This is a genomic window from Pseudomonas gregormendelii (assembly GCF_017114825.1).
GTDB lineage: Bacteria > Pseudomonadota > Gammaproteobacteria > Pseudomonadales > Pseudomonadaceae > Aquipseudomonas > Aquipseudomonas gregormendelii.
Genome location: NZ_JADEVO010000037.1, coordinates 1 through 51,157 on the forward strand (window position 1 = coordinate 1; position 51,157 = coordinate 51,157).

Here is a 51,157-nt window from a genome sequence, read left to right on the forward strand (position 1 = left end):
AAATGCGCAGCCGACTCGCTACGTCTGGAACGCCAAGGGGGAAGATATTTTGAACAAGATACAGCGAGCCCGTGAGGCAATGGCCTCACAGGCATGAGGAGTGTTATTTGTGAGACAGCACACTAGGTGCCGCTATAGAAGAGGTCACCAAGTGGCTCTCAGAGAACGGAGTGAGAGGTGTCGCCGCTAACGCAATAGCGGCCATGGAAACGCTGGACACGAATGCTCAAGGCATCACGGACACCATTATGCGGCCAAGGCAATCACGAGTTCAGCGCGGGGGTTCAGCAATTCTCCCGATGCCGTGCCTGATATAGCATCAAAGATTCACAGGCCGCTATTCGACGGGGCCAACGGTAGATATTGAAAATTCCCTGGCCTCGGCGAGCTTGTAAAATGCCTTTCCGCCGAGAATGAAGAGATAGAGGCAGGGCAAACCTTAGTACCTCCCCATTACTTAGACTGCAATTACTTATTCCCCTCAAGCATCTCTACTATCTTGCCATAGGGATAGACGCCTTTTTCGAAGATTCTCTCTGACACTCTCGAGCATTTTACTGCGGATGCTGGAGAAAAAGCTTTTCTTCGGCGGATCAAATATCTGAAAATACTCCGTAAGACCAAAATTAAAAATACAAACTCTGTCCGCTACATCGTCTAGAAATGTAGGGATTGATTTACGATAAGGGTCATAGATATTTAATGATACGTTGCTCGCCTCTGCCCACTGGCGAAGCACCTCGTTGACATGATGATCACCAAAGCCATAACCGATTACATCGAGGTCAGTTATTGCTGCAATCCTTTTCTTAAACTCTTCGAAGAAAGCGATCGGCGCAATCTGGTCAAAAGTACCTTTGAACTTATGCGCCCCGGATAACAGTGAACGCCTTAGAAATTGAATTTCACCATCCTTATCCGTGACATCCAGCTCTCCAACAGTCCTTAAGTTAACTCGCTGACTCAACTCAACGCTATGATTCTCTATCCGGCGAATTTCTTGTACATGGCCACCAATAGGCGCCTCTGCTGTTGGCGTACATTTGAGATAGAGGTTCTTATCCTCGACCGCAAACATATCTAGGGACCCGTGAAGCTTTATGAGGTTTACCCCCAAACCTTCTGGGCCGAATAAGTTCAGGTTGCCATTATCAAGCTGTTGCTTCGTTAATGACTTGAAGTTGGCAATATTAGTGTAACGATCAACGCCCTGATCAAAGAAGCCATCCCTGCATTGAACGCCGTGAAACTTACAAATCTCTTCAAAGTTAATATCGTGATTCAATGAGAAGACATGAAGGCAGCGATGCTTGGCTAGCATTGCCTTTATGCCCGAATAGTCTTTTGCCTTCTCCGCAAAAAACTTTGTGGTGAGCTCCTGATCTTCAAGTAAGAGAATTTGCACGCAATCAACAAGCTGGAGAGCCGTTAAGCGTGCAATTTCAGAACTAGGGTCTCGCCTAAGCTGGAGAGCTTCTAGCTCTCCTATCATTTGCTCGTAATGAAGATCCGGATCGGAAAGAATGGCCTCGAAACGAGTTCGAAAACTCGGATCTTTGCGGAAGTCGAAGAGCTTTGTATCGAGTCTTTTTAAGACGTTCGCTCTGAGCCCATTTGTAAACTCAAATACAAGCGGCATCCCGCATTCGTAGGAGGCGCCAGCGCCTAAGAAAAGAGCCTTCATGAAATCCTCTAACGGTATTTTCGATTCGGCTCATTGTAGGTGTTAAACGGTTAACGACCCACTAATCTGCTTCCTCTTTTGAAAAGCCTGTTGCTGGGTGGTTTGCCGAACATCCAGATAGCCACACACATCAATGCGACTATTGCTGCTGCCTGTTGGAATGGTCGCCATACGCGTAGACCATCTTCGCCGCCTCTTGCTCCGTTTCCCTGCGGCATAAGTCACTGAGCGCCCATTGCAGACGCTCATGTTCGAGCTTCAAGACGGCCAACTTTGTGGAACAGTCGCGCCACATGACGATTAGTCCGGCAAGGTTAATGTGGGCTTGTCGGAGGTCACGTCGCGTAACATCCAATTCAGAACACAGCAGATCGCACTGATGCTTGAGCATTTCCTCGCGAGAGGGGAGGCCCAGTTCAAGCCCGCCGTCATCGATCTAATCGTCTTTCATCGCACCGCACACCAGATACTGTATATACAAACAGTATCTCGGCAGACGGATCAGTTCAATCCGTGACTGATGGATGGCAAGACCACAGGGGCGTCATGGCGGCGAATAGCCCCGGAGCTGTTAGACTTTTCCTTGCTGCATCGCGAGCTCTTCGAACGCTTCCAGGGCCCCGTAAGGCAGCTGCACCAACTTGCTTACCGCTCTTACGATTTGAGGATTCAAGTACAAAGGGGAGTTGGTCGCTACGAAGTTGAAATTCTCAGATACGGTGACCGGCTGCCCCCCACCGAACATTGCGTTACGCCAGACAAGACCTTCATGGGCACAGTGATGCTGGTCAGCCAGAATCTTCTCAAGAGCGCCGCGCTCCAGGTGTCCACCGACAGGCTCTCCGTCCAGTCTCGACTTGATCTTATCCAGGCCCCTAGACAAAACCTCTTCGGACGGGTTGTCGTTATAGTGTTCGACATCAAGCACAACGCAGTACTGGCGGAGGCGCCACACCAGTGCGTCTAACCCTGATAGCTCGTGATCGAATAGGTGGAGTGATGCGACTAGATATCGATCACCACAAGACTCTGCGAGGTGATTGAAGACTGCCTTCTCATGGTCGGGCAAAACGATGTCGTAGGCCAAGCGATCATTCACCAGCTTAAGGCCCTCAGCGATTTTGTGCCCGACCCCCTTTGAGCTGACCCTGCGAAGAAGCAGCATGCACTTCAGGTACTTTTCTACCGCCTGTAACCCAGACCATATCGCCTGTGTAGCCAAACCGGCCTTCAGAGCCAACCTAGCAGCAATGTAATCGCCGTCTCCCGTATCCCTGAAGCACCTGATTGCGAAGTCATTGATCCAGGCAGATTCTGAGGGCGGCTGGTACTCGGAGACGAACTGCTCTAGGGTCTTTTTCACATCTGTAGCCATGTCTACATCTCGCCGAAAAGGTTCAGAGATAGTAGTGACCACCGTGGCTAGCTGCCAGCAGCACGTTGCCGCTGCGAATGATTAACGAGAGGGAGGGTTGGAGAAACAACAGGCAGCCGATAACATGCCGCTTACGGTGCACCACTTAGGTGTACCTAAACGCTGTCACACTTCGAGATTTTCTTACTGATAACTCGTTGATTTCCAACGGTTTTTTAGATAGGTGGTAACCCCATCAGCCACACCCCGGCACACAATGTTCCCGCTGTGGCTGCTTCCTTCCGGATCTGACCAGGTTCACGGGTAATCGTTGCGGGGGGACCGATGGGGTCACCATAACGACACTCACCTGTCGGCAAGCCGCGCCATTGTACCTATCTGAGACGAAGTTACAACCGTTAGACAGGATAAAAAAATATGAGGCCGGTCAATGACATGCGTTGGCCCCTTAAAGATCGTCCGAACGCGGCCCGAGCCTTCGGCAGCACCTGCGGGAATTATGCTTGAGCCAATACCTCATCCGCCCTGCCACCCTCCTCCTGGATCACCAGGTGGATGAAGTGCAGCTTGGCGATCACCGCTGGTGGCAGGACGAAGGGGTAGAAATCCGGCTGGCCCATGCTGCGTGACAGTTCGTTGAGCATGCCGGCGAGTTCGATCCAGGCGTTGACGAAGGATAGGAACGCCGGGCCACCGGGATGCTGGGGGTCGTAGAGGGTTTCGAGCGGGAATGGCTGGTAGTCGAAATCCATCTCCCGGGCGCTCATGCCAAACCCCAATGCGGTGTCCACGGCGTCCATCATGTGCAGGTAGTGCGCCCAGGTTTCGGCCCAGTCTTCCCAGGGGTGCATGGTGGCGTAGGCGCTGACGCAGTGTTGCTGCCAGTCCAGGGGGGCGCCCTGCTGGTAATGACGATCGAGCGCCTCGGCGTAGCTGGCGCGATCGTCGCCGAACAGATTGCGAAACGGCTCCAGCCAGTGGCTGTTGGCGATCAGGCGGTCCCAGTAGTAATGACCGACCTCGTGGCGGAAGTGGCCGAGCAGCGTGCGATAAGGTTCGTGCATCTGCACCCGGATTTTTTCCCGATGGGCGTCGTCGGCTTCCTTGATGTCCAGGGTGATCAGGCCGTTGGCGTGCCCGGTGGTGGGCGCCTGCCCTTCGAGATCGACGCCGATGAAATCGAATGCCAGACCGGTTTCTTCGTCGACTGTCTTGGGAATCACCTGCAACCCCAGGCTGACCAGTTGCGCCACCAGGCGGCGCTTGGCCGTCTCGACCTTGCGCCAGCGTTCGTGGTTCTCGGTGATGGCCAGGTCCGGGATGGTGTGGTTGAGGCTGCAGGCGATGCACAGCGCGTTGTGGTCATCGGCCGGCAGCAGCCAGTTGCAGGCGGCTGGGGAGTCGAGGTTGGCGCAACGACGGAACAGCCCTGCCTCGGGCTCGGCGTCGAGCAGCCAGGTGTCGGGCTGCGGGCCGGGTTGCAGGGAGGACAGGCGGCTTTTTTCCGGCTGATAGCCCAGCATTGCGGAGCAGGCCAGGCACTGGCTGTTGCTGAAGAACAGCGACTGCCCGCAGCGGCACTGCCAGACCTTGCTGTTGCGGGACGTCTCGTTGATAAAAGGTGCGGCGATGCGGGAACTGAGCTGTTCGAAGAAGCGGTACATGGCGATCTCTCCCTGGGGCTGGCCAAGACTAGATCATTGGGGCTGGGATATCGTTCCCGGAGTTTGTTGGGTGGATCAAAAGATCGTCCGATCGCGGCCCGAGCCTTCCGGCAGCTCCTACGGGGGTGGTGTGAGCGCCCTGTAGGAGCTGCCGGAAGGCTCGGGCCGCGATCGGACGATCTTTTGATCCTGTTTGTCAGGTCGGGACGCCGTGGTCTTTCAGGAACCCGACAAACGCCTCTTCGTCCAGCACCTTGAGCCCCAGCTCGTTGGCCTTGGCCAGTTTCGAACCGGCACCCGGTCCTGCCACCACGCAATGGGTCTTGGCCGATACCGAGCCTGCGACCTTGGCGCCCAGGCTTTCCAGCTTGTCCTTGGCCACGTCGCGGCTCATCAGTTCCAGCGAACCGGTCAGGACCCAGGTTTGCCCGGCCAGCGGCAAGCCTTCAACGACTTTTTTCTCGCTCAGCCAGTGCATGCCGAACTCGGTCAACTGCGCCTCGGCCTTCAACGCGCGCTGGCGATTGTCTTCAATGGCAAAAAACTCCCGCACCGCGTTCGCCTGCTTCTCCGGCAAGGCCTGGCGCATGTCCAGCCAGTCGGCATTCATCACCGCTTCCAGAGAGCCGAACTTGTCTGCCAGCTTCTGTGCGCCGCCCGGGCCGACCGAGGGGATGTGCAGCTTGTCGAGGAACCCGCCCAGGGTGGTGCTGGCGGAGAATTCGGCGCCCAGTTCGCCCTGGTCCTGAATCTCCAGGCCGTGCTTGAGCAATTCGGCGATGACCTGGCGGTTGTGCGCGTCCTCGAAGAAGCTGTGGATCTCGTGTGCCACTTCCAGGCCGACGTCCGGCAAGTACGTGAGCACTTGCGGCAAGGCTTGCTGCACGCGCTCCAGCGAACCCAGGGAGCGCGCCAGGACCTTGGCCGTCTCTTCGCCGACATCGGGAATCCCGAGGGCGTAGATGAAGCGCGCCAGGCTCGGTTTCTTGCTGTCTTCTATGGCGCTGAGGAGTTTTTTGCTCGACAGCTCGGCAAAGCCTTCGAGGTCGACGATGTCCTCGAACTTGAGGGCATACAGATCCGCTGGCGAGCTCACCAGCCCTTCGTCGACCAACTGCTCGACGCTCTTGTCGCCCAGGCCTTCGATGTCCATGGCACGGCGCGAGACGAAGTGGATGATCGCCTGCTTGAGTTGTGCGCCACAGGCCAGGCGACCGACGCAGCGATACACCGCGCCCTCGCTGACCGTTTCGCGGCCCTTGCTGCGCTTGACCAGTTGGGTGCGCTCGACGTGCGAGCCACACACCGGGCACTGCTCGGGAATCTGCACCGCCCGGGCATTTTCGGGGCGGCGCTCGGTGACGACTTGCACCACTTGCGGGATCACATCGCCCGCGCGGCGGATGATCACGGTATCGCCGATCATCAGCCCCAGTCGCGCGACTTCGTCCATGTTGTGCAAGGTCGCATTGGCCACGGTGACACCCGCGACCTTGACCGGTTTCAAGCGCGCCACCGGGGTGACCGCGCCGGTGCGTCCGACCTGGAACTCGACGTCGAGCAATTCGGTGAGTTCTTCCATCGCCGGGAATTTGTGCGCGATGGCCCAGCGCGGCTCGCGCGCACGGAAGCCCAGCTCGCGCTGGGAGGCGATGCTGTTGACCTTGAACACCACGCCGTCGATTTCGTAAGCCAGGCTGTTGCGACGTTCGCCGATGTCGCGGTAGTAATCCAGGCATTCGTCGATACCGTGGGCCAGCTTCAGCTCGCGGCTGATTGGCATGCCCCATTGTTGCAGCTGCTTGAGGTTGCCGATGTGGGTGTCGGCGATGTCGGCCGAGACCTGGCCGATGCCATAACAGCAGAATTCCAGCGGACGGTTGGCGGTGATCTTCGAATCCAGCTGACGCAAGCTGCCGGCGGCGGCATTGCGCGGGTTGGCGAAGGTCTTGCCGCCGACTTCCAGCTGCGTGGCGTTGAGCCGCTCGAAGCCGGCTTTGGACATGAACACTTCGCCGCGCACTTCCAGGGTCGCCGGCCAGCCGCTGCCTTGCAGCTTGAGCGGGATGTTGCGCACGGTGCGCACGTTGACGCTGATGTCTTCACCGGTCGTACCGTCGCCACGCGTCGCGCCGCGCACCAGTACGCCATCCTGATACAACAGGCTGACCGCCAGGCCATCGAGCTTCGGCTCACAGCTATATTCGACCGCCGCACCGCCGCCCAGCAGGTCACCGACCGGCAGGTCCAGACCTTCGGTGACCCGACGATCAAACTCGCGCATGTCGGTTTCTTCGAAGGCGTTACCGAGGCTGAGCATCGGCACTTCATGACGCACCTGGGTAAACGCCGACAATGCCGCGCTGCCAACGCGCTGGGTGGGCGAGTCGCTGGTGACCAGTTCCGGATGCGCGGCTTCGAGGGCCTTGAGCTCGTGGAACAGGCGATCGTACTCCGCGTCCGGAATGCTCGGCTCATCCATCACGTGATAGCGATAGTTGTGCTGATCGAGCTCGGTGCGCAGCTCTAGAATGCGGGTTTTGGCGGCGGTCATGGGTGTTCTCTCATAAAGCAAAAGAGCAGCCTAGGCTGCTCAATCTTATCTGGATCAAAGGATCGCAGCCTCGTTTTACTCGACAGCTCCTACGGGAAACATGCGATCTGCGTAGGAGCTGTCGAGTAAAACGAGGCTGCGATCTTTTTGCCTCTATCGTTTCTGAGTCAGCGCACGACGTTCGAATTCCACGATGCGCTGACGGTAATGCTCGATCGTCTGGGCGGTCAGCACACTGCGCTGGTCGTCTTTCAATTCGCCGTTCAATTCCTGGGACAGCTTGCGCGCCGCCGCCACCATCACTTCGAAGGCCTGCTTCGGATGACGCGGGCCTGGCAGGCCGAGGAAGAAGCTGACCGCCGGAGTGCTGAAGTGATCGATATCGTCCAGGTCAAACACCCCCGGCTTCACGGCGTTGGCCATGGAGAACAGCACTTCACCGTTGCCAGCCATGCTTTCGTGGCGGTGGAAGATATCCATTTCGCCGAAGCGCAGACCGCTTTCAAGAATGTTCTGCAGCAGCGCCGGGCCTTTGAAACCGGCCGCGTCACGGCAGATCACGCTGATCACCAGCACTTCCTCGGCTTGCGGCTGATCCCGCTCGCTGCTGGAGTGCGCAGGCTTGGTGTCGTCCGGGAAATCGTCGTCACGGCTGCTGAAGCTCGGGCCGCCGTCCAGGTCGAGGTTGAGGTTCAGGTCGCCCTGGGACGGCTCGCCGTGGCCACGCTTGCCACGCTTGGCACCCGATTCACGGGCGTCACGGGCCGGCATGCTCACCGACGGCAGATCATGCTCGTCCAGCTGCGGCTCCTTATGGGTGTCCAGGACGCGGGGCGGGCCCAACAGCTCGGCGCTGGTGTCCTCGTCCGGCAGATTGGATAAATTTCGGTCAAGACGGAATTTCAGTTTTCCCTTGCCGCCGCGCATACGGCGCCAGCCATCAAAAAGAATACCGGCAATGACAATGATGCCGATGACGATCAGCCACTCGCGCAGACCGATTTCCATGTAATCCCGTGCCTCTATAAAAAATGCTGAAAAATAAGGGGTTTACAACTCGCAAACCGCTTTAAAACGTGGCGCCAACTCTATGTTCTGACAGGCGTTTTGCCCACGTATACGAAAAATTGATATTAAACTAGCACGACCAAAGGCAACTTTACACCGTCTGTCTTCCCGCCCAGTGCGAATATGTCGAATTAGCTGTAACTCAAGGCCCTCGAACACGTCATTCGCACCTGCAATCCCCTTTCTGCAAGTTCGCCTCAGGCATCCACGATCGCCATCGCTTCCTCGACATCCACTGCCACCAGCCTGGAGCAGCCCGGCTCGTGCATCGTCACCCCCATCAGTTGATCGGCCATTTCCATGGCGATCTTGTTGTGGGTGATGTAGATGAACTGCACCGTCTGCGACATTTCCTTGACCAGTCGGGCGTAGCGTCCAACGTTAGCGTCATCCAGTGGAGCGTCGACCTCATCAAGCATGCAGAACGGCGCCGGATTCAACTTGAAGATCGCAAAAACCAGGGCCAGTGCAGTCAGGGCTTTTTCACCGCCGGAGAGCAAATGGATGGTGCTGTTCTTCTTTCCGGGCGGCTGCGCCATGATCGTCACCCCTGTATCGAGTAGATCTTCGCCCGTCAGTTCCAAATAGGCGCGCCCTCCACCGAAAACTTTTGGGAAAAGTGCCTGTAATCCGCCATTGATCTGATCAAAGGTATCTTTGAAGCGGTTACGGGTTTCCTTGTCGATCTTGCGAATGACGTTTTCGAGGGTGTCCAGCGCTTCCACCAGATCGTCGTTCTGCGCATCCAGATAACGTTTGCGCTCGGACTGTTGGGTGTACTCGTCGATGGCTGCGAGGTTGATCGCGCCCAGGCGTTGAATGCGCGCGGCAATGCGCTCGAGTTCTTCCTCGGCGTCCTTCTCGCTGGCCTCGGCCGTGAGGGTGGCGAGCACGCCGTGCAGGTCGTAGCCGTCCTCCAGCAGTTGGTCCTGCAAGGAGGTGCGGCGCACGGTCAGGGCCTGCCATTCCATGCGCTGGGTTTCCAGCTGGCTGCGAATCAGCTGCGACTGCTGCTCGGCCTGGCTGCGGCGTTTTTCCGCGTCGCGCAATTCGCGGTCGGCATCTTCCAGGGCGATCTGCGCGGTCTTGAGTTCTTCGTCGACGGTCATGCGTTTGTCGAGCAGTTCTTCGAGCTTGAGGCGCAGCTCTTCCAGCGGTGCCTCGCCCTCCTCCAGATTGAGGCTCAGTTGCTCGCGCTTCTCGGTCAGGCGCTCGGACTGCATCTCCAGGCGCTCCAGAGCCTGGCGCGTGGAGTCGTGCTGCGCCTTGAGCGAGCCGAGGCGCACGGCCAGCTGGTGCGCGTGGTCCTTGTGCTGGCGGGCTTCCTGGCGCACTCGATCGAGGCGCTCGCGCAGGCTGTCCCGTTGCGCCAGCAGCAACTCGCGCTGCTCGGTATCGAGCGCCATGCTGTCGAGGGCTTCCTGCAACTGCAGGCGCGCCTCGCCGATGTTTTCGTGTTCCAGGGCGCGCTGTTCGGCCAGCTCGGTGAGTTCTTCGTCGAGCCGGGTGCGACGCAATGACAGCTGCTCGGCCTTGGCTTTGCCGGCGGACAACTGGGCTTTTAATTCGCCTTGCTGGCGCGCTTCGTCCTGCAACAGGCGACGCAAATGTTCGCGGCCGTTTTCCTGCTGCCGCTGTTGCGCCCGCAGATTCTGCAGCTGGGTTTCCAGGGTCTCGACCGTGGCTTCGCGCTCTTCGCGCTCAAGGCCAAGGTTCTGGATTTCCTGGCCCCGCGCCAGCACACCGCTTTCGGCTTCGCTGGCCCGGCGCACACGCAGGAAATGCCGGCCGACCCAATAACCATCGCGACTGATCAGGCTTTCGCCGGCGCTCAACTGACCGCGCAGTGCCAGGGCCTGTTCGAGGCTGTCGACCGGCTTGACCTGCCCCAGCCAGGGTGCCAGGTCTATTTGCGCCTCGACCTTGTCCAGCAGGCTGCCGGGTACGCGCAGGCCATCGCTGGCCGGGCTCAGCAGGCGCAGGTCGCCCTGGGCGAAACCGGCCAGGTCGTAGTCGCTGAAATCATCCACCAGCACGGCTTGCAGGTCGGCACCCAGTACGGTCTCTACCGCCAGCTCCCAGCCTGCTTCAACCTTGAGGCCTTCGGCCAGGCGCGGGCGGTCGGCCAGGTGCTGTTCACGTAACCATTCGGCGGTGCCGGTACCCGGATCGAGCGCGGCCTGCTGCAGGGCTTCCAGGGACGCCAGGCGACCGTTGAGCCGCTGCAGATCACCCTGGGCCTGCTGCTGCGCCGACAGCGCCTGCTGCAGCTCCTGGCGCAACTGCTCCAGGCGTTCGACCTGGGCTTCTTCGCTGGCCTGCAAGTCTTCCTGGGTCGCCTCGCTGGCCGCCAGCTGTTCGCTGAGCTCCATGATCGCGGCGTCTTCCGGGTCGGCTGAAAGCAACGCGCGCTCTTCACCCAGGCGCTTCTGCCGGTCGGCCAGGCGCTCCATGCTGGTTTCCAGCTGCTGGATGCGCGACTGCTGCACTTCGGCCTGGCGCCGCGGCTCGGCAGCGGTCAGGTTGAACGTGTCCCACTGCTCCTGCCAGCCATGCATGGTGGTTTCGGATTCTTCCAGGGCTGCGGCGGCCTCTTCGGCGGCCGCGCTGGTGACTTCCTGTTCCGGGGTAAGCATGTCCAGCTCTTCGCCGAGGGTCAGCAGCAGCGTGCGGTCGTGCCCCAGGTGCGATTCAGTCTCCAGGCGTGCGCGTTCGGCTTCTTTGAGATCGTCCTGCAACTGGCGCAGTCGCTGCTGGCCGTGCTGGATGCTCTGCTCGACGCGGGCGATGTCGCCGCCGACGGAATAGAAGCGTCCCTGCACCAGGTTGAAGCGTTCGGACAGGTCGTGGTGCCCGTCACGCAAGCGCTCGATGCTCGCATCGGCATTGCGCTGCTCGGCGACCAGCGCCTCGAAGGTGATTTCCTGGGTGCCGATAATGGCTTCGCGCTGCCCCACCTGGTCATTTAACGCCTGCCAGCGCAGGGCCGACAATTGCGCCTTGAGCTGACGCTCCTCGCCCTTGAGTTCCTGGTACTTCTCGGCCGACTCGGCCTGGCGGTGCAAGCGTTCGAGTTGACGGGTGAGCTCTTCGCGCAGGTCGGTCAGGCGCTCGAGGTTTTCGTGGGTGCGACGGATGCGGTTTTCGGTCTCGCGCCGGCGCTCCTTGTACTTGGAGATGCCCGCGGCTTCTTCAATAAAGTTGCGCAGGTCCTCGGGCTTGGACTCGATCAGCTTGGAGATCATCCCCTGCTCGATGATCGAGTAGCTGCGCGGCCCCAGGCCGGTACCGAGGAAGATGTCGGTGATGTCGCGACGCCGGCACTTGGTGCCGTTGAGGTAGTAGGTGGTCTGGCTGTCGCGGGTGACTTTGCGGCGAATGGATATTTCCGCATAGGCGGCGTACTCGCCCAGCAAGGTGCCATCGGAGTTGTCGAATACCAGTTCGATGCTGGCCTGGCTGACCGGTTTGCGGCTGGTGGAGCCATTGAAGATGACGTCGGTCATCGACTCGCCGCGCAAATTCTTGGCCGAGCTCTCGCCCATCACCCAGCGTACGGCGTCGATGATGTTCGACTTGCCGCAACCGTTGGGCCCGACCACGGCCGCCATGTTGCTCGGGAAGTTGACGGTGGTCGGGTCGACGAAGGATTTGAACCCCGCCAGCTTGATGCACTTGAGCCGCACGCTTAAGCGTCCGTCAGGGCGGAAACCACCAGATCGCTGCTGCGCTGGGCATAGGCCGTCAGCACCGTGCGGATCAGCGGGAAGTCCCGGGCCAGTACCGCAGCGAGCAGGCGTTCGAACAGTTCCAGGAACTCGCTCATCGACGCTTTGCGTTGGTCCAGGGCAAGGAAATAGGCGCGGCTCATGGCCGGTTGCAGGTTCTCGACGGTTTCCTGCAGGTACGGGTTGTTGGCGAAGGGATACGCCGCGCGCATGACGTTAAAACTGTCATCGACGAAGGTGCGGATGTCCTGGCGCTCGTAACTGTCGGCCAGGCGCTGCTGGATCTGCACGAACGGCGCCATGTCCGCCTGGACCTGCCAGCCGGTTGCCACGGCATTGCCGAGCAGGATGTACAGCTCGCACATCAGCGTGCACAGGCTCTGCACCTTGTGCGCGGTCAATTCGGTGACGTGCGCGCCCCGCCGCGGCAGGATCGCGATCAGGTGGCGGCGCTCGAGGATCAGCAGCGCCTCGCGGACTGACCCGCGACTGACATTGAGGGCCAGGGTGACCTTCTGTTCCTGGATCCGCTCCCCGGGCTTCATTTCACCGCGAATGATGCGTTCGGCGAGGTGGTGAGCAATTTGCTCGGCGAGGCTGTCCGGCGCCTTGAACGTCATGATTGTCCTTCAAACTCTTTCGATCTGCACAGGCGGCGCAGTGTAGCGCACATGAGGGGTCATGGCGGAGTGCCCACCCGGCGGTTTTTGGCACGATTCACGCAGGATTGTTAAAAAAAAACCAAACAAAAATCCCGAAACAAACCAGGCGCCCCGCAAGGGTCAATACTGATGGAACGCGTTGTTGATCGCCAAATTGCTATTTCCTGACCTTTAGGTCAGAAAATCATTGACCGAAAAGTCAGACCTGATAAATTCGGTGCAAAGCGGTTAACAACAATAATGAGTCTGCGAGGCCTTCCGTGATCCAGTTTTTACTAAACCAGGAACTCCGTAGTGAGCACGCCCTGGACCCGAACCTGACCGTGCTCAATTATCTGCGCGACCATGTGGGCAAACCCGGCACCAAAGAAGGCTGCGCCAGCGGTGACTGCGGCGCCTGCACCGTGGTGGTCGGCGAACTGAAGACGGACGACGCTGGCCGCGAGCACATTCGTTACCGCAGCCTCAACTCGTGCCTGACGTTCGTCTCGTCCCTGCACGGCAAGCAGTTGATCAGCGTCGAAGACCTCAAGCATCAGGGCGAGCTGCACAGCGTGCAGAAGGCCATGGTCGAATGCCATGGTTCGCAGTGCGGCTTCTGTACCCCGGGCTTCGTGATGTCGTTGTTTGCCCTGCAGAAGAACAGCGATCAACCCGACTCGCACAAGGCCCACGAAGCGCTGGCCGGCAACCTCTGCCGCTGCACCGGCTATCGGCCGATCCTGGAGGCCGCCGAGCAGTCCTGCTGCGGCAAGCCCGCGGACCAGTTCGATGCCCGCGAAGCCGAGACCATTACCCGCCTGAAAGCCATCGCGCCGACCGATATCGGCGAACTCAACAGCGGCGACAAACGCTGCCTGGTACCGCTGACCGTGGCCGACCTGGCCGACCTCTATGATGCTTATCCACAGGCCCGACTGCTGGCTGGCGGCACTGACCTGGCGCTGGAAGTGACACAATTCCACCGCACCCTGCCGGTGATGATCTACGTCGGCAACGTCGCGGAGATGAAGCGCATCGAACGCTTCGACGATCGCCTGGAAATCGGCGCCGCCACCGCCCTGTCGGACTGCTACGAAGCCTTGAAGGCCGAGTACCCGGACTTCGGTGAATTGCTGCAACGCTTCGCTTCATTGCAGATCCGCAACCAGGGCACGCTGGGCGGCAACATTGGTAATGCTTCGCCGATTGGCGACTCGCCGCCGCTGCTGATCGCTTTGGGCGCGCAGATCGTCCTGTGCAAGGGCGAAACCCGCCGCACCCTGGCCCTGGAAGATTATTTCATCGACTACCGCGTGACTGCGCGGCAGGAAAGCGAGTTCATCGAGAAGATCATCATCCCGCGTGCCAGCGCTGAACAGCTGTTCCGCGCCTACAAGGTTTCCAAGCGCCTGGACGATGATATTTCCGCAGTCTGCGCCGCGTTCAACCTGCGCATTGAAAACGGTGTGATCGCCGACGCCCGCGTGGCATTCGGTGGCATGGCGGCGATTACGAAACGGGCCAGTCACTGCGAAACCGTGTTGCTCGGCGCGCCGTTCAACCACGCCACGGTGGAACGCGCCTGCGCGGCCCTGGCACAGGATTTCACCCCGCTCTCGGACTTCCGCGCCAGCAAGGAATACCGCCTGCTCAGCGCGCAAAACCTGCTGCGCAAATACTTTATCGAACTGCAAACACCGCACATCGAGACTCGGGTGACCGCTTATGTCTAATCATCACGCTGTAGAGAAGACCCAAGCCGAACTGGCTGAACTGTTCGCCAAGGACCTGACCACCGGCGTCGGCCGCAGCGTCAAGCACGACAGCGCCGCCAAGCATGTGTCCGGTGAAGCGCAGTACATCGACGACCGCCTGGAGTTTCCCAACCAGCTGCACCTCTATGCGCGGCTGTCGGACCGTGCCCACGCGAAAATCATCAGCATTGATACCCGCCCCTGCTATGCCTTCGAAGGCGTGCGCATCGCCATCACCCACGAAGACGTGCCGGGGCTCAAAGACATCGGCCCGTTGCTGCCGGGTGATCCCTTGCTGGCCATCGATGACGTGCAGTTCGTCGGCCAACCGGTGCTCGCCGTGGCGGCCCGGGACCTGGAAACCGCGCGCAAGGCGGCCATGGCGGCGATCATCGAATACGAAGACCTCGAGCCGGTGCTGGACGTGGTCGAGGCCCTGCGCAAGCGCCACTTTGTACTCGACAGTCACACCCATCAACGCGGCGATTCAACCACTGCGCTGGCCAGCGCCGAACATCGCATCCAGGGCACGCTGCACATCGGCGGCCAGGAGCACTTTTACCTCGAAACCCAGATCTCCTCGGTGATGCCGACCGAAGACGGCGGGATGATCGTCTACTGCTCGACCCAGAACCCCACCGAAGTGCAGAAACTGGTGGCTGAGGTGCTGGACGTGTCGATGAACAAGATCGTGGTCGACATGCGCCGGATGGGCGGCGGCTTTGGTGGCAAGGAAACCCAGGCGGCGAGCCCTGCGTGCCTGTGCGCGGTGGTCGCCCACCTGACCGGCCAGCCGACCAAGATGCGCCTGCCGCGGGTCGAAGACATGCTGATGACCGGCAAGCGTCACCCGTTTTATGTCGAATACGACGTGGGCTTCGATAGCACCGGGCGCCTGCATGGCATCGCCCTGGAACTGGCCGGCAACTGCGGCTGCTCGCCGGACCTTTCGGCCTCGATTGTCGACCGGGCGATGTTCCATGCCGACAACTCGTATTACCTGGGCGATGCGACCATCAACGGTCATCGCTGCAAGACCAACACCGCCTCCAACACCGCTTACCGTGGTTTCGGCGGCCCGCAAGGGATGGTCGCGATCGAAGAAGTCATGGACGCGATTGCCCGGCACCTGGGCCTCGACCCGCTGGCGGTGCGCAAGGCCAACTACTACGGCAAGACCGAGCGTAACGTCACTCATTACTACCAGACCGTCGAGCACAACATGCTCGAGGAAATGACCGCTGAACTGGAAGAAAGCAGTCAGTACGCCGAACGCCGTGAAGCGATCCGGCGCTACAACGCCAACAGCCCGATCCTGAAAAAAGGCCTGGCGCTGACCCCGGTGAAATTCGGCATTTCCTTCACCGCCAGCTTCCTCAACCAGGCCGGTGCGCTGATCCACATCTACACCGATGGCAGCATTCACCTGAACCATGGCGGTACTGAAATGGGCCAGGGTTTGAACACCAAGGTTGCGCAGGTGGTGGCCGAAGTGTTCCAAGTGGAAATGGACCGGGTGCAGATCACCGCAACCAATACCGACAAGGTGCCGAACACCTCGCCGACCGCTGCTTCCAGTGGTGCCGACCTGAACGGCAAGGCCGCGCAGAACGCTGCCGAAATCATCAAGAAACGCCTGGTGGAATTCGCCGCGCGCCAGTACAAGGTCAGCGAAGAGGACGTGGAATTCCACAACGGCCACGTGCGGGTACGCGACCATATCCTGACGTTCGAAGCCTTGATCCAGCAGGCGTACTTCGCCCAGGTATCGCTGTCGAGTACCGGGTTCTACAAGACCCCGAAAATCTTCTACGACCGCAGTCAGGCCCGGGGTCGGCCGTTCTACTACTTCGCCTTCGGCGCTGCCTGCTGCGAAGTGATCATCGACACCCTGACCGGCGAGTACAAGATGCTGCGCACCGACATCCTTCACGACGTCGGCGCCTCGCTGAACCCGGCCATCGACATCGGCCAGGTCGAGGGTGGTTTCATCCAGGGCATGGGGTGGCTGACCATGGAGGAGCTGGTGTGGAACAACAAGGGCAAGCTGATGACCAACGGCCCGGCCAGCTACAAGATCCCGGCGGTGGCGGACATGCCGCTGGACCTGCGGGTGAAGCTGGTGGAAAACCGCAAGAACCCGGAAGACACGGTGTTCCATTCCAAGGCAGTCGGTGAGCCGCCGTTCATGCTCGGCATTGCGGCCTGGTGCGCGATCAAGGATGCCGTAGCGAGCTTGGGTGACTACAGGCATCAACCGCAAATCGACGCACCGGCGACCCCGGAGCGGGTGTTGTGGGGCTGTGAGCAGATGCGGCAGTTGAAGGCGGCGAAAGCGGTTGAAGCAGAGGCCGAGCTGGCTTCGCTTTAAACCGAGGCGCGGCTAATCGCCAGCAGGCTGGCTCCCACAGGATTTTGTACTGAATCCAGATTTTGTGAACATCAGAAAAACTTGTGGGAGCTAGCTTGCTAGCGATTTAGCCAGCAGGCTGGCTCACACAGGATTCTGTACTGAATCCAGATTTTGTGAACACCAGAAAACCTGTGGGAGCTAGCTTGCTAGCGATTTAGCCAGCAGGCTGGCTCAGACAGGATTTTGTACTGGATCCAGATTCTGTGAACACCAGAAAAACCTGTGGGAGCTAGCCTGCTAGCGATTTAGCCAGCAGGCTGGCTCACACAGGATTCTGTACTGAATCCAGATTTTGTGAACAACAGAAAAACCTGTGGGAGCTAGCCTGCTAGCGATGACGGTCGAACAGACACCAAAGAGCTTGAGGTGAAACATGTACAACTGGATCGACGCCCTCGCCGACCTGCAACACCAGGGTGAGCCCTGCGTGCTGGTCACCATCATCGAAGAACTCGGCTCGACTCCGCGTAACGCCGGCTCGAAAATGGTCATCAGCGCCAACCAGTCTTTCGACACCATCGGTGGCGGGCACCTGGAATACAAGGCCATGCAGATCGCACGCGAGATGCTCGCCAGCGGCCGGCAGGACACCCATCTGGAGCGCTTCAGCCTGGGCGCCAGCCTGGGCCAATGCTGCGGCGGCGTCACCGTGTTGCTGTTCGAGCCGATGGGCCAGGTGCAGGCCCAGATCGCCGTGTTCGGTGCCGGCCACGTCGGCCGTGCGCTGGTACCGCTGCTTGCCAGCCTGCCCTGCCGGGTGCGCTGGATCGACTCGCGGGAATCGGAATTCCCCGAGCAGATCCCCCACGGCGTGCGCAAGATCGTCAGCGAAGAGCCTGTGGATGAAATCGATAACCTGCCCGCTGGCAGTTATTGCATCGTCATGACCCACAACCACCAGCTCGACCTCGAACTCACCGCCGCCTTACTCAAGCGCAACGATTTCACCTACTTCGGCCTGATCGGTTCGAAGACCAAACGGGTGAAATTCGAACACCGCCTGCGCGACCGCGGCTTCGACAGCGCCGTGCTGCAACGCATGCGCTGCCCGATGGGCATTGGTGAAGTCAAAGGCAAACTGCCTGTTGAAATCGCCATCTCCATCGCCGGCGAAATCATCGCCACGTACAACGCCAGTTTCGGCCAGCAGACTGCCAGCGCCGGATCATCGATTGCCAAACTGCTGCCCGCTTCACGTCGCAGCCAAGCCTCCAGCTGAGAAATACACATGCCTTTGACTCGCAAAGCCTACCGCGCCGCCATTTTGCACAGCATCGCCGACCCCGCCGAAGTTGGCATCGAAGCCTCTTATGAGTATTTCGAAGACGGCCTGCTGGTGGTGGACAACGGCCAGATCAGCGCCCTTGGCCACGCCAGCGACCTGCTGCCGACCCTGCCGGCGGACATCGAGATCAACCATTATCAGGACGCCCTGATCACCCCAGGTTTCATCGACACCCACATCCACTTCCCGCAAACCGGCATGGTCGGTGCCTACGGCGAGCAGTTGCTGGACTGGCTTAACACCTACACCTTCCCCTGCGAAAGCCAGTTCGCCGACAAGGCCCACGCCGACGAAGTCGCGGACATTTTCATCAAGGAACTGCTGCGCAACGGCACCACCACCGCCCTGGTATTTGGCAGCGTGCATCCGCAATCGGTGAACTCGTTCTTCGAAGCCGCCGAGCAGCTGGACCTGCGCATGATCGCCGGCAAAGTGATGATGGACCGCAATGCCCCGGACTATCTGACCGACACCGCCGAATCCAGCTACGTCGAGAACAAGGCGCTGATCGAGCGCTGGCACGGCAAGGGTCGCCTGCACTACGCGGTGACGCCACGCTTTGCACCGACCAGCACCCCGGAGCAACTGACCCTCGCTGGCCAGTTGCTCGGCGAATACCCTGACCTGTACATGCAGACCCACATCAGCGAAAACCTCAAGGAAGTCGAGTGGGTCAAGGAGCTGTTCCCGGAGCGCAAGGGCTACCTCGACGTCTACGACCATTACCAACTGCTGGGCGAGCGTTCGGTGTTCGCTCATGGCGTGCACCTGTGCGACGACGAGTGCGCACGGCTGGCTGAGACCGGCTCGGCCATCGCCTTCTGCCCGACGTCGAACTTCTTCCTGGGCAGCGGCCTGTTCAACCTGCCGATGGCTGAAAAGCACAAGTTGAACGTGGGCCTGGGCACGGACGTCGGCGGCGGCACCAGCTTCTCGCTGTTGCAGACGCTGAATGAGGCTTACAAGGTGATGCAGCTGCAAGGCGCGCGACTGAGCCCGTTCAAATCGCTGTACCTGGCCACCCTGGGCGGCGCTCGTGCGCTGCGCCTGGAAGACAAGATCGGCACGCTCAAGCCCGGCACCGACGCCGACTTCCTGGTGCTGGATTACAACGCCACGCCGCTGCTGAGCTATCGCTTGAAACAGGCCAACAACATTGCCGAGACGTTGTTTGTGCTGATGACCCTGGGGGATGACCGCACGGTGCTGCAGACTTATGCGGCGGGAACTCAGGTGCATCAGCGGTAAAAAATTGCATGCATAAAAAATCCCCCGGCGCTTTTCAGCCCGGGGGATTTTTATTGCCTGTCCTGCCGCTATCGCCAGCAGGCTGGCTCCCACAGGTATTTGTGGAGTTCACAAGTTTTTGCGTGCGACCTCAAACCCTCTAGGAGCCAGCCTGCTGGCTCCCACAGGTATTTGTGGGGTTCACAAGATTTGTGTGCGACCTCAAACCCTGTGGGAGCCAGCCTGCTGGCGATAGGCGCACCACGACACATCAGATTTTCGCCGCAGGCCGCCCCGGCTTCTTGGTCTGCAACAAATGCGAGAACACCGCATGCAGATCATCCGACGCACTTTCCTCGTCGAGATTGAGCTTGCTGTCGATGTGATCCATGTGATGCATCATCAAATCCACTGCCAGCTCGCCATTGCGCGCCTCGATGGCGTCGATCAGCTGGGTGTGTTCGTCATACGAACAGTGGGAGCGATTGCCGCTTTCGTACTGGGCAATGATCAGCGAGGTCTGCGACACCAGGCTGCGCTGGAAGCTGATCAGCGGGGCATTCTTCGCCGCTTCGGCCAGCTTCAGGTGGAACTCGCCCGACAGACGAATACCGGCACCGCGATCACCGCGGGAGAAACTGTCACGCTCATCGTTGACCATCTGGCGCAACTCGGCGATTTGCTCGGCCGTGGCGTGCTGTACCGCCAGCTCGGTGATCGCGCGCTCGACCAGACGCCGCGCCAGGAACACCTGGCGAGCTTCCTCGACGCTTGGGCTGGCGACCACGGCACCGCGGTTCGGGCGCAGCAGCACCACGCCTTCATGGGCCAGGCGCGACAGCGCGCGACGGATGATGGTACGACTGACCCCGAAAATTTCCCCCAGCGCTTCTTCGCTCAACTTGGTGCCGGGCGCCAGGCGCTGTTCGAGGATCGCCTCGAAGATATGCGCGTAGACAATATCGTCCTGGGTTCCGCTGCGGCCGGCTTTGCCTGCTCGCGGTTGTTTCTTGAGGGGCTGCAACTGTTCGTTCATGGGCACTCGAGTCGGGAGAACTGCGGCGAATAGACCGTGACTGTAATACGGCACAGTGGGTCGCTGGCAAGTATCGCGTAAAAAACACCGCGATTGTACACAATGGATGGTGGCAACACGACTGTATGGCTGTTTGTTGGCGCCGCTGTATTGCAACGATTGGTTACTTTTGAGTTTAGGCTTGATCGCAGAATCCGCAGCCGGAATGCGATCCCCGTACGGGGGGTCGCTTGGCTTTGGATAATTTCGTAGGCAATAAGGAACACCCCGTCATGAACGACGCCACGCACACGCAGCTTCGCCCACTGGCCGATACCTCGCCATCGGCCATCGTCGCCGGCTTTATCGCCATGATGACCGGCTACACCAGCTCCCTGGTGCTGATGTTCCAGGCTGGCCAGGCAGCGGGTCTTAGCAGCGGGCAGATTTCGTCGTGGATCTGGGCGATCTCGATCGGCATGGCGGTGTGCTCCATCGGCTTGTCACTGCGCTATCGCACGCCGATCACCATCGCCTGGTCGACCCCCGGCGCGGCCTTGCTGATCACCAGCCTGGGCGGTGTCAGCTACGGCGAAGCCATTGGCGCCTACATCACCTGCGCGCTCCTGGTGACCATCTGCGGCCTGACTGGCAGCTTCGAACGCCTGGTGAAAAAGATCCCGGCCTCCCTGGCCGCCGCACTGCTGGCGGGCATTCTGTTCAAAATCGGCAGTGAGATCTTCGTCGCCGCGCAGCATCGCACCGCGCTGGTGTTGGGGATGTTCTTTACCTACCTGGTGATCAAGCGCCTGTCCCCCCGCTACGCGGTGTTGGCCGCTCTGCTGATCGGCACCGCACTCTCGGGATTCATGGGGCTGCTGGATTTCAGCGCCTTTCACCTGGAAATTGCCACGCCGGTCTGGACCACCCCGCACTTTTCCCTGGCCGCCACCATCAGCATCGGCATCCCGCTGTTCGTGGTGGCGATGACCTCGCAGAACATGCCAGGTATCGCCGTGTTGCGCGCCGACGGCTACAACGTGCCGGCTTCGCCGCTGATCACCACCACGGGCATCGCCTCGTTGCTGCTGGCGCCCTTCGGCTCCCACGGCATCAACCTGGCGGCCATCAGCGCGGCCATCTGCACCGGGCCCCACGCCCATGAAGATCGCAACAAGCGTTACACGGCGGCGGTGTGGTGCGGGATTTTCTACGGCATTGCCGGGGTATTCGGCGCCACGCTGGCGGCACTGTTTGCAGCATTGCCCAAGGAGCTGGTGCTGTCGATTGCTGCGCTGGCGTTGTTCGGGTCGATCATCAATGGCTTGAGCATTGCCATGACCGAGGTCAAGGAGCGCGAAGCGGCGCTGATTACCTTCATGGTCACGGCGTCGGGGCTGACACTGTTTTCCATTGGCTCGGCGTTTTGGGGGATTGTGGCGGGGGTGTTGACGCTGGTGATCTTGAATTGGCGTAAAGCCCTGTAGGAGCGAGCTCGCTCGCGATGGACGTTAACGATTAAGCGGGAAACCTGACACCCCTTGGCGTCCTCAGGTCCATCGCGAGCAAGCTCGCTCCTACAGGGAGCCGAGGGCGGATTTCCGGCAAAAAAAAACGGCGACCCTTGGGTCGCCGTTTTTCATGACATCAAGCTACCGGATTGATCGGCTTTTCCGGGTACCAGACGTCGATCAGCGGGCTGACAGTCGCTTCGGTCAGTTCGCTGCGGCCCTTGAGCCAGGCTTCAACGGCTGCACGTTGCTCTTCGGAGACCGAGCCACGCTTCTGCAGGCATACCAGACCGAAGTCGTCGCCGCCAACATAGCCCAGGCCGTTGGCTTCCATGGCTTCTTTCAGGAACGCGTCGAGGAAAGCATCAATGGCTTCATCAGCCAAATCTTCTTTGAAATCCAGGTTCAGCTCGAAACCCAGCTCTTGAAATTCATCGACGCACAATTTTTTGCGCAGACGCTGGGAACGGTTAGTCGCCATTGGAACAATCCTCATAAGTAATAACGGGCGGCACTTTAGCAGTTTAAGCCGCCGATTGCCCGTCTCTATGGGAAGCGCGGCCTACCGCTGGTAAAAAAATAGCGGATTAGGTGCCCCGCTCACGGCACAAGCGGATAAACCTTGGGGCATAATGCCGACACTTTCATGACCACTGAGGGAATTTATCTTCATGCCCTCGTCTTTTTTCCCCCTCGACCGCAGGGTTCTATTTCACATGATCAAATCTTTGCGTCCATTGTTGCTGGCTGGCTTGCTTGTTCCATTGGCCTTTCCCGTCAACGCAGCCCCCATCAACACCGCCCTGACCCCCAACGTCGAAAAAGCCCTCAAGGCCAGCAAGCTGCAGGACAACGCCCTGTCCCTGGTGCTGATCCCGCTCAATGGCCCGGGCACGCCGACCATCTTCAACGCCGACGTCTCGGTCAACCCGGCCTCGACCATGAAACTGGTCACCACCTACGCGGCCCTGGAAATGCTCGGCCCGAATCACCAGTGGAAAACCGAGTTCTACACCGATGGCACCCTCAGCGGCGGCATCCTCAATGGCAACCTCTACCTCAAGGGTGGCGGCGACCCGAAGCTGAACATGGAAAAACTCTGGCTGCTGATGCGTGACCTGCGCGCCAATGGCGTGACCCAGATCACCGGCGACCTGGTGCTGGACCGCAACTTCTTCACCCAGCCGCAGTTGCCCGAGTTCAACGACGACGGCAATGACAACAACAAGCCGTTCCTGGTCAAACCGGATTCGCTGCTGGTCAACCTCAAGGCGCTGCGCTTTGTCGCGCGCAACGATAATGGCCGGGTGCTGGTGTCGGTCGAGCCGCCCATTGCGTCGATTCGCATCGAAAACCAGGTCAAGGCCATCAATTCCAAACAATGCACCGGTGGCGTGCGTTACAACCCGGTAACCCAGCCCGATGGCAGCGTGACCGTGACGGTTGGCGGCCAGCTGGGTGAAGGCTGCAGCTCGCAGACCTACCTGTCGCTGCTTGACCACGCGACCTACACCGCTGGCGCCGTGCGGGCGATCTGGAAGGAACTGGGCGGCAGCATCCAGGGCAAGGACGTGCTGGCCCCAACGCCAAGCGGCGCCAAGTTGCTGGCCCGGGCCTACTCGCCGGACCTGGCGGAAATCATCCGCGACATCAACAAGTACAGTAACAACACCATGGCCCAGCAGCTGTTCCTGAGCCTCGGTCAACGCTATCGCACCGACGCCGACGGCGATGACGCCAAGGCGGCCCAGCGAGTGGTGCGTCAATGGCTGGCGAAAAAAGGCATTACCGCGCCGCACCTGGTCATGGAGAACGGCTCCGGCCTGTCTCGCGCCGAGCGCGTGAGTGCCCGTGAAATGGCCGCGATGCTGCAGGCCGCATGGCGCAGCCCGTATGCCGCCGAGTTCATCAGTTCGATGCCGATTGCCGGTACCGATGGCACCATGCGCAAACGCCTGAAGACCACGGCGATGCGCGGCGAAGCCCACGTCAAGACCGGCACCCTGAACACCGTGCGGGCGATTTCCGGCTTCAGCCGCGACGTCAACGGCAATACCTGGGCGGTGGTGGCGATCCTCAACGATAAAGCGCCGTTTGGTGCGTCGTCGGTGCTGGACCAGGTGCTGCTGGACCTGTATCGCCAGCCGAAACTGCCTCAGACTGCTTCGGCTTTGTAATCGATCAAGATCAGGATCAAGAGATCGCAGCCTCGTTTCACTCGACAGCTCCTACAGGGTTATGTGCACAGGTTATGTGCATACCAACCTGTAGGAGCTGTCGAGTGAAACGAGGCTGCGATCTTTCCAAAACCACCCTAACTCATCTCCGCCTCGACCCGATCCCGCCCCGCCTGCTTCGCCGCATACACCCCCGAATCCGCCCGCAATAACAGCGCATCCGCGCCCTCACCGGCTCGCCAGCTGGCAATCCCGAAGCTTGCGGTCACTGTCCCTACGCCATCGATCGGCGACATGCGCAACGCCTGCCACAGTTGCAGCGCCAGCACGTGTGCGTGTTCGCCGCTGATGTCCGGGCACAGCACCATGAACTCTTCGCCACCCAGACGGCAGAACACATCAGTGCGCCGCAGCCGATCACCGATGCGCTCGCACACCGCCTGCAGCACCCGGTCGCCCACCGCGTGACCATGCTGGTCATTGATGCGCTTGAAGTGGTCGATATCGAGCATGATGACCGACAATTCACCGCCACCGCGCTCGACCCGGTCCATTTCAGTGGTCAGGCGTTCCTGGAAGTAGCGGCGGTTGTGAATCCCGGTCAGCGAGTCCGTCACCGACAGCGCCCGCAACTCCTCTTCCACGCGCTTGAGGTCGGAAATGTCGGAGATGTAGCCGTGCCACAGCACCCCGCCACCCGGTAGTTCCTCAGGGGTAGCCTCGCCACGCACCCAGCGCAACCCGCGGATGGGCAGCTGCACGCGATATTCCTCGCGCCACGGGCTGAGGGTGTCCGCTGACGCCCGGATCGAGGCGCGCACCCGGGTGGTGTCCTGTGGATGAATGCGCGTGAAGATCGCCTCGGCGTTAAGCAACAGGACGTCGGGCTCGAGTTCGTAGATCTCGCGGATCCCGTCACTGGCGTAGATCACGCTGAAACGCCCATCGAACTCCATCTTGAATTGATAAATGCCGCCCGGCACATGGGCGCTGAGCTTCTTCAGCAACAAATCCCGCGCCGCCAGGGCCTCGTGGACCCGCTTGCGCTCGGTGATGTCGATGCAGATCGCCAGGTGCCCAACCCACAGCCCCTGCTCGTCGAGCACTGGCGTGGCCAGCATGTTCACTGCCAGGTGACTGCCGTCGCTGCGCACCAGCGTCCATTCCCGCGCTTCGTGGCCGCCCTCCTCGCCGCCCTCGACCAGCATCGCCTGGCAGGTTGGAATCGGCTTGCCATAGCGCGCACTGAGTTCCGCCGAGCGAGCCTGGAGCTCCCGGGGCAGGTGCAGGTTCTCCAGGGTCATGCAGCCCACCACCTCGGCGTTGGTGTAGCCAAGCATCTGCTCGGCGCCGGCATTAAAGGTGGTGATGACCCCGCGCAGGTCCGTGGCAATAATTGCCACCTGCGTCGCGGCGTTCAGCACGCCGCGCAACTGGCCATGGGTGCCGCGCAATTCCTGCTCGCGGGCGCGCAGCTCCTGGGTCCGCTGCTCGACCATTTTCAGCGCCCGTTGGCGCTGGCTCACCAGCACGTACAGCAAGGCGCTGAGCAGCAGGCTGAGCATGCCGCCCAGCACTGCCAGGCTGCTGAGGGAGGAATGGTTGGCCTGGGTGAACGCGACGCTGGGTCGCATTTCGACCTGATACTCGTGGTCGGCCAGGCGAATCAGTTGGGTCGAGGACAGCTCGCTGGCGGCGGGTGTATTGCTCGATTCGTAGAGCACTTCATGCTGGTCAGCGGTGGACAGGTCCAGAATGCGTACCGAGAGAAAATCATGGGTCTCCTCGGGTAATCCATCCGCCAACAGCTGACGCATGCTGATCACGGCCATGACGTAGCCGTCGGGCACTGCCCCCGGTTGTGGCTGGTGACCGACGGGGGCGGCCAGCAGGATTCCACGGGCATAAGTGGGTTCGATGCCCACCAGATAAAGGGGTTGCGACACCGCCAGGCCGCCAAGGGCATCGGCCCGCTCCAGCGTCGCACGGCGCTGAGGCTGGGCGAGCAAGTCGAAACCCAGCGGCGTGGGGAGACGACTTTGGCTCTGTGTGTACAGCACCGGGGCGTACTCGTCGCGTTCAGGGGCAATCTGCAGGTTGCCTGCGGCATCCATGTCGCGCACGCTGAATTCGCTCAGGCCCTGCTGATGCGCGGTCTGCTCAAGCGCCGCCCGTTCAGACCGGGATATGCGTGGGGCCCAGGAGTAAGCCTGGGTGCGATGCAAAAGTGGTTTGGCATACCCGTCGAATTCCTCTCGGGACACCGAACCGGAATTGGCAAAGAACCGGCGCAGCCCGTCGAGGCGCTGCTCCTGGTCTTCGAAACGTTCTTCGATACGGCTGTAGCGTTCACTGGCCAGCAGTTGGAAACGTTGCCGTAATTGATGGTGGAACTGGTTTTGTGTCGACCAGGCGAGCAATCCGGTAAAAATCCCGCCCACGAGCAATACCAGCAGCGCGACCAGCCAGGCCGAAACGTGTTCACTGATAAACCCCAGGATCTTTGGGCGCATGACGTGCAACGACATATAGGCAGACTCAAAACGCCAAGTGCCGGGAAAACCCACTGGCCCTGGGTTGAGTTATAGCTATTAGCCACTAATTTGACCAGCACTGTACTTGCAACTGCACCCTTTGCTGCTGATGCTCCTGTAGGAGCTGTCGAGTGAAACGAGGCTGCGATCTTTGGATCTTTTCTTTAAAACAAGATCAAAAGATCGCAGCCTGCGGCAGCTCCTACAGTGGATCCAGGTGTCAACGCGCCATGATTTTCCAGGCGCGGTGGATTTTGCCGTTACGGGCGAAGTCCGGGTCGATGGTCTTGGCGGTGATCTCCTCGACTGCGTAGCGCTCGCTCAGGTTGGGCTCGAGCTCGAACTTGCGGAAGTTGTTGGAGAAGTACAGCACACCACCCGGTGCCAGGCGCGCCATGGCCAGGTCGATCAGTTGCACCTGGTCACGTTGCACGTCGAAGATCCCTTCCATGCGCTTGGAGTTGGAGAACGTCGGCGGGTCAATGAAGATCAGGTCGTACTCGTCACGGCAGGCGTCCAGCCAGACCATCACATCGCCCTGCTCCAGGCGGTTCTTGTCGGAGAAGCCGTTCAGAGAAAGGTTGCGCCGCGCCCAGTCCAGGTAGGTTTTCGACAGGTCGACGCTGGTGGTGCTGCGTGCGCCACCCTTGGCTGCGTGCACACTCGCCGTCGCGGTGTAGCAGTACAGGTTGAGGAAGCGCTTGCCTGCCGCCTCCTGCTGAATGCGCATACGCATCGGCCGGTGGTCGAGGAACAGACCGGTGTCGAGGTAGTCGGTGAGGTTCACCAGCAGCTTGACGCCACCTTCGTTGACCTCGACGAACTTGCCCTGCGCGGCCTGGCGCTCGTATTGCTTGGTGCCGCTCTGCCGCTCGCGACGCTTGACCACGACGCGGCTCTTGTCGACGTTCAACGCCTGGGGAATCGCCGCCAGGGCATCGAACATGCGCGCCGAAGCTTTTTCCGGGTCGATGGATTTTGGCGCGGCGTATTCCTGGACGTGGACCCAATCCTGGTACAGGTCGATGGCCATGGAGTATTCCGGCATGTCGGCATCGTAGACGCGGTAGCAGTCGATGCCTTCACGCTTGACCCACTTGCTCAGGGCCTTGAGGTTCTTCTGCAGGCGGTTGGCGAACATCTGCCCACCCTCGCTCAAGCGCGGCTGCTCGATCACCACCGGCGCCGGTTTGATCGGGTTGCCGTTCTTGTTGTACTTCTCGTACTTGCCTGGCGCGACGTCGTTGCCTTCGACCTGGACTTCAGCCTGCTCGCGCTCGACCTGGCGTTGTTCCGGGGTGCGACGCTCGCCAGTCACGAACTGGTCCGGGGTGACCTTGATCAGCAGCAGCTTGCACGGCAAGGCGCCGTTCCAGAACGAATACTGCTTGTGGCTGCGGATACCCATGCGCTTGCCCAGGTCCGGCGCGCCGGTGAACACGGCCGCTTCCCAGTTCAGGCAGGCCTGACGCAGGCGCTCGCCAAGGTTCTGGTAGAGATAGAGCAGGCTCGCCTCATCGCCCAGACGCTCGCCGTACGGCGGGTTGCAGATGACCAGGCCTTTCTGGTTCTGGTCCGGACGCGGTTCAAAGGTGCCGACTTCGCCCTGGTAGATCTTGATCCACTCGCTCAGGCCAGCCCGTTCAACGTTATTGCGACCAGGCTGAATAAGGCGCGGGTCCGCTTCGTAACCGCGAATCCACAGCGGCGGCTTGGCCAGGCCGGCGGCGCAACGCTCGGTGGCTTCTTCATGAAGCTTTTTCCACAGCGCCGGAACGTGGCCGAGCCAGGCGGTGAAGCCCCACTGCTCGCGACGCAGGTTGGGGGCCATGTCGGCGGCGATCATCGCCGCTTCGACCAGGAAGGTGCCCACGCCACACATCGGGTCAGCCAGGGCGCCGCCGTCGGCAGCAATACGTGGCCAGCCGGAACGGATCAGGATCGCCGCCGCGAGGTTTTCCTTCAGAGGTGCCGCACCCTGCTGCAGGCGGTAACCGCGCTGGTGCAGGCTGTGGCCGGACAGGTCGAGCGACAGAATCGCTTCGCCGCGGTCCAGGCGCAGGTGAATACGCAGGTCGGGGTTGAGTTTATCAATCGACGGACGGTCGCCTTGCGGGGTGCGCAATTTGTCGACGATGGCGTCCTTGACCTTCAACGCGCCGAAATGGGTGTTATCGATGCCCGAGCCATGGCCACTGAACTCGACGGCCAGGGTGCCGTCGCTGAGCATGTGGTCCTGCCATTCGATGTCGAGCACACCGTGGTAGAGATCTTCGGCGTCCTTCATCGGGAAACGCTTGAGCACCAGCAGCACCCGGTTCGCGAGGCGCGACCACAGGCACAGGCGGTAGGCGGTTTCCATGGTTGCCATGCCGCGCACGGCAGAGGTGTGCTCACGCGCTTCCTCAAGGCCAAGCCCGACGGCTTCCTCGATGAGCAGGCCTTCAAGGCCTTTTGGGCAAGTGAGGAAGAGTTCGAAACGATCGGACATGGGAATTCCAGAACCTTTAGCTGAGTGAACGGGCAACGCATTGCCGGTCCGGTTTTCAATCAGGCGCTTTTCTAAAAGAACGCCCGCGTGGCACGAAGGTGTGCCGACCCACCCTTGCTGCTCGGTGTAAAGGAGCTTAGATGCAAAGACAGGTAAAAAAGTTGGTGCAACAAAATGTCATAACTCGACCCTTCGTCGAATAATGCGCCCACTCAACGCGAGGCATTCTCAGCAAGGGATTAACGTCATCATCCTGCGGGGTGCCGATCATACCGGGGTTTGACCAACAAACGCTGGCAAATATCGTGTTACTTATGGCCATACCACCTTAATGGTTACGTCCTTATGACAAAACGATCATTCCCTCGATGTGACGCATTGGTTAGAACTCAACACAGGTTGGCGCCGCAACGACGTCAACAACTTGGCTCGCGACGCCGGCAGCGAGCCGCCAACGGCAGGTTATTTCTGCCAGACCTCAATTGAGGTCAACGCGATAAATACAGTCAACAAGTGAGGGCAACACCCTATGAGAAGACTTAAGCGTGATCCGTTGGAAAGAGCATTTTTGCGCGGATATCAATATGGCGTTGGTGGCAAATCCCGTGAGCTTTGCCCATTTACTCTACCGTCGGTACGTCAAGCCTGGATTAACGGCTGGCGAGAAGGACGCGGCGACAACTGGGACGGTATGACCGGCACTGCGGGAATCCACAGACTCAACGAACTTCACGCCGTCGGCTAATTTTACAGGGCTAAACACTCCGACACGACAATCTGAACACTGCATCAATTAACCACGCACGCCCCATCCGGGCGGCGGGCTTCGGCCCAGGGGCTCCGTCGAGGAGCCCTTTTTTATGGCTGCTTTCCCGCCAAAGCGCAGCCGGCATTGGCTGGAATCACCGGGCCATGGGGGTTATCTCAGGGCGGCGATGGCGTCCACGCACTCGCGAATCAACGCCGGGCCCTTGTAGATGAAACCGGAGTAGATCTGCACCAGGCTCGCCCCTGCAGTGATTTTCTCGGCGGCGTGCTTGCCTTCGGTGATCCCGCCCGCGGCGATGATCGGCAGACGCCCTGCCAGCTCTGCTGCCAGCACCTTGACCGTATGGGTGCTCTTCTCCCGCACCGGGGCACCCGACAAGCCGCCTGCCTCGTCCCCATGCTCCATGCCTTCGACGCCAACGCGACTCAGGGTGGTGTTGGTGGCGATGACGGCGTCCATGCCGGTCTCAACCAGGGCCTGGGCGACCTGGGCGGTTTCTTCGTCGGTCATGTCCGGGGCAATCTTGATCGCCAGTGGCACATGTCTGCCGTGACGCAAGGCCAGTTCCGCACGGCGGGTGGCCAGGTCGGCGAGCAATTGCTTGAGCGAATCACCAAATTGCAGGCTGCGCAGCCCTGGTGTGTTCGGCGAACTGACGTTAACCGTGATATAGCTGGCGTGGGCATACACCTTGTCCAGGCAGATCAGGTAATCGTCCACGGCGCGCTCGACGGGCGTATCGAAGTTCTTGCCGATATTGATGCCCAGCACGCCCTTGTACTTCGCCGCAGCCACCCGGGCCAGCAGGTGATCGACGCCAAGGTTGTTGAAGCCCATGCGATTGATGATGGCCTCGGCTTCCGGCAGACGGAAAATCCGTGGTTTCGGATTGCCCGGTTGCGGACGCGGGGTCACGGTGCCGATTTCGACGAAACCGAAACCCAGTTGGGCAAAACCGTCGATGGCCGCGCCATTCTTGTCCAGGCCCGCTGCCAGGCCTACGGGATTGGGAAAATCCAGGCCCATGACGGTCACCGGCTTTTTCGCCGGCGCCTTGCACAACATGCCGTTGAGCCCCAGGCGTCCGCCCGCGCCGATCAGGTCCAGGGACAGATCGTGGGAGGTTTCCGGGGAAAGTTTGAACAACAGCTGACGGGCCAGGGTGTACATGGGCGGCTTTGACTCTGGGCGGCGAAAAGTGGCGCCGATTATAGCCGGGGTGGAGGCTGGCGTGCGAGAGACCGGTTAAATCGAGTTCGACAGCTCGGTTCGCACAGCAGGCCCGACCACGGCGCAGTCGAATCGATACCCCTGGCCATAGACGGTGGTGATGAAGTCACGGTCCTCCTTCAACAGCTTGCGCAACACGTAGATGCAGCGTGTCAAGGACTCCTCGGCTGCATCGGTCCCGGGCCAGACCGCGCCCAGCAGTTGATCCTTGCTGACCACCAGACCGGCCGAGCCGAGCAACAGGCGAAGCACGCATAATTCTTTTGGCGGAACGTGTACGACCCTGCCCGCGTGCATCAGGGTGCCGTCACTCTGCAGCCGCCACCGGTCAAACATGAATGACTCGGACGGGGAATGATCAATGGCGCTGTTCATGTTCGCAACTCCCTATGCCTGTGCGCTGCCAGGCTCAACGATGAATGGCGCGACAATAGAGAATCGGGCAGGCGCCTTTCGTAGGACTCCAGGCTTACCAACCTGGGGAAATGTCGATCCAGCTTGTAGGATTTTTAACCGCCGATAACCCTCACGGCCGAAGGGTGGATTGGATGATCGCGGGAGGATGGATGAGGTGGCGCGTTGAATCCTGATGAAAAGCTGATGGCCGCTGGCATATGCCTTGCAGCCCTACTCACATCAGTGCTCGAACCAACGTCGGACATGAGCGCAAGGACAATGGCGTCGCCACCCGGCTCTGCTCGCGCATGGACCGGTGGCGACGTCTTTTTTTTAAGGTGCACAGTCGATGAACGAACCCTCCGCCGGCCCATTGGCCTGGGTCAATGGCAGCGATGCCCCGGAAAAAACCGAAATCAATCTCGGCTTCATGGCCCTGAGCGACTGCGCCTCCGTAGTCGTCGCCGCCACCCAGGGCTTTGCCCAGCCTTACGGCCTGACCCTGAACCTCAAGCGCCAGTCGTCCTGGGCCAGCCTGCGGGACAAACTGGTCAGCGGCGAACTGGACGCCGCCCACAGCCTGTATGGCCTGGTGTATGCGGTGCACCTCGGCATAGGCGGCGTCGCCGCCACCGACATGGCGGTGCTGATGGGCCTGAACCAGAATGGCCAGAGCATCAACCTCTCCCCGGGCTTGCAGGCACTTGGCGTGACCAGTCCTGAGGCACTGGATCGCCACGTGCACCAAAGTCGCCCACGGCTGACGTTTGCCCAGACATTCCCCACCGGCACCCACGCCATGTGGTTGTACTACTGGCTGGCGAGCCAGGGTATCCATCCGCTGCAGGATGTCGACAGCGTGGTGGTGCCGCCGCCGCAGATGGTCGCGCACCTGCAGGCGGGGCGCATCGACGGTTTCTGCGTGGGCGAGCCGTGGTCCGCCAGTGCAGTGAAACAGAATCTGGGATTCACCCTGGCGACCACCCAGGCAATCTGGCCCGATCACCCGGAAAAAGTCCTGGGCTGCACCCGCGCCTTCGTCGAGCAGTATCCCAATACCGCCCGCGCCCTGGTCATAGCGATTCTCGAGGCCAGTCGTTTTATTGAAGCCAGTAGCGAGAACCGTCGCAGCACCGCGCAGCTGCTCAGTGCTGCGCAATATCTCGATGCGCCGCTCGATTGCATCGAACCGCGGCTGCTGGGCGACTACGCCGACGGGCTGGGCAATCGCTGGCAGGACCCGCATGCCCTGCGCTTCCACGGGGATGGCGAGGTCAATTTGCCTTATCTGTCCGATGGCCTTTGGTTCATGACCCAATTTCGTCGCTGGGGGTTGCTGCGCGACGATCCGGATTATCTGGCGGTCGCCCGACAGGTTCAGCAACTGGACCTGTACCGCGAAGCCGCCAGCGCCGTGGGAGTTGCCAGCCAGCCCGGGGACATGCGCCGCAGCCAGTTGATCGACGGCAAGATCTGGGACGGCTCGGACCCGGCCGGGTATGCACGCAGTTTCAAGCTGCATGCCCTGCATGACTCCTCTGCCCTACTCGCCAGCCGCTGACAGGAGACTGCGAACATGTTGCGTATCCTGCTGATCAACGACACGGCGAAGAAAGTCGGACGCCTCAAGGCCGCCTTGACCGAAGCCGGCTTCGAGGTGATCGACGAGTCCGGCCTGACCATCGACCTGCCCTCACGCGTCGAAACGGTGCGCCCGGACGTGATCCTGATCGATACCGAGTCACCCAGCCGCGATGTCATGGAGCAAGTGGTGCTGGTGAGCCGTGATCAACCCAGGCCGATTGTGATGTTCACCGACGAGCATGACCCGGGCGTGATGCGCCGGGCGATCAAGTCCGGGGTGAGTGCCTACATTGTCGAAGGCATTCACGCACAGCGCCTGCAACCGATTCTCGACGTGGCCATGGCGCGTTTCGAGAGCGACCAGGCACTGCGCGCTCAATTGCATGCCCGCGACCAACAACTGGCGGAACGCAAGCGCATCGAGCTGGCCAAGGGGTTGTTGATGAAGATGAAAGACTGCAACGAGGAAGAGGCCTACACCCTGATGCGCCGCCAGGCGATGAGCCGGCAGCAGAAGCTGATTCAGGTGGCGGAGCAGATTATTGCGATGAGTGAGTTGCTGGGCTGAGGTGTTGTGCTGGCCCCGCGGACGCCATCGCGGGCAAGCCCGGCTCCCACAGAGATGTCTGCCGTACACAAATACTGCGTCCACCACCAACACCCTGTGGGAGCGGGCTTGCCCGCGATGGGAGCACCTCGGTTTCAGTGGTTGGCACAGATCTGGCTATGTAATTCACCACAGGTAACCAACGGCGGTTGCCCCACCTACGACAAAGACGTCGCTCACCCCATTTGCCCTGGCAAATCCGGTAGCGGCGTTTTTTCGTTTTGGCCCCATGGCACGGGGTCGGTGGTGCGGCCGTCAAGGCGCCCCATCTGCTAGCTCACGGTTCCCACTCGAGACTCTTCACAGCTGAGGTGCGCGATGAATTCAAGCTTCTGGAAATCCGGTCATACCCCGACTCTGTTCGCGGCGTTCCTCTATTTCGACCTGAGCTTCATGGTCTGGTACCTGCTCGGCCCACTGGCCGTACAAATAGCCACGGACCTGCAGCTGACCACCCAGCAGCGCGGCCTGGTGGTTGCCACGCCGATTCTGGCCGGGGCAATACTGCGCTTCATCATGGGCATGCTGGCCGATCGCCTATCGCCGAAAACCGCCGGGATCATTGGCCAGGTGATTGTCATCTGCGCCCTGTTCGTGGCCTGGAAGCACGGCATCCACAGCTACGAACAAGCATTGCTGCTGGGGCTGTTCCTCGGCATGGCCGGCGCGTCGTTCGCCGTGGCTTTGCCGCTGGCATCGCAGTGGTATCCGCCGCAACATCAAGGCAAGGCAATGGGCATTGCGGGGGCAGGTAATTCCGGCACGGTGCTGGCCGCATTGATCGCCCCGGTCCTGGCGGCGGCATTCGGCTGGAGCAACGTATTCGGCTTCGCCCTGATCCCGTTGATCCTGACGCTCATTGTGTTCACCTGGCTGGCCAAAAATGCCCCGGAGCGGCCAAGAGCCAAATCGGTCACCGACTACTTCAAGGCCCTGGGCGATCGCGACAGCTGGTGGTTCATGTTCTTCTACAGCGTAACGTTCGGCGGCTTCATCGGCCTGGCGAGCGCTCTGCCCGGCTACTTCAACGACCAATACGGACTGAGCCCGGTCACCGCCGGTTACTACACCGCCGCCTGCGTGTTTGGCGGCAGCCTGATGCGGCCTTTGGGTGGTGCGCTGGCCGACCGTTTCGGCGGGATTCGCACGCTGCTGGGGATGTATACCGTGGCGGCTGTGTGTATCGCAGCAGTCGGTTTCAACCTGCCAAGTTCCTACGCCGCCCTGGCGCTTTTCGTGTGCACCATGCTCGGTTTGGGGGCAGGTAATGGCGCGGTGTTCCAACTGGTCCCACAGCGTTTTCGCCGGGAAATCGGCGTGATGACCGGGTTGATCGGCATGGCGGGCGGCATTGGCGGGTTTGCCCTGGCAGCCGGCATGGGCGCCATCAAGCAAAGCACCGGCAGCTACCAGCTGGCGTTGTGGTTGTTCGCCAGCCTGGGCGTGCTCGCCTGGTTCGGCCTGCATGGCGTGAAACGTCGCTGGAGAACCACCTGGGGCTCTGCTGCCGTCACCGCTGCACGGGTCTGAACCGGCAATGAGCCTGCAGCTGAGTTTCGCTGAAGCCAGCGCCATCGGTCCGCGCGAGGAAAACCAGGACGCCCTGCGCCTGGTCACGCCCGATCCGGCGCTGGCCGCGAGCAAAGGCTATCTGTTCGCGATTGCCGATGGCGTCAGTCAATGCGCCGACGGCGGGCTCGCAGCCCGCTCGACCTTGCAGGCGCTGGCGCAGGATTACTACGCGACGCCGGAAACCTGGGCGGTCGCCCAGGCCCTCGATCGCCTGCTGCTGGCGCAGAACCGCTGGCTGCAGGCCAATGGCGGCGGGCAGCCGCTGCTGACCACTGTCAGCGCCCTGGTCGTGCGCGGCCGGCGCTTCACCCTGGCGCATGTCGGTGATTGCCGGGTGTATCGCTGGCATGCCGGCCACTTGCAGCGTATCAGCGAGGACCACGTCTGGGATCAGCCCGGCATGCAGCACGTGCTCAAGCGTGCGATGGGCCTGGATCAACATCTGGTGCTGGATTTCCTCGATGGCGAGTTACGCCTGGACGAGAGCTTTGTGCTGCTCAGCGACGGCGTCTGGGCGGTATTGGGCGACACGGCCATCGCGGCAATCCTGCGCGATCAACCGGATCTGCACAGTGCCGCGCAAACCCTGGTCAGTGCCGCGCACCTGGCGGGCAGCCAGGACAACGCCAGCGCACTACTGGTGCGGGTGGATGCCCTGGGAGAGTCGAGCATCGGCGATGCCCTGGTGCACTTGCAGCAATGGCCGCTGCCGCCAGCGCTGAAGCCGGGGCAGATGTTCGAGGGCTGGCAAGTCGACACGATACTAGGACAAAGCCAGCAGTCGCTGCTGTACCGGGTGCATGACGGGCAGCAGCAACCCTGGTTGCTGAAAACCCTGCCCGGGCGCCTGCACGACGATCACCAGGCCGGGCAGGCATTGCTGGCAGAGGAATGGTTTCTCAAGCGCGTTGCCGGACGGCACTTTCCTGAAGTCCATCCCGCCAGTCAGCGTCAGCACTTGTACTACGTGATGCGTGAATACTCCGGTTCAACCCTGGCGGCACTGCATGCCGACGTCGGACCGTTGCCGCTGGCTCAATGGCTGGACCTGGCCGAACGCCTGTTGCGCGCAGTCGGCATGCTGCATCGCCGACAGATTCTGCATCGCGACATCAAGCCGGAGAACCTGCTGCTGGGTGACGACGGCGAGTTGCGCCTGCTGGATTTTGGCCTGGTCTATTGCCCGGGCCTGTCCGAAGACCAGCCGTGCGCCCTGCCCGGCACCCCGAGCTACATCGCGCCGGAAGCTTTTGGCGGCGCGGCACCCACCCTGCAACAGGACCTTTACGCGGTCGGCGTGACCCTGTACTTCCTGTTGACCGGGCACTACCCCCACGGCGAAATCGAAGCCTTCCAGCGCCCGCGCTTTGGTGTGCCGGTGAGTGCCAGTCGCTACCGCCCGGACCTGCCGGAGTGGATCGCGCAGAGCCTGGCGCGGGCCGTTGCGGCTGATCCGGCGAATCGATTTGAAACGGCGGAAGAATGGTTGCTGCTCCTGGAACAGGGCGAGCGGCACAGCCTGAGCGTGCGGCCACGACCTTTGCTGGAACGCGAACCGCTGAAGGTGTGGCGGACCATGGCGCTGGTGTCGCTGGTGGTGAATATGGTGCTGTTGATTTTGGTTTTTCGTGGTTAGTACCGGGGAGCGCCCATCGCGAGCAGGCTCGCTCCCACAGGGCATCTCCACTGGCCTATGAGGAACAGGCTCCAACGGAGTGCGTCACGCTTCGATTCGGTGCAGGAACGGCACTGCCAACCTTCAAAAACCACCTGTGAAACATCAATTGTGCCGGCTTCCAGACTTGGCACAACCACTGCATTAACGCTCCCAACAGACATAAAGCTCACCCTCAACGAAGAGGGCTGCGCTTCCCGATAGAACGGGACAAGGACAAAGGCGTCCCCGCCAGGCAACTGGCGGGACGCCTTTTTTTGTTTGCGCGAAATGTTCAAGTACGACCTGAAACGCCAAGATGCGGCGGGTCCCAGCTCCCCGGAGAACCTGATGAACAAATTGAAACTGGTGATGATCGGCAACGGCATGGCCGGGGTCCGCACCCTGGAGGAATTGCTCAAGCTGAGCAACGACCTGTACGACATCACCGTCTTCGGCGCCGAACCCCATACCAACTACAATCGCATCCTGCTGTCGCCGGTACTGGCGGGCGAGCAGACGTTCGAAGAGATCGTGCTCAACGACCTGGACTGGTACCTCGACAACAACATCAAGCTGCTGCTTAACCGCAAAGTGGTGCAGATCGACCGGATCAGGCGCCGGGTGATTGCCGATGACGGCACCGAAGCCGAGTACGACCGCCTGCTGATTGCCACCGGCTCGACGCCGTTCATCCTGCCCATTCCGGGCAACACGCTGCAGGGCGTGATCGGCTACCGCGACATCGCCGACACCCAGGCGATGATCAACACCGCCAGGACCCACACCCATGCCGTGATCATCGGCGGCGGCCTGCTCGGCCTTGAAGCGGCCAACGGCCTGATGCTGCGCGGCATGCACGTCACCGTGGTGCACATAGGCGAATGGCTGCTGGATCGACAGCTGGACAAGACCAGCGGCCAGCTGCTGCAGACCGCCCTGGAAGGTCGCGGCCTGCACTTTCGCCTGCGCGAACAGACCCAGGCGCTGCACGATGCCGGCAATGGCCGGGTCGGCTCGGTGCAATTCAGCAATGGCGACGTGATCCCGGCCGACCTGGTGGTGATGGCGGCCGGTATTCGGCCCCGCACCGAACTGGCGGAAAAATCCGGCCTTCCCTGCAACCGCGGGATCCTGGTCAACGACACGCTGCAAACCTACGACCCGCGCATCTACGCGATTGGCGAATGTGCCAGCCACCGCGGCATCGCCTACGGCCTGGTCGCGCCCCTGTTCGAACAGGCCAAGGTCTGCGCCAACCACCTGGCCCAGCTGGGTTTCGCCACCTATAAGGGCTCGGTGACCTCGACCAAATTGAAGGTCACCGGCATCGACCTGTTCTCCGCTGGCGACTTCATGGGCGGTGAAGGTACCGAGACCATCACCCTTTCGGACCCGATTAGCGGGATCTACAAAAAACTGGTGATCAAGGACGACGTCCTCGTCGGCGCCTGCCTGTACGGCGATACCGCAGACGGCGGCTGGTATTTCCGCCAGATCCGGGAGAACCACGACATTGAGCCAATCCGTGACCACCTGATGTTCGGCGACGCCTGCTTGCCGGCCCTGCGGGAAGCAAGTTGATGGACCGGCAGATCACCGCTTCAACCTGCTGTTACTGCGGGGTCGGCTGCGGCGTACTGATCGAACATGACGGCGAGCGCATTCTCGGCGTCAGCGGCGATCCGGCCCACCCCGCCAACTTCGGCAAGTTGTGCAGCAAGGGTTCGACCCTGCACCTGACGGGCGACCTTGCGGCAAGGGCGCTCTATCCGGAACTGCGCCTGGGCAAAACCCTGGCCCGCGGCCGCACGGACTGGGACACCGCCCTGGATCACGCCGCCAGCGTATTCGCCCGCACCATCGCCGAACACGGCCCGGACAGTGTGGCGTTCTACATCTCCGGCCAATTGCTGACCGAGGATTACTACAGTTTCAACAAACTGGCGCGGGCGCTGGTGGGCACCAACAACATCGACAGCAACTCACGCCTGTGCATGTCTTCGGCGGTGGTCGGCTACAAGCGCAGCCTCGGCGCGGATGCCCCACCGTGCAGCTACGAAGACCTGGAGTCGAGCGATTGCGTGATGATCGTCGGCAGCAACATGGCCTACGCCCACCCGGTACTTTTCCGGCGGCTGGAAGAGGCCAGATCCCGCCGACCGCAGATGAAAGTTATCGTTATCGACCCGCGCCGCACCGACACCTGTGACCTCGCCGACTTGCACCTGGCGATACTGCCGGGCACCGATGTCGCCCTGTTCCACGGGATCCTGCACCTGTTGCTGGTGGAGGACCAGGTTGATCATGACTTTATCGACGCGCACACCCAGGGGCTGCCAGAGCTGAAAAGCCTGGTGCGCGACTACAGCCCGCAGAGGGTCTCGCAACTGTGCGGGATCAGTGTCGAACAGCTGCGGCAGTGCGCGCAGTGGATCGGCACTTCGCCGACTTTCCTGTCGTTGTGGTGCATGGGGCTCAACCAGTCCACGGCTGGCAGCGCCAAGAATAGCGCGCTGATCAATCTGCACCTGGCCACCGGGCAAATTGGCCGCCCAGGCGCAGGACCTTTCTCGCTGACCGGTCAGCCCAATGCCATGGGCGGACGCGAAACCGGCAGCCTGTCGAACCTGCTGCCAGGCCATCGCGACGCCGCCAATGCCGAGCATCGTGCGGAAGTGGCGGCCTACTGGGGCGTTGAGCAACTGCCGCACACCACCGGGCTGAGCGCCATCGAGTTGTTCGAACAGGTGCGCAGCGGCCGTATCAAGGCCTTGTGGATCGCCTGCACCAACCCCGCGCAATCGATGCCCGACCAGAGTGCCGTGCGTGAGGCCCTGCAGGCATGCCCGTTCGTGGTGTTGCAGGAAGCCTTTCGCACCACTGAAACCGCAGCCTTTGCCGACCTGCTGCTACCCGCCGCGAGCTGGGGTGAAAAAGAGGGCACTGTGACCAACTCCGAGCGGCGCATTTCCCACGTGCGCCAGGCTGTCATCGCCCCTGGCGAGGCACGGCCGGACTGGGCCATCACGGTGGATTTCGCACAGCGCCTGGAAAGACATCTGCGTCCAGAGCACGCCAGCCTGTTTGTCCTCGACACGCCGGCGCAGATCTTTGACGAGTACAAGCAACTGACCCAAGGCCGCGACCTGGACCTTTCCGGGCTCAGCCATGCCTTGATCGACCAGATCGGCCCGCAGCAATGGCCCTTCCCGCCCGGCGCCAGCCAAGGTACCGCGCGCCTGTACGGTGACGGAATATTCCCCACCGCCAACGGCCGCGCGCACTTCATTGCCGACCCGTATCAAGCGGCCAAGGAACAACGGGATGCGCGGTTTCCCCTGACCCTGATCACCGGGCGCCTGCGCGATCAATGGCACGGCATGAGCCGCACCGGCACCGCTGCGCAGCTGTTCGGTCACGTCAGTGAAGCGGTGTTGAGCCTGCACCCGGATGAGCTACGCCGCCATCGCTTGCAGTCCGGCGACCTGGTCAGCCTGAACAGTCGCCGTGGCGCGGTGGTGCTGCCGGTTACCCGTGACGAGAACGTTCGGCCAGGCCAGGCGTTTTTGCCCATGCACTGGGGCGACCGGTTTCTCAAAGGCGGGGTCAATTCGCTGACCCAACCGGCCTTTGATCCCCTGTCGAAGCAGCCGGAACTGAAGCACAGCGGCGTGCGACTGGAGCCGATAAACCTGCCGTGGCGACTGTTTGCCTTGGTCGAAGGTAACGTTCAACAGCAACTGGAGCGCCTGCGACCCCTCTGTGAGGAATTTTCCTACGCCAGCCTGAGCGTGGCTGGCCGTGAGCGCCCGGCGCTGCTTATACGGGCTGCCAGCGCCTCGGCGCCCGACGCCCAGTTATTGCGCGACATCGACCAGTGCCTGGGCGTGGATGAAGGCCCGGTGCTGGCCTACGAGGACGTGCGCCGCTCGATCGGCAAACGCGTACGCATCGAACACGGCAGGATCACCGCCATCCGCCTGGCCGGGGAAACCCTGGCCCAGCACTGGCTGCAAAACCTGTGGCTCGAAGGGCGCGCCGATGAACCACTGCGGCGCTGGATGCTGGCCCCCTTGAGTGCACCACCCGGCGACGGCGCCGCCATTGGCACCGGCAACAAAACCCTGTGCAACTGCCGCAATGTCAGCCACAGCGCGGTTTGCGCGGGAATCAGTCGAGGCCTGGACTTGCAGGGTCTTAAACAGCAATTGGGTTGCGGCACGCAGTGCGGTTCATGCGTCCCGGAAATCAAGCGACTGCTGGCCGCCACGGCTCAGCCAGTCGCCGTTATCTGATGAGGAAAATACGATGAGCGCAAAAGTCTGGCTGGTGGGCGCAGGCCCTGGATACGCCGGTGGCCATGATCGAGAACGCCTCCCTGGCGCATCGGCGCGAATGCCGCAGCGACCTGAGCGCCATGGAATAGGATGCGAGTGCGTTTGAACTGAAAAGCCCGGCGATTCTGGTGATTGGGGCCGCGGGCGGACGATCTTTGGGGCCACCGCAAAATCCGGATAAAACCCAAATCGCAGGCAAAGAAAAGCCCGGCCTAAGCCGGGCTTTCCTCAGAGCTGCGAGCTAATTACTTAGCTTGAGCTTCAACCTGCGCTTCTACGCGACGGTTTACAGCGCGGCCAGCTTCAGTCGCGTTGTCAGCAACTGGGCGGGATTCGCCGTAGCCAACAGACTGAACGCGGGACGATTCAACACCGTACTGGTTGGTCAGAACTTGCTTAACGGCGTTTGCACGACGCTCAGACAGCTTCTGGTTGTAAGCGTCAGGACCGACGGAGTCAGTGTGACCTTCAACAGTGGTGCTGGTCGATGGGTACTGCTTCATGAAGTCAGCCAGGTTCTTGATGTCGCCGTAGCTGTTGGTTTTAACAACAGATTTGTCGAAATCGAACTTAACGTCCAGCTCTACACGAACAACTTCAGCAACTGCTGGGCAGCCGTCAGCGTCAACAGTTACGTTGGCTGGGGTGTCCGGGCACTTGTCAACGTTGTCGCAAACGCCGTCGTTGTCGCTGTCGGAGCAGACTTCAGCTGGTGCTGGAACTGGAGCAGCAGCAGGCTTGGAGCCGCCACCGAAGTTCACACCGATACCGACGCTAGGAGCCCACTCGGTGTCGCCCTGGTCGATGTTGTATTGAGCTTCAACGCCAGCACGGGCGTAGAAGTTCTCGGTGAAGTACAGCTTGGCACCGCCGCCAACGTTGGCGAAGGTGGAACGGTTACGACCGTTCGAGCCGTTCTGATCGATGCTCTGATCGGAGAAACCGGCCGAAACGTATGGACGAACCATGTCGCCTGGGTTGTTGAAGTGGTACAGAGCGTCCAGAGCGGTGTTAGCGCCCTTGATGTTCTGGCCGCTGTCGGAACGGACATTGTGCACTTCGTCGTAGGCCAGACGCAGTTCAACGTCGTCAGTCAGGAAGTAACCTACGGAACCGCCGAACAGGTTGCCGTCATTCTTGAAGTTACGAGCGCTGTCGAATTGTTCTTTCTTAGCGAAGCCTTCGATTTCAACTGCGCCTTGGCCTTGTGCCAGAGCGCCGAACGAAGTGGCGGCAATAAGAGAGCCAATGGCCAAGCCCAAGGTGTTTTTCAGTTTCATCCGTTAAATCCCCATCTGGTGATTGTGAAGCAGTCCCGCAAACCGGGGGACAACTCGGCGGCAAGTCTATCAGAACTTGCCTACACGTAAGAGATATTTGCGTCGAACTAAGTTTCAGCTACGCCTGCAAATTTCTCACGCAATTTATCTAGAGCACGTTTGTAACGCATTTTTGTTGCACTCAAACCCATGTGCATGATGTCTGCGATCTCCTGAAATTCCAGCTCTGCGACAAATCGTAGCACCAGAATTTCGCGGTCAATCGGGTTCACATACACCAGCCAGCGATCAAGTCCACCCTTTTCCTCGGCTTTGGGCATCTTTTCTTCAGATGCTTCCTCGAGGGGGTCCAGACTCAAAGCGTCCATCAAGCGACGCTTACGCCGTTCCTTACGATACTGTGTGATGCATTCGTTGTACGTGATGCTGTAGAGCCAGGTCTTGAACTTCGATTTCCCCTCGAAGTTCTTCAGGCCATACAACACCTTCAGCATCACTTCCTGACAGACATCGTCTGCGTCGCGATCGTTCCCAAGATATCGTGCACAGACGTTAAATAATGTTCTCTGGTAACGCCGCATCAGTTCTTCATAGGCGCGCGTCACGTGAAACAGCTCGGTATGCGAGCGCGCGACCAGCTCCTCATCAGAGAGCTCGCGGGGGTCGTAGCGCGTGGAGAGCGATTGAGCTTTATTCAAAACAAGTCGGGCCGACAGTCAGGTCAATGTCCGCCGCAGCCCTTTCCAGGGCCATTTGCGGCGGCATACATTAGCAGGGTTTGCCGGGTTAGCGGCTACTCACATGCTGCTCCAGGAGGATCCGATTGGAGAGAGAGACCAGCTCACCCTCGTCGGTCAGCAATGTGGTTTTAACCGTGCCGATCTCTTCGATCTGGCCTTCGACCTCGCCAACACGCACTTGTTGCCCAACCTGATACAACTCACGCACATAGATTCCCGCAAGAATCTGACCGGCAATTTCCCGGCTTCCCAATCCCATGGCCAGCGCTACAGCCAGACCAACGGTAATCAAAACGATGACGATCACATGGTTGAGCAGGTCAGTCTTGACCTCCAACTGGCTGATCGCGACCGAAATACTGATGATGATCACCAGGCCCTGGGCGATTCGCCCCAGGCCCGACGCGTAATCCAGCCCTACCCCTTCGGCGGCTCCGCGCACCAGCCCATTGGCCAGTTGCGCCAGAAGCACACCCACCAGCAACACCAGCGCGGCGCCAAAAACCTTCGGCAAATACAGCGCGAGCATGTCTAGCGTAGCTGAGACTCGCTCAAGTCCAAGAGATTCCGCAGCTGAAACCAAAAAAATCAGCAGGACGAACCAATAAACGATTTTACCGATCAATGTCGAGATCGGCACCTGCAGCCCGGCGCGGGACAACAATTTGGTCAGACCAGTGCCGCCCATCAGGCGATCGAGACCCAGCTTGGCCAGCAATTTGGACAGTAACGTGTCGAGCAGCTTGGCCACCACGAAACCCAGGAGCAGCACCACCAGTGCGCCAAAGAGGTTCGGGATGAAGTTTGCAACCTTGGTCCATAACGCTGTCATTGCAGTGACGAGGCTCTGAGTCCAGAGATCAAGTTCCATATTCAATCAGCCTTATCAGCAGTGCGAACGGTAGGTTTACGGTGACGGGAAACCGGCGAGACATGGGCCGATCCGTTATTCAGGGCGATCATCAGCGCGGGCAACCAGCGGCCCAGCAGGCTGAACAGATCACCGGCGCCGACCTGGCGGTTGGCGGTTTTCAGTACACGTCCAAGGCACGCATCGTCGTCCCGGGTGGACGGTGATGCCTTGAGCATGTCGCGCAAAGACTGTTCAAACGGATCGTGCATACGCACCTCTCGTGATGTCTGTGAAAGACGCGATCAAATTTGCCCGGGTCACATGACGCATCGTCAGACCCAACGCAAACGACGGAATAACCACCACTGCCCGAGCGCCACCGAGACCATCATCAGGCAGGCCACAAGGAAGCCATAGGGGCTCTCGGACAACGGAATTCCGCCGACGTTTATACCCAGCAGACCGGCCAGGAAACTCATCGGCAAAAAGATCCCGGTGATGATGCCAAAACGGTACATCGTGCGGTTCATGCGCACGCTCAAACGCCGATCTTCGGCCTCGAGGACCAACCCCACCCGCTCCCTGGTCAATTCCAGCTCTTCGAGATAACGCGTCAGGCTGTTGTTCAATTCGTTCCAGTAATCGGCATCGTCATCGACGAACCAGGGTAATTTGATCCGCGTCAGCTGGCCGAAAATATCGCGCTGCGGAGCGAGGAATCTCTTCAGCGCAGCCGCCCTGCGACGGATCTGCAAAATGGCTCCATGCTCGGGCGTATACCGTTCGTCGGCATCCAGTTTTTCTTCTTCCTCATCGACCACTTCCGAGAGGCAACTGACCAGATCCTGCACCTTGTGCGTGAGCAGCTGGGCCATATAAAGGATGAGTTCAGAGGCGGTTTTCGGGCCTTTGCCTTCTTCGAGCTGCGCCAGCAATTCATCGGTGGCCCGCAACGGGCGCAGGCGCAGGGAAATGACCCGCTGCGCCGAACCGAAGATGCGCACGGAAACCATGTCTTCCGGTTCCGCCCCGGGATTGAGGTTGATGCCGCGCAGGAACAGTAAAAATTCGGAGTCCGGCAGCGGCAACAGGCGCGGCCGGGTGTTCTCCTCGAGCAGCAGGTCGCAGCTGAACTCGGTCAGGCCGCTGTATTTACGCAGCCAGGTCTGGGTCTGCGGATGACTGCGGTCCCAGTGCAGCCACAGGCTTTCGTGGGCCTGCAACTGCAAGTCATCGAGCTCAGTCCGGGCTATCGAACGCGCACCGCCTTTACCATCCAGCACCAGGGCATGCACCAGCCCCCACTGCGCGTTGTCTTCCTCGAACATCCTCACCCCTAAGTTGGTCGCGCGTGCTTACTCGGGCATCTGCAGCGGGCTGGGCGAGATGATCACGCCGTTGTTGTCCGCATAGATGTATTCGCCCGGGCGAAAGGTCACGCCGGCAAACGTCACCGGGATGTTGATTTCGCCGACGCCACGCCGGTCGGACTTGCGTGGGTGGCTGGCGAGGGCCTGAACGCCCAGGTCGGTCTGCGCAATGATATCCACGTCGCGGATGCAGCCGTAGATCACCAGGCCCTCCCAGCCGTTCTTCGCGGCCTTCTCGGCCAGCATGTCGCCCAGCAACGCGTGACGCAGGGAACCGCCGCCGTCGACGACCATCACTTTGCCATGCCCCTCGAGCTCGACCTGCTCCTTGACCCGCGAGTTGTCCTCGAAGCACTTGACGGTCACGATTTCGCCGCCGAAGGAGTCCCGGCCACCGAAATTGCTGAACATCGGTTCCAGCACCTGGACCAGCTCCGGATAGGCGTCGCACAGGTCAGGGGTGATGTAATGGTTCATCGAGAAACTCCTGTAGAGAGGAAGACAATCGAGATGTCGCAAAGTGACCGGAAAAGCATGATGCGTCATATCTTAGCCGCAACCCGGTGCGAGCGAAATGCCCTTGATAGAGCATTGCGCTCAGACTGCTGCGGCTAAATCCGACTGGCCAGGCAACAGCGCCGTGCGCTGGTCGACCAGCCAGCGCGCAACCAGCGGCCACACTTCGGCCTGCGCGGCTTTGCTGACGAGCATCTCGACGTGACCGAAATTATCGGCAAAGCCCTGGTCGCGACCCAGATTGACGAATTGCTTGTGCTCGGAACCGATCTGTTCGAACAGCTTGCGACAGGCCCAGGTCGGGTCCTGATGATCGCCCGCAGCACTGACGGCCAGCACCGGCAGTTGCACGTCCGCCAACCCGGCCCACCAATCCTTGTCCGCATCGCCAAAACGCCCGAACAGTCCGTACCAGCGCATGCTTTCCAGGGCCAGGCCGATCGGCTCGTCCTCCGGACCGCGCTTGAGCCTTGAACCGGAGAGCTGGGCAAAGCGCTTGAGGATGAAGCGACCGCCCCACTCCACCGGTGGGATCTTCAGCGGCCAATAGGTGCGGCTGACCTGTGTACCGAAGAAGGCGGCAGACGCCACCACCGACTCGTCGATGTACTGGCCGCCCAGCGCCGCCGCCAGGGTAATGCCCCCCAGCGAATGTCCAATCCAGTGCGCAGCCTGGCCACTTTGCTCGTGCACGAAGGCGCCAATGGCCGGCAGGTCGTAACGCGCGTAGTCGGCGACGCGGTTCTGCCGGTAACCCTGGTTGCGCTGTGACAGGCCGTGGCCGCGCATTTCCGGGATCCACACATCAAAACCGAAGCGGGTCAGATAAGCACCCAGCCCCAGGCCCTTGGGGGAAAACCAGAATCGGCGGTTGGAGAAGCTGCCATGCAGCAGAATCACCGGCACACCGCGCCGGGACGGCTCGTCGGCCATGCCCAGGCGCGTCACGGCCAGCTCGACGGTGCCGTCCGGGCTGTTGGCGGGTTTCAAACGGTAGACGTCTTCGCTCAGATCACCGCGACGTTCGGCGCTGATCAGGGCGACAGGAAATAGGTGGCTGCTGCTTTGCATAATGCTCTTGCACAAAAAAGGGCGGCGTCCAGAGGAGCCCGCCCTACTTGAATCTCAAAAAACGGCCGCCTTTGACTGTATGTCCATCCCTGTAGGAGCGGGCTTGCTCGCGAAGAACCTCAGGACGCCGCGTTTATCCAGGATAAACGCATTATCGTTGACGTCCATCGCGAGCAAGCTCGCTCCTACAGGGGAGCGGCCCGCTCACACAATCAAACGGCTGCTTGACCTTCCGCCAGGAAGAACCAGGTTTCCAGTACGGAGTCCGGGTTCAGCGAAACGCTTTCGATGCCCTGCTCCATCAGCCACTTGGCCAGGTCCGGGTGGTCCGAAGGGCCCTGACCGCAAATGCCGATGTACTTGCCAGCCTTGTTGCACGCGGCAATGGCGTTGGCCAGCAGCTTCTTGACGGCCGGGTTACGTTCGTCGAACAGGTGCGCGATGATCCCGGAGTCACGGTCCAGGCCCAGGGTCAGCTGGGTCAGGTCGTTGGAACCGATGGAGAAGCCGTCGAAGAACTCGAGGAATTCTTCAGCGAGGATCGCGTTCGATGGCAGCTCGCACATCATGATGATGCGCAGACCGTTCTCGCCGCGGGCCAGGCCATTCTCGGCCAGCAGATCGATCACCTGGCTCGCTTCGCCCAAGGTACGGACGAATGGCACCATGATTTCGACGTTGGTCAGGCCCATCTCGTTGCGCACACGCTTGAGGGCGCGGCACTCGAGCTCGAAGCAGTCGCGGAACGCCTCGCTGATGTAACGCGAGGCGCCACGGAAGCCCAGCATCGGGTTTTCTTCTTCCGGTTCGTAGAGCTTGCCGCCGATCAGGTTGGCATATTCGTTGGACTTGAAGTCCGACAGGCGCACGATGACCTTTTTCGGGGTGAACGCGGCGGCCAGGGTGCTGATGCCTTCAACCAGCTTGTCGACGTAAAAATCGACCGGGTCGTTGTAACCGGCGATGCGCTTGTCGACGCTGTCCTTGATGTCCTGCGGCAGGCCGTCGTAGTTCAACAGGGCCTTGGGGTGCACGCCGATCATGCGGTTGATGATGAATTCCAGACGGGCCAGGCCCACACCGGCGTTCGGCAGTTGTGCGAAGTCGAATGCACGGTCCGGGTTGCCGACGTTCATCATGATCTTGAACGGCAGGTCAGGCATGGCATCAACGGAGTTTTTCTTGATGTCGAAGCCCAGTTCGCCTTCGAAGATGTAGCCGGTGTCGCCTTCGGCGCAGGAAACGGTCACGCCCTGGCCGTCTTTCAACAGCTGGGTGGCGTTGCCGCAACCGACCACAGCCGGGATCCCCAGTTCGCGAGCGATGATCGCCGCGTGGCAGGTACGACCGCCACGGTTGGTGACGATGGCGCTGGCGCGCTTCATGACCGGTTCCCAGTCCGGGTCGGTCATGTCGGAAACCAGTACGTCGCCTGGCTGGACCTTATCCATCTCGGACACGTCCTTGATGATGCGCACCTTGCCCGCGCCGATGCGCTGGCCGATGGCACGACCTTCAACCAGCACGGTGCCAGTTTCTTTCAACAGGTAACGTTCCATGACGTTGGCCTGGGTGCGGCTCTTCACGGTTTCCGGACGGGCCTGCACGATGTAGAGCTTGCCGTCGTCACCGTCCTTGGCCCACTCGATGTCCATCGGGCACTGGTAGTGCTTCTCGATGATCATCGCCTGCTTGGCCAGCTCGCTGACTTCGGCGTCGCTCAGGCAGAAACGTGCGCGATCAGCCTTGTCGACGTCGATGGTTTTCACCGACTTGCCGGCCGTGGCGACTTCGCCGTAGATCATCTTGATGGCCTTGCTGCCCAGGTTGCGGCGCAGGATGGCCGGACGACCCGCCTCCAGCGTGCCTTTGTGGACATAAAACTCATCCGGGTTCACCGCGCCTTGTACGACGGTTTCACCCAGGCCGTAGGCGCCGGTGATGAACACCACGTCACGGAAGCCCGATTCGGTATCGAGGGTGAACATCACGCCGGCGGTGCCGGTTTCGGAGCGGACCATGCGCTGCACGCCAGCCGACAGGGCCACCAGCTTGTGGTCGAAGCCCTGGTGGACGCGGTAGGAAATCGCACGGTCGTTGAACAGCGAAGCGAACACCTCTTTTGCGGCGCGAATGACGTTTTCGACACCACGGATGTTCAGGAAGGTTTCCTGCTGACCGGCGAAGGAAGCATCCGGCAGGTCTTCGGCAGTCGCGGAAGAGCGCACGGCAACGGCCATGTCAGGGTTGCCGGCCGACAGCGTGGCGAACGCGGTGCGGATCTCGGCGTTGAGCTTCTCGGGGAACTCGGCCTCCATGATCCATTGACGGATCTGGGCGCCGGTCTTGGCGAGGGCGTTGATATCGTCGACGTCGAGGGCGTCCAGGGCGGCGTGGATCTGGTCGTTCAGGCCGCTGAGTTCGAGAAAATCACGATAAGCCTGAGCTGTCGTGGCGAAGCCACCGGGCACCGATACACCGGCACCTGCAAGGTTGCTGATCATCTCGCCCAGGGATGCGTTCTTGCCCCCCACATGCTCAACATCGTGTTTGCCGAGCTTATCGAGGGAAACTACGTACTCTACCAAGGTGATCTCTCCACTAACTGTGTTGGAAAAGCTCAGAAGCCGGCTGCCCTGAGGGGCGTTTTCCGGCTGTATGGCCTGGACCTGGAAAATAAGTGAGAATGCGGGCCATTGGCGGCCGACAAATCGCGCCTATCATATCCAAGAATGATCATTAGCTTAAGGCCCAAGGTGCAAATGAAACGATCTGCTTTCTTTATTTCCGACGGCACCGGCATCACAGCCGAAACCCTGGGCCAAAGCCTCCTGGCGCAGTTCGAAAACATAACCTTCAGCAAATTCACGCGACCGTACATCGACAACGTGGATAAAGCGCGGGCCATGGTACAACAAATCAACAAAGCCGCCGAAACCGACGGCTTCCGGCCGATCATCTTCGACACCATCGTCAATCAGGACATTCGTGAGATCCTCGCCACCTCCAATGGTTTCATGATCGATATTTTCTCGACCTTCCTGGCGCCCCTGGAACAGGAACTGACCGAGCATTCGTCCTACACCGTCGGCAAATCCCATTCGATAGGCACCAGTTCCAATTACATGGAGCGCATCGAGGCGGTGAACTTCGCCCTGGACAACGACGACGGCGCCCGCACCCACTACTACGACAAGGCCGACCTGATCCTGGTGGGCGTATCGCGCTGCGGCAAGACCCCGACCTGCCTGTACATGGCCATGCAATTCGGCATCCGCGCGGCCAATTACCCGCTCACCGAAGACGACATGGAGCGCCTGCAACTGCCCAACGCCCTGCGCGCCCATCAGCACAAGCTGTTCGGCCTGACCATCGACCCGGACCGCCTGACGGCCATCCGCAACGAGCGCAAGCCCAACAGCCGCTATTCGAGTTACGCCCAGTGCGAATTCGAAGTGCGCGAGGTGGAGAACCTGTTTCGCCGCGAGAACATTCCCAACATCAACTCCACGCATTTTTCGGTTGAAGAGATTTCGGCGAAGATCCTGGTGGAAAAAGGGGTTGAGCGGCGGTTCAAATAGTTTTTCGCTGCCTGTTCCGGCCTCATCGCCAGCAGGCTGGCTCCCACAGGGAATCTGCGGTGCACACAAATCAACTGTGGGAGTTAGCCTGCTAGCGGTTCAAGTAATTCTCCATTGCCTGTTCCGGCCTCATCGCCAGCAGGCTGGCTCCCACAGGAATCTGCGGTGCACACCAATCAACTGTGGGAGTTAGCCTGCTAGCGGTTCAAGTAATTCTCCATTGCCTGTTCCGGCCTCATCGCCAGCAGGCTGGCTCCCACAGGGAACCTGCGGTGCACACAAATCAACTGTGGGAGTTAGCCTGATAGCGGTTCAAGTAATTCTCCATTGCCTGTTCCGGCCTCATCGCCAGCAGGCTGAACTGGTCAAGCAATCCCGGACACCGTTTACGGTGCTTATGCCGCTTTTTGCTCCATAGCTATTGGCGACAGGTAGTTGTTGTAGCTGTGGAGCCTGGTGCGGTTGTAGTA

The 51,157-nt window shown here is 60.5% G+C and carries 34 protein-coding genes, 1 other RNA gene and 3 pseudogenes; 16 read left to right on the plus strand and 22 right to left on the minus strand.

All coding sequences use genetic code 11. The annotated features are described in order from the left end of the window. Positions 1–122: 122 nt before the first annotated feature. A pseudogene (locus IMW75_RS27020) lies at positions 123–317 on the plus strand (hypothetical protein); the annotation flags it as partial. Between the two features lie 164 nt (positions 318–481). Here the strand turns inward: IMW75_RS27020 and IMW75_RS21685 are convergent. From IMW75_RS21685 to IMW75_RS21720, 8 genes are all read right to left on the minus strand, one after another. Then, on the minus strand, positions 482–1,684 hold the full coding sequence (locus IMW75_RS21685; protein WP_205893723.1) for a cytochrome P450 family protein: 1,203 nt from the start codon (positions 1,682–1,684) through the stop codon (positions 482–484). A gap of 571 nt (positions 1,685–2,255) precedes the next feature. Next, positions 2,256–3,059, minus strand: a complete 804-nt coding sequence (locus tag IMW75_RS21690; protein ID WP_205893724.1) for a HEPN domain-containing protein — start codon at positions 3,057–3,059, stop codon at positions 2,256–2,258. 230 nt (positions 3,060–3,289) lie between these two features. After that, positions 3,290–3,386: signal recognition particle sRNA small type (gene ffs, locus IMW75_RS21695), an RNA gene on the minus strand. A 170-nt stretch (positions 3,387–3,556) separates the two neighbouring features. Then, a complete protein-coding gene (locus IMW75_RS21700; RefSeq protein ID WP_205893725.1) occupies positions 3,557–4,723 on the minus strand; it encodes a zinc-binding metallopeptidase family protein in 1,167 nt (388 codons plus the stop codon). A 196-nt stretch (positions 4,724–4,919) separates the two neighbouring features. Next, positions 4,920–7,277 (minus strand): NAD-dependent DNA ligase LigA, encoded by a 2,358-nt coding sequence (gene ligA / locus IMW75_RS21705; protein ID WP_045060288.1) that lies wholly within the window; start codon positions 7,275–7,277, stop codon positions 4,920–4,922. Between the two features lie 153 nt (positions 7,278–7,430). Then, positions 7,431–8,285 (minus strand): cell division protein ZipA, encoded by an 855-nt coding sequence (zipA, locus tag IMW75_RS21710; protein WP_045060289.1) that lies wholly within the window; start codon positions 8,283–8,285, stop codon positions 7,431–7,433. 257 nt (positions 8,286–8,542) lie between these two features. Then, positions 8,543–12,031 (minus strand): chromosome segregation protein SMC, encoded by a 3,489-nt coding sequence (gene smc / locus IMW75_RS21715; protein WP_205893726.1) that lies wholly within the window; start codon positions 12,029–12,031, stop codon positions 8,543–8,545. Positions 12,032–12,033: 2 nt separating this feature from the next. Continuing rightward, on the minus strand, positions 12,034–12,693 hold the full coding sequence (locus IMW75_RS21720; RefSeq protein ID WP_045060291.1) for a GntR family transcriptional regulator: 660 nt from the start codon (positions 12,691–12,693) through the stop codon (positions 12,034–12,036). A gap of 302 nt (positions 12,694–12,995) precedes the next feature. On the opposite strand from IMW75_RS21720, the gene xdhA reads away from it, so the two are divergent. The 4 genes from xdhA to guaD all read left to right on the plus strand — a co-directional run bounded on the left by xdhA (position 12,996) and on the right by guaD (position 19,417). After that, positions 12,996–14,450 carry a xanthine dehydrogenase small subunit gene (xdhA, locus tag IMW75_RS21725; protein WP_205893727.1) on the plus strand — a complete coding sequence of 485 codons (1,455 nt, stop codon included), beginning with the start codon at positions 12,996–12,998 and terminating at the stop codon, positions 14,448–14,450. Beyond that, complete coding sequence (gene xdhB, locus IMW75_RS21730; RefSeq protein ID WP_205893728.1) at positions 14,443–16,842, plus strand: xanthine dehydrogenase molybdopterin binding subunit; 2,400 nt, start codon at positions 14,443–14,445, stop codon at positions 16,840–16,842. The genes xdhA and xdhB overlap by 8 nt, the downstream gene beginning before the upstream one ends. A gap of 415 nt (positions 16,843–17,257) precedes the next feature. Continuing rightward, positions 17,258–18,103 (plus strand): xanthine dehydrogenase accessory protein XdhC, encoded by an 846-nt coding sequence (gene xdhC / locus IMW75_RS21735; RefSeq protein ID WP_045060294.1) that lies wholly within the window; start codon positions 17,258–17,260, stop codon positions 18,101–18,103. Between the two features lie 9 nt (positions 18,104–18,112). Then, entirely contained in the window at positions 18,113–19,417 is a 1,305-nt protein-coding gene (gene guaD / locus IMW75_RS21740; RefSeq protein WP_205893729.1) for a guanine deaminase, read from the plus strand. 250 nt (positions 19,418–19,667) lie between these two features. On the opposite strand, the gene IMW75_RS21745 is transcribed toward guaD, so the two are convergent. Beyond that, entirely contained in the window at positions 19,668–20,432 is a 765-nt protein-coding gene (locus IMW75_RS21745) for a GntR family transcriptional regulator (protein ID WP_045060296.1), read from the minus strand. 272 nt (positions 20,433–20,704) lie between these two features. Between IMW75_RS21745 and IMW75_RS21750 the strand changes: the two genes are divergently transcribed. Continuing rightward, on the plus strand, positions 20,705–21,898 hold the full coding sequence (locus IMW75_RS21750; RefSeq protein WP_205893730.1) for a benzoate/H(+) symporter BenE family transporter: 1,194 nt from the start codon (positions 20,705–20,707) through the stop codon (positions 21,896–21,898). Between the two features lie 160 nt (positions 21,899–22,058). Here IMW75_RS21750 and IMW75_RS21755 read toward each other — a convergent pair whose 3' ends face one another. Then, positions 22,059–22,403 carry a YggL family protein gene (locus tag IMW75_RS21755; protein WP_007896965.1) on the minus strand — a complete coding sequence of 115 codons (345 nt, stop codon included), beginning with the start codon at positions 22,401–22,403 and terminating at the stop codon, positions 22,059–22,061. Between the two features lie 235 nt (positions 22,404–22,638). Between IMW75_RS21755 and dacB the strand changes: the two genes are divergently transcribed. Continuing rightward, positions 22,639–24,099, plus strand: coding sequence for a D-alanyl-D-alanine carboxypeptidase/D-alanyl-D-alanine endopeptidase (dacB, locus tag IMW75_RS21760; RefSeq protein ID WP_205893731.1), 1,461 nt, complete (start codon positions 22,639–22,641; stop codon positions 24,097–24,099). 137 nt (positions 24,100–24,236) lie between these two features. On the opposite strand, the gene IMW75_RS21765 is transcribed toward dacB, so the two are convergent. Continuing rightward, positions 24,237–26,627 (minus strand): sensor domain-containing diguanylate cyclase, encoded by a 2,391-nt coding sequence (locus IMW75_RS21765; RefSeq protein WP_205893732.1) that lies wholly within the window; start codon positions 26,625–26,627, stop codon positions 24,237–24,239. A 226-nt stretch (positions 26,628–26,853) separates the two neighbouring features. Next, positions 26,854–29,124 (minus strand): bifunctional 23S rRNA (guanine(2069)-N(7))-methyltransferase RlmK/23S rRNA (guanine(2445)-N(2))-methyltransferase RlmL, encoded by a 2,271-nt coding sequence (rlmKL, locus tag IMW75_RS21770; RefSeq protein WP_045061008.1) that lies wholly within the window; start codon positions 29,122–29,124, stop codon positions 26,854–26,856. 529 nt (positions 29,125–29,653) lie between these two features. Between rlmKL and rmf the strand changes: the two genes are divergently transcribed. Then, positions 29,654–29,869 (plus strand): ribosome modulation factor, encoded by a 216-nt coding sequence (gene rmf / locus IMW75_RS21775; protein ID WP_003223300.1) that lies wholly within the window; start codon positions 29,654–29,656, stop codon positions 29,867–29,869. A gap of 174 nt (positions 29,870–30,043) precedes the next feature. Here rmf and IMW75_RS21780 read toward each other — a convergent pair whose 3' ends face one another. Together IMW75_RS21780 and IMW75_RS21785 are read right to left on the minus strand one after the other, a co-directional pair. Beyond that, complete coding sequence (locus tag IMW75_RS21780) at positions 30,044–31,063, minus strand: quinone-dependent dihydroorotate dehydrogenase (RefSeq protein WP_205893733.1); 1,020 nt, start codon at positions 31,061–31,063, stop codon at positions 30,044–30,046. A 75-nt stretch (positions 31,064–31,138) separates the two neighbouring features. Beyond that, positions 31,139–31,498, minus strand: a complete 360-nt coding sequence (locus tag IMW75_RS21785) for a winged helix-turn-helix domain-containing protein (protein ID WP_045061006.1) — start codon at positions 31,496–31,498, stop codon at positions 31,139–31,141. Between the two features lie 370 nt (positions 31,499–31,868). On the opposite strand from IMW75_RS21785, the gene IMW75_RS21790 reads away from it, so the two are divergent. The 7 genes and pseudogenes from IMW75_RS21790 to IMW75_RS27440 all read left to right on the plus strand — a co-directional run. Further along, positions 31,869–33,080, plus strand: coding sequence for a CmpA/NrtA family ABC transporter substrate-binding protein (locus IMW75_RS21790; RefSeq protein WP_205893734.1), 1,212 nt, complete (start codon positions 31,869–31,871; stop codon positions 33,078–33,080). Positions 33,081–33,095: 15 nt separating this feature from the next. Further along, a complete protein-coding gene (locus tag IMW75_RS21795; RefSeq protein ID WP_205893735.1) occupies positions 33,096–33,671 on the plus strand; it encodes an ANTAR domain-containing response regulator in 576 nt (191 codons plus the stop codon). 357 nt (positions 33,672–34,028) lie between these two features. Next, positions 34,029–35,240 (plus strand): nitrate/nitrite transporter, encoded by a 1,212-nt coding sequence (locus IMW75_RS21800; RefSeq protein WP_045061003.1) that lies wholly within the window; start codon positions 34,029–34,031, stop codon positions 35,238–35,240. Positions 35,241–35,247: 7 nt separating this feature from the next. Continuing rightward, a complete protein-coding gene (locus tag IMW75_RS21805) occupies positions 35,248–36,918 on the plus strand; it encodes a bifunctional protein-serine/threonine kinase/phosphatase (protein WP_205893736.1) in 1,671 nt (556 codons plus the stop codon). Positions 36,919–37,287: 369 nt separating this feature from the next. After that, positions 37,288–38,496: pseudogene (locus IMW75_RS21810) on the plus strand (NAD(P)/FAD-dependent oxidoreductase); the annotation flags it as partial. 23 nt (positions 38,497–38,519) lie between these two features. After that, entirely contained in the window at positions 38,520–41,234 is a 2,715-nt protein-coding gene (locus IMW75_RS21815; RefSeq protein ID WP_205893737.1) for a nitrate reductase, read from the plus strand. A gap of 44 nt (positions 41,235–41,278) precedes the next feature. Continuing rightward, positions 41,279–41,521 (plus strand): annotated as a pseudogene (locus IMW75_RS27440) (hypothetical protein); the annotation flags it as partial. Here the strand turns inward: IMW75_RS27440 and IMW75_RS21820 are convergent. The 8 genes from IMW75_RS21820 to ppsA all read right to left on the minus strand — a co-directional run bounded on the left by IMW75_RS21820 (position 41,522) and on the right by ppsA (position 49,694). Beyond that, the gene (locus tag IMW75_RS21820; protein WP_045060999.1) at positions 41,522–42,556 is read right to left on the minus strand and encodes an OmpA family protein; all 1,035 of its coding nucleotides are present in this window, start codon (positions 42,554–42,556) and stop codon (positions 41,522–41,524) included. It abuts the pseudogene before it with no gap. A 107-nt stretch (positions 42,557–42,663) separates the two neighbouring features. After that, positions 42,664–43,254, minus strand: coding sequence for an RNA polymerase sigma factor SigX (sigX, locus tag IMW75_RS21825; RefSeq protein ID WP_045060998.1), 591 nt, complete (start codon positions 43,252–43,254; stop codon positions 42,664–42,666). An 88-nt stretch (positions 43,255–43,342) separates the two neighbouring features. Further along, on the minus strand, positions 43,343–44,167 hold the full coding sequence (locus IMW75_RS21830; protein WP_008048604.1) for a mechanosensitive ion channel family protein: 825 nt from the start codon (positions 44,165–44,167) through the stop codon (positions 43,343–43,345). 2 nt (positions 44,168–44,169) lie between these two features. Beyond that, on the minus strand, positions 44,170–44,418 hold the full coding sequence (locus IMW75_RS21835) for a hypothetical protein (RefSeq protein WP_045060997.1): 249 nt from the start codon (positions 44,416–44,418) through the stop codon (positions 44,170–44,172). Positions 44,419–44,481: 63 nt separating this feature from the next. Continuing rightward, a complete protein-coding gene (locus IMW75_RS21840) occupies positions 44,482–45,477 on the minus strand; it encodes a zinc transporter ZntB (RefSeq protein ID WP_045060996.1) in 996 nt (331 codons plus the stop codon). Between the two features lie 27 nt (positions 45,478–45,504). After that, a complete protein-coding gene (gene rraA, locus IMW75_RS21845) occupies positions 45,505–45,996 on the minus strand; it encodes a ribonuclease E activity regulator RraA (RefSeq protein WP_045060995.1) in 492 nt (163 codons plus the stop codon). A 120-nt stretch (positions 45,997–46,116) separates the two neighbouring features. Continuing rightward, positions 46,117–47,106 (minus strand): alpha/beta fold hydrolase, encoded by a 990-nt coding sequence (locus IMW75_RS21850; protein WP_205893738.1) that lies wholly within the window; start codon positions 47,104–47,106, stop codon positions 46,117–46,119. A gap of 212 nt (positions 47,107–47,318) precedes the next feature. After that, a complete protein-coding gene (gene ppsA, locus IMW75_RS21855) occupies positions 47,319–49,694 on the minus strand; it encodes a phosphoenolpyruvate synthase (protein ID WP_045060993.1) in 2,376 nt (791 codons plus the stop codon). A 174-nt stretch (positions 49,695–49,868) separates the two neighbouring features. Between ppsA and ppsR the strand changes: the two genes are divergently transcribed. After that, positions 49,869–50,687 carry a posphoenolpyruvate synthetase regulatory kinase/phosphorylase PpsR gene (gene ppsR / locus IMW75_RS21860; RefSeq protein WP_045060992.1) on the plus strand — a complete coding sequence of 273 codons (819 nt, stop codon included), beginning with the start codon at positions 49,869–49,871 and terminating at the stop codon, positions 50,685–50,687. The last annotated feature ends 470 nt before the right edge of the window (positions 50,688–51,157 follow it).

What these genes read in the sequence shown, in the direction of transcription:
- IMW75_RS21785 (WP_045061006.1), bottom strand. Translation starts at nt 31,498, where the DNA reads ATGAACAGCGCCATTGATCATTCCCCGTCCGAGTCATTCATGTTTGAC.
- IMW75_RS21745 (WP_045060296.1), bottom strand. Translation starts at nt 20,432, where the DNA reads ATGAACGAACAGTTGCAGCCCCTCAAGAAACAACCGCGAGCAGGCAAA.
- IMW75_RS21795 (WP_205893735.1), top strand. Translation starts at nt 33,096, where the DNA reads ATGTTGCGTATCCTGCTGATCAACGACACGGCGAAGAAAGTCGGACGC.
- IMW75_RS21830 (WP_008048604.1), bottom strand. Translation starts at nt 44,167, where the DNA reads ATGGAACTTGATCTCTGGACTCAGAGCCTCGTCACTGCAATGACAGCG.
- rraA (WP_045060995.1), bottom strand. Translation starts at nt 45,996, where the DNA reads ATGAACCATTACATCACCCCTGACCTGTGCGACGCCTATCCGGAGCTG.
- zipA (WP_045060289.1), bottom strand. Translation starts at nt 8,285, where the DNA reads ATGGAAATCGGTCTGCGCGAGTGGCTGATCGTCATCGGCATCATTGTC.
- IMW75_RS21765 (WP_205893732.1), bottom strand. Translation starts at nt 26,627, where the DNA reads ATGTCGTTGCACGTCATGCGCCCAAAGATCCTGGGGTTTATCAGTGAA.
- IMW75_RS21790 (WP_205893734.1), top strand. Translation starts at nt 31,869, where the DNA reads ATGAACGAACCCTCCGCCGGCCCATTGGCCTGGGTCAATGGCAGCGAT.
- IMW75_RS21700 (WP_205893725.1), bottom strand. Translation starts at nt 4,723, where the DNA reads ATGTACCGCTTCTTCGAACAGCTCAGTTCCCGCATCGCCGCACCTTTT.
- ppsR (WP_045060992.1), top strand. Translation starts at nt 49,869, where the DNA reads ATGAAACGATCTGCTTTCTTTATTTCCGACGGCACCGGCATCACAGCC.
- IMW75_RS21815 (WP_205893737.1), top strand. Translation starts at nt 38,520, where the DNA reads ATGGACCGGCAGATCACCGCTTCAACCTGCTGTTACTGCGGGGTCGGC.
- IMW75_RS21840 (WP_045060996.1), bottom strand. Translation starts at nt 45,477, where the DNA reads ATGTTCGAGGAAGACAACGCGCAGTGGGGGCTGGTGCATGCCCTGGTG.
- rlmKL (WP_045061008.1), bottom strand. Translation starts at nt 29,124, where the DNA reads ATGTCCGATCGTTTCGAACTCTTCCTCACTTGCCCAAAAGGCCTTGAA.
- IMW75_RS21805 (WP_205893736.1), top strand. Translation starts at nt 35,248, where the DNA reads ATGAGCCTGCAGCTGAGTTTCGCTGAAGCCAGCGCCATCGGTCCGCGC.
- guaD (WP_205893729.1), top strand. Translation starts at nt 18,113, where the DNA reads ATGCCTTTGACTCGCAAAGCCTACCGCGCCGCCATTTTGCACAGCATC.
- xdhB (WP_205893728.1), top strand. Translation starts at nt 14,443, where the DNA reads ATGTCTAATCATCACGCTGTAGAGAAGACCCAAGCCGAACTGGCTGAA.
- IMW75_RS21690 (WP_205893724.1), bottom strand. Translation starts at nt 3,059, where the DNA reads ATGGCTACAGATGTGAAAAAGACCCTAGAGCAGTTCGTCTCCGAGTAC.
- IMW75_RS21780 (WP_205893733.1), bottom strand. Translation starts at nt 31,063, where the DNA reads ATGTACACCCTGGCCCGTCAGCTGTTGTTCAAACTTTCCCCGGAAACC.
- IMW75_RS21720 (WP_045060291.1), bottom strand. Translation starts at nt 12,693, where the DNA reads ATGACGTTCAAGGCGCCGGACAGCCTCGCCGAGCAAATTGCTCACCAC.
- dacB (WP_205893731.1), top strand. Translation starts at nt 22,639, where the DNA reads ATGATCAAATCTTTGCGTCCATTGTTGCTGGCTGGCTTGCTTGTTCCA.
- xdhC (WP_045060294.1), top strand. Translation starts at nt 17,258, where the DNA reads ATGTACAACTGGATCGACGCCCTCGCCGACCTGCAACACCAGGGTGAG.
- ligA (WP_045060288.1), bottom strand. Translation starts at nt 7,277, where the DNA reads ATGACCGCCGCCAAAACCCGCATTCTAGAGCTGCGCACCGAGCTCGAT.
- IMW75_RS21850 (WP_205893738.1), bottom strand. Translation starts at nt 47,106, where the DNA reads ATGCAAAGCAGCAGCCACCTATTTCCTGTCGCCCTGATCAGCGCCGAA.
- IMW75_RS21835 (WP_045060997.1), bottom strand. Translation starts at nt 44,418, where the DNA reads ATGCACGATCCGTTTGAACAGTCTTTGCGCGACATGCTCAAGGCATCA.
- IMW75_RS21755 (WP_007896965.1), bottom strand. Translation starts at nt 22,403, where the DNA reads ATGGCGACTAACCGTTCCCAGCGTCTGCGCAAAAAATTGTGCGTCGAT.
- IMW75_RS21820 (WP_045060999.1), bottom strand. Translation starts at nt 42,556, where the DNA reads ATGAAACTGAAAAACACCTTGGGCTTGGCCATTGGCTCTCTTATTGCC.
- IMW75_RS21685 (WP_205893723.1), bottom strand. Translation starts at nt 1,684, where the DNA reads ATGAAGGCTCTTTTCTTAGGCGCTGGCGCCTCCTACGAATGCGGGATG.
- IMW75_RS21800 (WP_045061003.1), top strand. Translation starts at nt 34,029, where the DNA reads ATGAATTCAAGCTTCTGGAAATCCGGTCATACCCCGACTCTGTTCGCG.
- IMW75_RS21750 (WP_205893730.1), top strand. Translation starts at nt 20,705, where the DNA reads ATGAACGACGCCACGCACACGCAGCTTCGCCCACTGGCCGATACCTCG.
- rmf (WP_003223300.1), top strand. Translation starts at nt 29,654, where the DNA reads ATGAGAAGACTTAAGCGTGATCCGTTGGAAAGAGCATTTTTGCGCGGA.